General features: G+C 38.6%; 49 protein-coding genes (2 of these 49 only partly in view). 20 read left to right on the top strand and 29 right to left on the bottom strand.

The features are described 5' to 3' along the window. The 3 genes from ACK2WI_RS03840 to ACK2WI_RS03850 form a co-directional block, all read right to left on the bottom strand. On the bottom strand, positions 1–305 hold the 5' portion of the coding sequence (locus ACK2WI_RS03840; RefSeq protein WP_409149835.1) for a DUF4133 domain-containing protein. The gene continues 25 nt to the left of window position 1, outside the view; the window shows 305 of its 330 coding nt (coding positions 1–305); the start codon lies at positions 303–305; the stop codon falls past the left edge of the window. A gap of 4 nt (positions 306–309) precedes the next feature. Next, positions 310–642 (bottom strand): DUF4134 domain-containing protein, encoded by a 333-nt coding sequence (locus tag ACK2WI_RS03845; RefSeq protein WP_254529362.1) that lies wholly within the window; start codon positions 640–642, stop codon positions 310–312. 124 nt (positions 643–766) lie between these two features. Then, a complete protein-coding gene (locus ACK2WI_RS03850; protein ID WP_409149836.1) occupies positions 767–1,207 on the bottom strand; it encodes a hypothetical protein in 441 nt (146 codons plus the stop codon). A gap of 349 nt (positions 1,208–1,556) precedes the next feature. Here ACK2WI_RS03850 and ACK2WI_RS03855 point away from each other — a divergent pair, with 349 nt between their 5' ends. Continuing rightward, positions 1,557–2,027 (top strand): JAB domain-containing protein, encoded by a 471-nt coding sequence (locus ACK2WI_RS03855; protein WP_313258262.1) that lies wholly within the window; start codon positions 1,557–1,559, stop codon positions 2,025–2,027. Positions 2,028–2,403: 376 nt separating this feature from the next. Here the strand turns inward: ACK2WI_RS03855 and ACK2WI_RS03860 are convergent, their stop codons facing one another. Both ACK2WI_RS03860 and ACK2WI_RS03865 read right to left on the bottom strand, forming a co-directional pair. Continuing rightward, positions 2,404–3,522 carry a hypothetical protein gene (locus ACK2WI_RS03860; RefSeq protein WP_409149837.1) on the bottom strand — a complete coding sequence of 373 codons (1,119 nt, stop codon included), beginning with the start codon at positions 3,520–3,522 and terminating at the stop codon, positions 2,404–2,406. A 51-nt stretch (positions 3,523–3,573) separates the two neighbouring features. Then, positions 3,574–4,551, bottom strand: a complete 978-nt coding sequence (locus ACK2WI_RS03865) for a helix-turn-helix domain-containing protein (protein WP_409149838.1) — start codon at positions 4,549–4,551, stop codon at positions 3,574–3,576. 209 nt (positions 4,552–4,760) lie between these two features. Between ACK2WI_RS03865 and ACK2WI_RS03870 the strand changes: the two genes are divergently transcribed. The 5 genes from ACK2WI_RS03870 to ACK2WI_RS03890 all read left to right on the top strand — a co-directional run bounded on the left by ACK2WI_RS03870 (position 4,761) and on the right by ACK2WI_RS03890 (position 8,419). After that, a complete protein-coding gene (locus ACK2WI_RS03870; RefSeq protein WP_409149839.1) occupies positions 4,761–5,702 on the top strand; it encodes an AvrD family protein in 942 nt (313 codons plus the stop codon). Positions 5,703–5,718: 16 nt separating this feature from the next. After that, positions 5,719–6,402 carry an ATP-binding protein gene (locus ACK2WI_RS03875; RefSeq protein WP_409149840.1) on the top strand — a complete coding sequence of 228 codons (684 nt, stop codon included), beginning with the start codon at positions 5,719–5,721 and terminating at the stop codon, positions 6,400–6,402. Between the two features lie 13 nt (positions 6,403–6,415). After that, a complete protein-coding gene (locus ACK2WI_RS03880; protein WP_409149841.1) occupies positions 6,416–7,387 on the top strand; it encodes a helix-turn-helix transcriptional regulator in 972 nt (323 codons plus the stop codon). Positions 7,388–7,490: 103 nt separating this feature from the next. Further along, entirely contained in the window at positions 7,491–7,988 is a 498-nt protein-coding gene (locus ACK2WI_RS03885; RefSeq protein WP_409149842.1) for a MauE/DoxX family redox-associated membrane protein, read from the top strand. 101 nt (positions 7,989–8,089) lie between these two features. Then, positions 8,090–8,419 (top strand): hypothetical protein, encoded by a 330-nt coding sequence (locus tag ACK2WI_RS03890; RefSeq protein ID WP_409149843.1) that lies wholly within the window; start codon positions 8,090–8,092, stop codon positions 8,417–8,419. 83 nt (positions 8,420–8,502) lie between these two features. On the opposite strand, the gene ACK2WI_RS03895 is transcribed toward ACK2WI_RS03890, so the two are convergent. Genes ACK2WI_RS03895 through ACK2WI_RS03905 form a run of 3 tightly spaced genes read right to left on the bottom strand, consistent with a single transcriptional unit; the run spans position 8,503 to position 14,595 of the window. Next, positions 8,503–9,867, bottom strand: a complete 1,365-nt coding sequence (locus tag ACK2WI_RS03895; protein WP_409149844.1) for a RagB/SusD family nutrient uptake outer membrane protein — start codon at positions 9,865–9,867, stop codon at positions 8,503–8,505. Positions 9,868–9,871: 4 nt separating this feature from the next. Next, positions 9,872–13,060 carry a SusC/RagA family TonB-linked outer membrane protein gene (locus ACK2WI_RS03900; RefSeq protein WP_409149845.1) on the bottom strand — a complete coding sequence of 1,063 codons (3,189 nt, stop codon included), beginning with the start codon at positions 13,058–13,060 and terminating at the stop codon, positions 9,872–9,874. A gap of 11 nt (positions 13,061–13,071) precedes the next feature. Continuing rightward, positions 13,072–14,595 carry a TlpA family protein disulfide reductase gene (locus tag ACK2WI_RS03905; protein WP_409149846.1) on the bottom strand — a complete coding sequence of 508 codons (1,524 nt, stop codon included), beginning with the start codon at positions 14,593–14,595 and terminating at the stop codon, positions 13,072–13,074. Between the two features lie 1,093 nt (positions 14,596–15,688). On the opposite strand from ACK2WI_RS03905, the gene ACK2WI_RS03910 reads away from it, so the two are divergent. Beyond that, positions 15,689–16,078 (top strand): helix-turn-helix domain-containing protein, encoded by a 390-nt coding sequence (locus tag ACK2WI_RS03910; RefSeq protein ID WP_409149847.1) that lies wholly within the window; start codon positions 15,689–15,691, stop codon positions 16,076–16,078. Between the two features lie 749 nt (positions 16,079–16,827). On the opposite strand, the gene ACK2WI_RS03915 is transcribed toward ACK2WI_RS03910, so the two are convergent. Continuing rightward, a complete protein-coding gene (locus ACK2WI_RS03915) occupies positions 16,828–17,010 on the bottom strand; it encodes a hypothetical protein (protein ID WP_409149848.1) in 183 nt (60 codons plus the stop codon). A 376-nt stretch (positions 17,011–17,386) separates the two neighbouring features. Here ACK2WI_RS03915 and ACK2WI_RS03920 point away from each other — a divergent pair, with 376 nt between their 5' ends. Continuing rightward, positions 17,387–17,680 carry a metallophosphoesterase gene (locus ACK2WI_RS03920; protein ID WP_409149849.1) on the top strand — a complete coding sequence of 98 codons (294 nt, stop codon included), beginning with the start codon at positions 17,387–17,389 and terminating at the stop codon, positions 17,678–17,680. Positions 17,681–18,025: 345 nt separating this feature from the next. On the opposite strand, the gene ACK2WI_RS03925 is transcribed toward ACK2WI_RS03920, so the two are convergent. Beyond that, positions 18,026–19,726: a hypothetical protein gene (locus ACK2WI_RS03925; protein ID WP_409149850.1), complete on the bottom strand. Its 1,701-nt coding sequence runs from the start codon at positions 19,724–19,726 to the stop codon at positions 18,026–18,028. Between the two features lie 186 nt (positions 19,727–19,912). On the opposite strand from ACK2WI_RS03925, the gene ACK2WI_RS03930 reads away from it, so the two are divergent. The 6 genes from ACK2WI_RS03930 to mobC all read left to right on the top strand — a co-directional run bounded on the left by ACK2WI_RS03930 (position 19,913) and on the right by mobC (position 28,316). After that, a complete protein-coding gene (locus ACK2WI_RS03930; RefSeq protein ID WP_409149851.1) occupies positions 19,913–21,133 on the top strand; it encodes an ABC-three component system protein in 1,221 nt (406 codons plus the stop codon). Next, positions 21,123–21,605: a three component ABC system middle component gene (locus tag ACK2WI_RS03935; RefSeq protein WP_409149852.1), complete on the top strand. Its 483-nt coding sequence runs from the start codon at positions 21,123–21,125 to the stop codon at positions 21,603–21,605. The genes ACK2WI_RS03930 and ACK2WI_RS03935 overlap by 11 nt, the downstream gene beginning before the upstream one ends. Next, positions 21,602–23,521 (top strand): DUF3732 domain-containing protein, encoded by a 1,920-nt coding sequence (locus ACK2WI_RS03940; RefSeq protein WP_409149853.1) that lies wholly within the window; start codon positions 21,602–21,604, stop codon positions 23,519–23,521. The genes ACK2WI_RS03935 and ACK2WI_RS03940 overlap by 4 nt, the downstream gene beginning before the upstream one ends. Before the next feature lie 1,079 nt (positions 23,522–24,600). After that, positions 24,601–24,990 carry a plasmid mobilization protein gene (locus ACK2WI_RS03945; RefSeq protein ID WP_409149854.1) on the top strand — a complete coding sequence of 130 codons (390 nt, stop codon included), beginning with the start codon at positions 24,601–24,603 and terminating at the stop codon, positions 24,988–24,990. Then, entirely contained in the window at positions 24,978–26,267 is a 1,290-nt protein-coding gene (locus tag ACK2WI_RS03950; protein ID WP_409149855.1) for a relaxase/mobilization nuclease domain-containing protein, read from the top strand. Before ACK2WI_RS03945 ends, ACK2WI_RS03950 begins: the two co-directional genes overlap by 13 nt. A 60-nt stretch (positions 26,268–26,327) precedes the next feature. After that, a complete protein-coding gene (gene mobC, locus ACK2WI_RS03955) occupies positions 26,328–28,316 on the top strand; it encodes a conjugal transfer protein MobC (protein ID WP_409149856.1) in 1,989 nt (662 codons plus the stop codon). A 172-nt stretch (positions 28,317–28,488) separates the two neighbouring features. Here the strand turns inward: mobC and ACK2WI_RS03960 are convergent, their stop codons facing one another. From ACK2WI_RS03960 to ACK2WI_RS03985, 6 genes are all read right to left on the bottom strand, one after another. Continuing rightward, complete coding sequence (locus tag ACK2WI_RS03960; protein ID WP_409149857.1) at positions 28,489–28,803, bottom strand: DNA-directed RNA polymerase subunit alpha C-terminal domain-containing protein; 315 nt, start codon at positions 28,801–28,803, stop codon at positions 28,489–28,491. Between the two features lie 613 nt (positions 28,804–29,416). Then, positions 29,417–30,469: an ATP-grasp domain-containing protein gene (locus tag ACK2WI_RS03965; RefSeq protein ID WP_409149858.1), complete on the bottom strand. Its 1,053-nt coding sequence runs from the start codon at positions 30,467–30,469 to the stop codon at positions 29,417–29,419. 196 nt (positions 30,470–30,665) lie between these two features. Beyond that, positions 30,666–31,424: an MlaE family ABC transporter permease gene (locus tag ACK2WI_RS03970; RefSeq protein ID WP_409149859.1), complete on the bottom strand. Its 759-nt coding sequence runs from the start codon at positions 31,422–31,424 to the stop codon at positions 30,666–30,668. 147 nt (positions 31,425–31,571) lie between these two features. After that, entirely contained in the window at positions 31,572–32,990 is a 1,419-nt protein-coding gene (locus ACK2WI_RS03975; RefSeq protein ID WP_409149860.1) for an efflux transporter outer membrane subunit, read from the bottom strand. A 13-nt stretch (positions 32,991–33,003) separates the two neighbouring features. Further along, positions 33,004–36,141, bottom strand: a complete 3,138-nt coding sequence (locus tag ACK2WI_RS03980) for an efflux RND transporter permease subunit (protein ID WP_409149861.1) — start codon at positions 36,139–36,141, stop codon at positions 33,004–33,006. A gap of 21 nt (positions 36,142–36,162) precedes the next feature. Further along, complete coding sequence (locus tag ACK2WI_RS03985; RefSeq protein ID WP_409149862.1) at positions 36,163–37,302, bottom strand: efflux RND transporter periplasmic adaptor subunit; 1,140 nt, start codon at positions 37,300–37,302, stop codon at positions 36,163–36,165. 379 nt (positions 37,303–37,681) lie between these two features. Here ACK2WI_RS03985 and ACK2WI_RS03990 point away from each other — a divergent pair, with 379 nt between their 5' ends. Further along, the gene (locus tag ACK2WI_RS03990; protein ID WP_409149863.1) at positions 37,682–38,266 is read left to right on the top strand and encodes a porin family protein; all 585 of its coding nucleotides are present in this window, start codon (positions 37,682–37,684) and stop codon (positions 38,264–38,266) included. Positions 38,267–38,453: 187 nt separating this feature from the next. Here the strand turns inward: ACK2WI_RS03990 and ACK2WI_RS03995 are convergent, their stop codons facing one another. From ACK2WI_RS03995 to ACK2WI_RS04035, 9 genes are all read right to left on the bottom strand, one after another. After that, positions 38,454–39,203, bottom strand: a complete 750-nt coding sequence (locus tag ACK2WI_RS03995; protein ID WP_409149864.1) for a LytR/AlgR family response regulator transcription factor — start codon at positions 39,201–39,203, stop codon at positions 38,454–38,456. Positions 39,204–39,205: 2 nt separating this feature from the next. Further along, entirely contained in the window at positions 39,206–40,333 is a 1,128-nt protein-coding gene (locus tag ACK2WI_RS04000; RefSeq protein WP_409149865.1) for a sensor histidine kinase, read from the bottom strand. 82 nt (positions 40,334–40,415) lie between these two features. Next, the gene (locus tag ACK2WI_RS04005; RefSeq protein ID WP_409149866.1) at positions 40,416–41,660 is read right to left on the bottom strand and encodes an MFS transporter; all 1,245 of its coding nucleotides are present in this window, start codon (positions 41,658–41,660) and stop codon (positions 40,416–40,418) included. Positions 41,661–42,842: 1,182 nt separating this feature from the next. Next, positions 42,843–43,250: a hypothetical protein gene (locus ACK2WI_RS04010; protein ID WP_185211806.1), complete on the bottom strand. Its 408-nt coding sequence runs from the start codon at positions 43,248–43,250 to the stop codon at positions 42,843–42,845. Positions 43,251–43,805: 555 nt separating this feature from the next. Continuing rightward, complete coding sequence (locus ACK2WI_RS04015) at positions 43,806–44,117, bottom strand: hypothetical protein (protein ID WP_409149867.1); 312 nt, start codon at positions 44,115–44,117, stop codon at positions 43,806–43,808. Next, on the bottom strand, positions 44,093–44,239 hold the full coding sequence (locus ACK2WI_RS04020) for a hypothetical protein (protein WP_409149868.1): 147 nt from the start codon (positions 44,237–44,239) through the stop codon (positions 44,093–44,095). The genes ACK2WI_RS04015 and ACK2WI_RS04020 overlap by 25 nt, the downstream gene beginning before the upstream one ends. Positions 44,240–44,261: 22 nt before the next feature. Further along, entirely contained in the window at positions 44,262–45,797 is a 1,536-nt protein-coding gene (locus tag ACK2WI_RS04025; RefSeq protein ID WP_409149869.1) for a SulP family inorganic anion transporter, read from the bottom strand. 752 nt (positions 45,798–46,549) lie between these two features. Beyond that, positions 46,550–46,837 carry a hypothetical protein gene (locus ACK2WI_RS04030; RefSeq protein WP_409149870.1) on the bottom strand — a complete coding sequence of 96 codons (288 nt, stop codon included), beginning with the start codon at positions 46,835–46,837 and terminating at the stop codon, positions 46,550–46,552. 79 nt (positions 46,838–46,916) lie between these two features. Then, positions 46,917–47,816 (bottom strand): AraC family transcriptional regulator, encoded by a 900-nt coding sequence (locus ACK2WI_RS04035; RefSeq protein WP_409149871.1) that lies wholly within the window; start codon positions 47,814–47,816, stop codon positions 46,917–46,919. Between the two features lie 183 nt (positions 47,817–47,999). On the opposite strand from ACK2WI_RS04035, the gene ACK2WI_RS04040 reads away from it, so the two are divergent. Both ACK2WI_RS04040 and ACK2WI_RS04045 read left to right on the top strand, forming a co-directional pair. Next, on the top strand, positions 48,000–48,212 hold the full coding sequence (locus ACK2WI_RS04040; RefSeq protein WP_409149872.1) for an FAD-dependent oxidoreductase: 213 nt from the start codon (positions 48,000–48,002) through the stop codon (positions 48,210–48,212). Beyond that, positions 48,212–49,066, top strand: a complete 855-nt coding sequence (locus ACK2WI_RS04045) for a flavin monoamine oxidase family protein (RefSeq protein ID WP_409149930.1) — start codon at positions 48,212–48,214, stop codon at positions 49,064–49,066. Before ACK2WI_RS04040 ends, ACK2WI_RS04045 begins: the two co-directional genes overlap by 1 nt. 479 nt (positions 49,067–49,545) lie before the next feature. Here ACK2WI_RS04045 and ACK2WI_RS04050 read toward each other — a convergent pair whose 3' ends face one another. Next, complete coding sequence (locus ACK2WI_RS04050; RefSeq protein WP_409149873.1) at positions 49,546–49,938, bottom strand: transposase; 393 nt, start codon at positions 49,936–49,938, stop codon at positions 49,546–49,548. Positions 49,939–52,829: 2,891 nt separating this feature from the next. On the opposite strand from ACK2WI_RS04050, the gene ACK2WI_RS04055 reads away from it, so the two are divergent. Next, entirely contained in the window at positions 52,830–53,555 is a 726-nt protein-coding gene (locus ACK2WI_RS04055) for a hypothetical protein (protein WP_185211805.1), read from the top strand. A gap of 144 nt (positions 53,556–53,699) precedes the next feature. Then, positions 53,700–54,359 carry a DUF6766 family protein gene (locus ACK2WI_RS04060; protein ID WP_409149874.1) on the top strand — a complete coding sequence of 220 codons (660 nt, stop codon included), beginning with the start codon at positions 53,700–53,702 and terminating at the stop codon, positions 54,357–54,359. Positions 54,360–54,383: 24 nt separating this feature from the next. On the opposite strand, the gene ACK2WI_RS04065 is transcribed toward ACK2WI_RS04060, so the two are convergent. The 3 genes from ACK2WI_RS04065 to ACK2WI_RS04075 form a co-directional block, all read right to left on the bottom strand. Beyond that, the gene (locus ACK2WI_RS04065; RefSeq protein ID WP_409149875.1) at positions 54,384–54,596 is read right to left on the bottom strand and encodes a hypothetical protein; all 213 of its coding nucleotides are present in this window, start codon (positions 54,594–54,596) and stop codon (positions 54,384–54,386) included. A 195-nt stretch (positions 54,597–54,791) separates the two neighbouring features. Next, positions 54,792–55,388, bottom strand: coding sequence for a DUF892 family protein (locus tag ACK2WI_RS04070; RefSeq protein WP_409149876.1), 597 nt, complete (start codon positions 55,386–55,388; stop codon positions 54,792–54,794). Between the two features lie 71 nt (positions 55,389–55,459). Then, complete coding sequence (locus ACK2WI_RS04075) at positions 55,460–56,029, bottom strand: hypothetical protein (RefSeq protein ID WP_409149877.1); 570 nt, start codon at positions 56,027–56,029, stop codon at positions 55,460–55,462. 1,260 nt (positions 56,030–57,289) lie between these two features. On the opposite strand from ACK2WI_RS04075, the gene egtD reads away from it, so the two are divergent. Then, a protein-coding gene (gene egtD, locus ACK2WI_RS04080) for an L-histidine N(alpha)-methyltransferase (RefSeq protein ID WP_409149878.1) crosses the window boundary here: on the top strand, positions 57,290–57,671 show its start. It continues 614 nt past the right edge of the window; the window shows 382 of its 996 coding nt (coding positions 1–382); the start codon lies at positions 57,290–57,292; the stop codon falls past the right edge of the window.

The raw sequence follows: 57,671 nt of genomic DNA on the forward strand, positions 1-57,671 counted from the left end.
CGAAAGACCGATCTATTTCTGCTCCTTATAGCTATAGGTAACTGTGACTTGGCAATTTTTTTCATCAGGCCATACTGTCCATACTTCCGACTAAAGCGAAATATTTGGATAAAAAGAATGCATCCCAAGGTTATAATGATTGCCAAGCATAGCATACTTGGGACTCCCAGATAATAAAGCCCCGCAAACAGGAACAGCAACAGGAGTATTCCGATAGCCAGATACCAGATGTACTGCGCTTTGAGTCCTTTGAACTCTAGGGGTTGATTGATGCCCTTATTGATCGGGTAAACTGCACTTGCCATTTTCCTATACGTTGAAAAACGATTTGATTACCGTTGCTACCAACACTAAAAACACACAGCTTCCAAACCATGCCGCCGCGACCTTACCTGTATCAGGATCTCCATTGTTCCATTTCTGGAATACCTTGACCGCTCCTATAAGTCCTAGTATTGCCCCTACGGCATACATCAACTTGGTGCCGGAATCAAAATAGCTCCTTACCTTCTCATTGGCTTCATTGATGCCCGCCAGGCCATCTTGGGCAAAAGCAATTTCATGAACCTGCAAGCAGGCAATAAAAATCAATTTGCACAATTGCTGCTTCCACCTCCTTGGATTCCCTTCAATTTTCTTCATCACTATGTGGGTTAAGTTTTACTTTTTTTGGTAAGCGGAATGTCCCGGTCAACAGGCAACCATTCTCCCTATTCTCCAATTGCCCCAACGCTGCTGGTGCTGTGAGGGGACATCCGCTATATTTTTATGCGATCGATTTCCAGATCCGATCCATCTGTTTTTGGCTAAGCTCCCCTTGCATATCCTTGGATTCCTGAAGAATCATTTCCTCGATGGAAGGCCTTAATTCCACTTGACATAATAAGGGATATTGCATAAGCAGGCCTAAGATGTTTATATGGAGATCTTCTGCACTACCCTCGATTCGCGATTGCTTAAAGATCGTTCTGAGTTTTTGGCAGAACCGGTCCAATTCCATTTCCACCTGAAAACCTTTGTCTTGATCCTCTTGGCTATCTTCAGCTCGTTCATTCCTAGTATTTTGAAAAGGTGTAAATTGCTGAGTTGAACCTTCGAAAAAACTCAAAAACCTCCTGCGGTAAAAAATGACCAGCAAAATCAAATAATAGTGCATGGTCGATGCCATGGCCAGCAAGATAAAGTGATTCCAGTTCAGTTCTTTCATGACGCTTTACGTATTGGTTATCATTCTAATAAACAGACACCTGTCCGTTCCTAAGATCAAAGTAAGCGGTTGACGCCTTGGCAAAAAAGAACAACTTTCTTCTTGTTCCTCTGCTGTTCCCTGTTCCCGTCCCAAATTGTTTCCAGAGCGACCATTTTATCATTTACTCCCTGAAAAGAATTCTGCCATGAAGTCCGGACTTCGGGTCGGTGGCGGAACAAAAAATTCCGGCATAAACGCTGTCCCAGCCAACTTCCCTTCCTTTATTCCGTTGCTTTTTGCCCTTGCTTCCATTCATCCGCACCAGATGCCATAATTCATTCCATTCGTAAACTTAAAATTGAAAACTATGGAAACTCAACAAAATCAACAGGAATGGCAACAGGTTGCCGAAGTACGCATATCTTACCAAAACCCAGTTCGACCTTCCCAAAGACCAAAGCTCACATCTTCCAAAGAGGTTTATTCCCTACTGCTCACCTGCTGGAATGCAGAAAGGATAGAGTATGCAGAAGAATTTAAGATTCTATTGCTCAATACGGGAAATAGGGTGCTAGGAATCTATCAAGTTTCCGCAGGTGGTATTGATGCCACCCCAGTGGATGCCAAAGTGATATTTACCGCAGCCCTCAAGGCGAATGCCTCAGCTTTGATCCTGGTGCACAACCACCCCTCGGGAAACCTGGTTCCCAGTGACCCTGATATCCTGCTCACAAAGAAGATCGACCAAGCAGCACGGTTGTTGGACATCCGCGTACTTGACCATCTGATCATAACACCAGATGGTTATTATTCTTTCAAGGATTCCGGAAGGCTATAATTACAGACTTCCTCCTCCTTATTGAGGCTTATAGGATAAGGTTCCATAAGCCTTTTTTTATGGAATTTGAAAATTCACAACTTACAAGCAAACCCGCTGTGCATGGATAAATAAGGCTAGCTTTCAACTTAATGATAGTTCAGTTGAGGGGTTTATGTTGATTCCACCAGTTTGAAAGTTATGTTCTTTGATCCGCTCATTACTTCCCTTCTTCAGCAAGTTTAGGAATAGGAACCGATCTTTAGGTAGAACAGAGAACATTCAAAAGGATAAATCGTTTGATTCGGTCCTTAAACGAGATGAAGTTAGTAAATAAGTAAATAAGTAAGTAAGTAAGTAAGTAAGTAAGTAAGTAAGTAAGGGATAATTGCAGATTTCAATAGCTTTGGATCTTTTCGATCATCTTCTCCAGCAGGCCAACAGCAACCTGTCGGTCCCTATCTTCTGGAGAGTACGCTTTGCTGCGGACCGCTCCATAGGAAAGATTTACCTTGCGGTCGGTACTTAGGAATGGGATGATCTGCCGAAAGACCGCGTTCATGGATTTGGCTCCGACCAATCGGCTTTCATCCATAGCACGCAGGATGAGCGCAAGCTGGTCAGCAGAAAGGTTGCAGGTAATTTTCTCCATACCACTTTGCTTGGCCTTGACTCCATCCTGAAATGGAGGTCGAACCCCTTTTTTGTCTTCAGAGGACAAATACCTTTCGATAAACTGTTCCAACAACCCGATCATTCGGTTTTTTCTGATGCCGTTAAACCTTGAGATTCTCTTTAGTGTCAGAAGGTATTTCCCAAAAGATTCCATAAAGGAAATCTGCTCACAGGGGTCCGATTTTTCGATTCCTCTTTTAACCCTTTCGAGTAACCTGCTCAGGTATAGCCCATCCCGATAATCCAACAGGATCAGGTTCGCATCGACCCAGGTTAACGGAGGGTGATGGATGCTCTGAGGGACATGCTTAAATCTATCCATAAAGTCTCTCAGTTTTTTCAATACGCCATAGCTAGGATTTCGTTCCAACCGTTCACTGAGGATCTTTTTGAGCAAATCGATAGTATCTCCTGCATTGGTTGGAAGGGGCACCTGAGCGGGTTCAAAAGACTCGTCAAGCTCCCTTTGGAACGCCGTTACCATCCGTTTGCTCAAGGGATCATTTCCGTTCAAATGCTGGGAAAACCGTTCATCGATTTCCCCTAAAAATGTCTCCAATAGATTGACACATTCGCAAGGCCTGCCTTGTAAACCATCAGGTTCAATTTCCTTTGAAAGGTTCTTCAACATATAAAGGATGGTATTCCGTACTTTCCTGAATTCCCTTTCAAATTGGTTTTGCTTTTTTCGTAAGAAGTACATTCGTTGGATTGATCTTGCGGTTTGGGTCAGTATTTCTGATAGAGATGTATCCTCAAGTGCACCTCCACTCGCACACATTGAAGCGGAATCGTACCACCCAATCAGTGCCATCAATTTTTCCGTTAAATCCTTTCCCATAATCACCGAACTGCATGAAAAATTTTTTCCAATCGACAATCATCCCTATGCTCAGGCCTGAGGAAGGTTCATTCGACCGGCCAGGCCATCAATACAGCCATCCAAATGGTTGAAGAAATGGATCCGCTCCTTTTCCGAAAGTTTGCTCAGGCAGCTGGACTTATTCAATACGCCACGGATCCAATCAATGGTTTCGGTAACGTACCTCATGTCCAAAGTAGCGATGCTATTGATGGTATAGAGCTTGACCGATACGGACTGCTGGCCATCAAATCGGCACAGCATCTGGCTTATGCCCAGGTTAACGGGCGATAGGTAGAGGTCAAAGTGCACACCCTCGTGTTTTTCCTGCCTTTTGGTCCATCTTTTTAGATTCGTTATGAGATGGCCGAGCTGCTCCAGTAGCAGGCCAATGCTATCCTGATTTCGAAAGCTACCGATGTCATAATGGTATTCCAGGAGTTCCAAGATTGGCCCGATCGTACCCCTTGACCAGATTTCCCTGGATGGGATCCTGCAGTAGGTTTCATGTAGGTTTTTAAACACCGGTTCCAGGTGCTGCTTTTTGAGTTCATAAACAAAATCCTCATAACTGACCCCTAGGTTCAGCACGGCTTGGTTCCAGGAGTAGAGCTTAAAATAGGTTAGCTCGGCAAATTCCATAAAATGGAAGATTGGGACGTCGTCGGCACAGAAGATAATCTCCTTTTGCTCGCAAGAAACCATGTGCTGAAGTTGGAGAAGCAGCTGGTGGATATATTGGGTATAGTTATAGCTATCCTGATGGTTGAGGCTCGTGTGCTTAAATACTACATTGTGCCGGTCACTAAGCAGATAACTGTCCAGCGAAATGCCATAATGGCGGCAGAGCTTCCCTAGTTCACTGGCAGTGAGCTGCACATCACCACGCTCCCTGCGGTAAACCGCATCCCTGCCCAGGTGCAGCAGTTCGGAAATTTCCTTCGACCAGGAGGCCGGATTGGAAATCCTTGACCGAATTTCCTCAAATAACAATTTTTGAATATCCATAACTGGAAAATTTAGGTTCAAAAACTAGACGAATTCGCAAAATATAAATTAATAATTAATATCACAATCTTTTTGCTGCATTGGTTAACAAATATTTTATTCAGTTAAATAATTGCAGAAACAGCGGATGTCACTGGACCTCTTACGGCATTCGCCAAAATTATCATCGTTCCTTGCCCTACTTTTAGCTAAAAGCAATACAGCTAACCATGATACAGCCAATTGATAGCTTAAACAGCATTTTGGGACCTTCCCATACCCGTTATTTTTCTTTTGGATTCAGCAGGTTCCAATTTCAGGTTTCCAATTTCAGCCTGGGTGGACAAAACCAGATCCGAGGATCATTTTCCGTTCATTATGATGGTCCGCAAAGGCCAAACCAACAGGCACTACACTTGGGAAGTATGGAATATGTTGCCATGGGCCTATTTTTGGCAGAGGGCATACTCATCAAGCAGAAACGGCTGACCAGGCACGAAATTAACCGTTCCATCCTGCGGAACCTTACGCTACAAATAAAAAAATCAATGGACATCACAAGCGGGATGACCGTTCCGTTTGAAATATCCATTGCTGAATCCCATCAGGATCTCAATTCGATCAACATTGGCTTGACAAGCCTGGAAGTAAAGATCCAGAATGCCCAGTTGCGTATCGTTATTGACCACCCCGGCCCAACCCAGATCGATTTTCGGGATTTTGATCTATGGCCTTTTGGAGAAGGTTCCCTCCACCGAGAGCTCTACAGGCAGCGCAACCTCGAATTGGACCAAATCCACATGGACCTACAGACTGAATCCATTTCTGCCCAATTATCAGGACCGTCACCGTATCCTGCGGATGTTTGGGGATTCAGTGCCTATGACAATCCCCTTAGCCCTTTGGACAGCGTTCGGATATCGGGACAGCTGATGCAGGTGCTGCTGTATTCCCTTCTGTCTAAAGATCGGATGGATTGTCCCAATATTTGGCTTCGGAGCATGGAAATCGACTTTAAGCGACCCTACCGATCCGATTGTTACCGCGTTGATCTGCAGTTCGACCTCCGCCAGCAGACCATGCTGCGCGGGAAAGCTTGGCAGACCGTTTCGCTCATGAGCCAGATGGGAAACATGGATGCAAAATTTAAGATTTGCCATGAGATGCCCTGAACATAAGCCACGCATCGTGATCAGCGGGACCTACTGCACCGGAAAGACCAGCCTCACACTCGCCCTTTCACTAGCTACCGGGATTCCAACGACCCATGCCCCAACCATGCGTGAGATCCTTCCTTGGTTATTTCCGGGCACCTCGCTAAAGGATTGTTCCTATGCACAGTTGCTTCGTTTGGGGATGGAACGCTTTGAGCGGCGCGTGCATGCCGAAGCTGGATTGTCCACTGGCTTCATCAGCGACGGCTGTCCACTGCAGGAATGGCTCTATGGTAGCACCAGGTTGATCACCGGTGCTTACCCCGAGGAGAATAATTGGACCATGCTGTGGAAGAAACTCAAGAATTTTCGCCAATATCAAGATTTTGAGCTGTTGCTGGCTGGTTTTGAAAAGATGGCTAAGACCTATGCAAAGAACAGTTATGACATCTTCTTTCATCTACCAATAGAATTTCCGTTTGTGGAGGATGGACATCGTCCTACCTCGGAGCGTTTCCGAAAGGTTTCTGAGGAAAGGCTGTTGGCATGCTACAATGAGCTGGAAATTTCTCCTGTAATCATATTTGGAACTATACATGAGCGATTAGCGCAAATATTAAACTATCTAAATTTAGAACCTTTGATTTCGTTGGATCATGCCATTCAGTTCGCCATAGAGCTCAAAAAACAAAATTTTGATAGAATTTCTTTAGAGTAACAGGATTGACAATATGAAGTTCGAGCTTTTTAATAATGATAAAGGAATGATGCGGGAGCTACTCGTAGGAGTGCCCTCAGAGTCTTTTGAGGAATCTAACTATCAAAAGATTCGTCATTGGTCCGACAAAATAGAACTCGTTCAGGAAAATTTCAATTGCCAATCTGTCTTGGTCGATCAATATCTCCTTGAGACCGACAAAAAATGTGTGATATCAATTCTATCTCAACATGCTTGTTATGTACTTATTTCATTTTTTCAAGGCAAAGCCAATTATTCAATGGAAGATTTAAAGGAAAGCATTTTAGTGGAAGAAGGACACTGTGTTTTCTTTTATATCAGGCCTGGAGAATATCAGGCAGCCTTTTCACCAGGAAAGCATGCCTTTCGAGTAATCAGTTTCGCGCACGATGTCAGCGTCTTATTTGCAAACCAGTTTCCCGTTCTGTTGCAATTCATCACTAGGAGCAAGGAAACATTGGAATCCTTTCAGACCTGTCTCATGGATACCAAATACCGAAGTGAACTTTCCAAATTGCATCCAAACTCACTCAAACAACAAGCCCACCAAACTCAATTTATACTGATTCAACTTAGCAAGCTCCTTTCCACATTCAAGGGTTTGATACAAGGAAGAGATCGTTTCTCCGAAGAAAAGAAATTGGTACATAATATCATTCTAACCATCGATTCATCTTTGAAAAACCAACAATCAATCAGGGTATCTGATCTGGTTCGAGACTTTCCGATAACCAGGCGCAAACTTGAAAAACTATTTAGTTTCTATCTTCATATTGGACCTTCAAGGTACATCAGGAATAAAAAAATAGATCGGGTCAAGCAATTACTGATGTCCACCGATCAAAGCTTATTGGAAATATCCTTAAATGTAGGATTTAGTGATGTGCATTCGCTCAATCGGACATTTAAGGCCTATACTGGTTCTACCCTTTCCGAATTTCGAAAGAACAATCAGCCTGAATAAGGGACTTTATGCGAAATTTAACACGGCACAATTAGTCGGAAAACGGCTGCATTCACAGGCTTTTAGCAAATAACTTTGCTTATCTAAATTCATTGAATGTGCCATGAAAGCTACCACCCACTATGCCTATTACATTTGCACTCTGATCCTTCTAGCCATGTGGATCCCGGTGAGCCTTGATAAGATCTTGCACTTTGAACTTTTTAAAAGTGCAATGATTCAACAGCCTTTTAATGATCGATTGGGCGCCATGTTAGCTTATATGCTTCCCTTCTTAGAAGTTATTACAGCTCTATTTTTCCTCTTTAAAAAATACAGGATAGTTGGGTTCTATCTCTCTGGTCTACTGATGATAATATTTACTACTTATGTCGCAGTTGCATTATTAGGAAAACCTGAAAATTTACCTTGTGGATGTGGATTAGTATTTCAACATCTGAGTTGGGAAGTTCATCTGGTTCTAAACTGCATTTTTCTATTGATCAGTTTAATTGGATTGCAACTTGAAAAGCGTATCTCACGAAAGAATACCCGAGATCTGCATTCCGCAAAAAATATTTCAAATGATATCAATCTTCCGAAAAAGAATCTAGGATTCTAATTCCGAGGCAGGCCAGCCAAAAGGTCTATAAAAATTAATCTTAAAATTTAAGTGAGTTAAGAACTCAATCACTGATCGTTCAATTAAATTTAAAAAAAAAAATGAAAAATCTAATTTATGTTAAAAAGCATTTTATTACTGTATTTGCAATTATGCTTTCTCTAGGTTATGGTACCTTTAGTTTCGCTAAAGCTAAATTTTCACTCAATTGGCATCTTATTTCATCTCAAGGTGCCACACCAGCAGATGACGTTGTTGGTGCCATCACCATGGATCCTTCGCAAAGCAATACCTGTTTTACTCCAACAAACCCTGTTCGCTGCGCCATCCAATTCAACAATCAGAACAATGAGGATTTGGAGGAAAAGACAGTAGAAGAAGCTAAGCTCCTGCCAGGGGTCACAGAGACTTCAAGGACCTATAAACCATAAGCTTATTTAAAAATGCATAAACGTAACCAGAAAGTTAGTTCAATAGTTTTGATTGAATTCTTTCTGGTTATGTTTTTGTCTTATTACCTATTGAATTGAGTAACTGAAGATTTCTCAATAACATTGTTGGGAATTAGAAACGTAAACCTTTTGTCCTTACCTGACATGTTATACTCCTTCCCGGCTAGGGTTCTTTGCAATGAAATATCCCTGTTGTCAATAAAGTTAAGCCGCCGAAGGTCACTCCATCTTAATCCTCGATTGATTAATTCTTTCCTACGTTCATTTAACACAACTTCCAAAGCAACGCTTTGCTCCAGCTCACCTAACGGAACAAATAAACCTTCCTGCGTTCTATTTTTCAAAAGTTCATTTAATTTTTCGATACCAGCTTGAATCCTGTTGGTCCTAATTTCACATTCAGCAACAATCAGATATAGTTCATCCGTAGCAATACCAGTGAAAAAATTGAGGTTTCCAACATAGGAACCTTTATAGGAATGGCCGTCAAGTTTTGATTGAAAGAAATATTTTTTTCGGAGATCATTTTCCTTATACTCACCGAACAAGGATCCATTAACGCGGTATTTATCCTCATAGAACATTAGTCCAGTGTAGGAACAGTCGTAAAAGATAATTTCTACGTTACCGTTTCCATGCATGGGAAAGCTGTAGTTTTCGTTCGCAGGTATTAGCGTATTAAAGTTGATCAGGTCATCCTTAAAAGCAAGAGCTTCTTTGCCAAACGACAAGGCTGAGGAATATTCGCCTGTGAAAAGATTCAAACGTGCTAAAAGACCAAGTACAGCTATTTTATTAGGACGATAGATGTTCTCCGATGTTATAGTAAGTAGATCTTTGGCTTCCAAGAGATCCTTTTCGATCTGATGATAGGTCGCCTCGACACTGCTTCGCTGTGAAACCCATGATGGATCGGGAGTTAGGGGGATTGGAATACCAAAGTCGGCATGATCTGCGTCACCAAATGGTGCTGCAAAAAGTTGGGATAGCATAAAAAAGGCATTTGCCCGGTGAAATAACGCTTCACCTTTTATCTTATCATATTCTTCCGAATTGATTTCATTTCGTTGGATCTTTTTCATTCCCTCCAAAATAATATTGCAATAGAGAACACGTTGAAAGGGATAGTTCCAATCTGTGGACTCCCGACCGTAAAAGTCATCAGCTTCCCATAAATAGGCAGCTTGTTCTTCAGGTCTTGTTATCAGATCATAGGAGTTCTGAGAAAGATGAAACTCCTCGCCTGATACGCTTCCTATCAGGTGACCTGAGCTATGGCATAATATCGAATTGTTTGCTAGCAAAAGATCAAAATCATCTAGTGTTGTTGGGACTTCCATCGCTTGATCCATTTTAACGTCGAGAAACGATGAATCACAACCCTGCAAAGTGATCAGGCATAGCAGTAATATTTTTAAAGTTTTCATAATCTTACCATTCAAATTGTAAACCCAATGTATATGTTCGTTGACGGGGATAGGTCGACCTGACAGATCCAGGATTTATGCCCTTATTATTAGCTCGCCAAAGAATTCCTACATTTTGCACTTGAAGAATACCATTCATTTCAAATTTGGTATGGCGAGCTGACTTAAATCGATAACTGAGATTTAGACTCGAAAGTCTCAAAAAATCACCTTTTTCAATTAGTACTTCAGACCCTGTAAAGAGTGCATCGCGAGAGCTATTCCTAGTTTTAGGAAATGACGGAATTTGTGTTATCAGCTCGTCTCCTGCTTGCTTCCACCTATTTTCATAATCGACGTGAGTTGTTGCACTGCTCAACAGTCTAGTATAGTCTATGCTACTTCGTCGGAAATTGAAACCATTCTTCCATTCCAGCAGAGCGCTCAATGTCAATCTTTTGAATCGAAACGAATTTCGTACCGAGCCTTGATAGGGTGGAAATGCAAGTCCTGTCTGCAGAAGATCCTCAAACTTAGCGTTTCGATAATACCCAGAGTAATCCATGTCTCCTGCAGGGGTGATAAGCTGGCCACTGGATGGGTCTAAACCATTATATTTCCAAGAAAATAGCGCATCCTTAGAGAATCCTTCCTTGGGTAAAGTGCCACTGATGTAATTCGAGCCAACTGCCGATTTGCTTGCCTTATAATTTAGTATACGGTTGAAAGTATAACTCCATAATAAATCTACTGTCCAAGAAAAATCGTCCTTATTTAGTGCATTAAAAGACAGCGAAAGATCTATACCCTTTGAGTTCAAATCCGCATAATTTATCCGATTATCAATTAGATAGCTCCCGTCCTGTGATATAATTCCCGAAGTGGGATCCAAAAAGTCAGGACCTATCAGATCTTTACCATTCTTATTGTAAAAATCCAAGCTCCCCCTCAAACGATTGGAAAACATGGCAAAATCTAAACCTAAATTAAAGGTTGTGAGTTTCTCCCACCGCAGGGAAGGATTGCCTGCACTGGTCAGGATTCCATAGGGCAAGCCACTGATAAAATCGAAATTTTCTAGCCTCATGGTTGGTAAACTACTGATCGTATTATTGATATTTCCACTCACTCCATAGCTTCCTCTAAGCCTTAACAGACCAATGCTATTATCCGCCAGATGAAAATAAGGCAACAAATTCTCCGAAAGGCCAATTGACCATAATGGAACTCTGCGCTGATTGGTTTTCACGCCGAAAAGATTCGAGGCATCCCATCGAAGACTGGCACTTAAAATATGATTCTGTTTAAACTGATATACTCCATTGATATAATGAGATATAAACCGATTGGTCCTCTGGCTTTCTACAAATCCTCCAGTCGGAATAAAACCAGCACCTGTAGGTCTCAAGGGATACATCGAATTGAAATTTAGAATATCGATGTGTGTGAGATTGTTTTCATCGTATGCATAAAAACGGTAACCTGCTTCGTTGATGTATCGTTGATGGTTGATTTCAGATCCACCGAGCAATTGCATTTTATGTTCAGTTCCAAAAGTTTGGTTATAGTTGAACTGAATACGGGCGTTCTGAAATTCATCCTTCTGCATATTGCCTTCCTTAATACCTCCATGCGGAATAATCCGCGTACCGTCAGCTTGCGTATACATATTGACTAGGTTTCGTACAAAATAACTTTCTTCTTTGAAGAAATTCCGACGGTTTCCCAATTGGTTTTGATATCTATATTTCAGGGTGAGTTCTAGTCCTTTAAGTATCCGATATTCCAATCCAAATCCTAACTGAACATTATGGCTTACCTGTTCTAAATTTCGGAGATCCCGATCTGTAATCGGATTAAAAGACCAATTCAAGAGGCCAATTTCCTCTGCTCGATTGATGTAACTATGGTTATATTGATAATTTAGTCCTTTTGGTGTGCCATCTTCATTGAAAAACACTGTGTAAGTAGATGCTGGGCTTCCACTACTAGTGAGTCGATCAATCCCATAGCCATTATTATTTGATTTTAATAACCCAAGTTGGATGTCCGAATACACTGAAAATGCAGGAGTAATTTCGTACCGATCGAATAGTGTTAGTGTTGTACGTTGAGATTCATTTCCTATTATTGTTGCATAATTCTTTTCCCATCCGAAGGAAGAACGGTAATTATGACGTTCTGTTTTTCCTGACAGAGAAAGAAATCCACGATAGGATTGTTCAGGTTGATAGAGGTATCGTAAGGCATCCTCCCGGATGTCACTGTTTCTCATCTTTGATTCTGACAGGTCGAATTCAGATTGACTAATTTCACCTTTATCTCTTTTTGACATTAGGGATACATAATCAGGAATGAATGTTCTATCATTAAACGAATAATTGCCCAGACCATATAAATACTCTTCCAACTCCATTGTGGTAGAAGCATTTAATCTACTTGGATCATAATACAGATCTGGTTTTTCACCAATGATCCAATTGGTATTCAGGTTAATTTTAAACCCTTCATTTCGTGCCCCACGCTTGCTGGTTAGCACGATTACGCCATTTCCAGCTTTCGCTCCCCAAATTGCTGATGCTGAAGCATCCTTTAAGATCGTAACCGATTCGATATCGGAAGGGTTAATGGAATTAAGATCGCCATCATAAGGAAAATCATCGAGTATAATTAAGGGTTGCGTGGCACTATTGATTGATCCCAGACCGCGCATCCTCAATGATGGACTATATGTTTTCTCCCCCATATCAAGTCGCCTATCAAATTGTAATCCACTGGTGATACCTTCGAGCCTATCAATGATATTGCTACCGCTCGAAAGATTCAGTAATTCATTGTTAAGGTGAACGATCGAACCTGTACTGTTAAGTTGCTCTTGTACTGCATAGCCCGTATTAATAACCACCTCTTCAATCTGGTTTGTCAGTGAATCCATGACGATATCCCCTAAATTCAGCGTATTTCCTATACTTCTGGAAAAACTCCTAAACCCCTGCCTTGAAAACCGAATTTGTTGGACCCCATCTTTTGAAAGAAAGAACTTTCCTGATGCATCAGTTCCGGTTCTAATACCCGATGGCATTAACTCCAATGAGACAAAACCGATTCCCTCTCCCATTTTGTTGACTACTCTTCCTTCAAGCGATTCTTGAGCTAATATCCTTCCACTTTGGAACAATAAGATCAAGCACACAATTTTGTATATATTTTTCATGTTCCTTTAACTTAATTTTGGGAAATAGTGGTGATTCTCAGATAGGGTAATTTGAAATGGTGAAATTCAGTAGTCATTCCGTAGGAATTCAGAAAACGCTCAACCTCCTCGAACGATAGGGATTTTCTCTCGAAAAGGTCTCGTGGAAATTCAAATCTAAATCCATCAAAGTTTGCAAATTCCGATTGATCAGTGATCCCGTGGAAATCCATTTTACGGTCGCTTACCTTACCCAATAAATAAGACACTACTAAATTGAATTTCTCCCTAGCAGAAGGATGCGATGGATATTGAATAAAGGCTGCTCTATTTTTAGAGGAAAGAGGTCTTTGAAACAGAATTTTTAAACTGTCTTCACTAACGATTGCTTTCATTACTGGAATCTTTTTGGGGGCTGTATCTTCAATCTTCAGAATAATATCGAATTGTTGAAGTACAAACGACTTCAAGCTAGCTCTGAGCAGATCACCTATTTCCTTTTCACTATAACTTTTCGGCAGCCTGAAATCCAAGGTCAGCAGCTCCTTCTCGTTCCATTGTAAGACTTTAAGATCTTTTTGGTAGTCTGCATCAGAGGCGAAATTTGGCCTCGACGATAAGAAGTGTCCAAGTTGCGTAGAATCTACATCAATCTTAAGACCGCCAGAAAAAAGTTCAAGGTGAGGAGAAATTTTGCTATGAAAACTATCGTATAGGATGTTTTCAAGCGGTAGATTGACCATCGTGATAAATACGCTATCCTTTGTGTCCGTGCGTCTGATCATCTCAGAGGCAAATCCAGGTACATATCCCCCAATAGTTAAGAACTCATCCTTATATTTCAATGTTGTATGGACTTCTTTATTTCGAAACAGCGACAAATTATAATCCAGATACCTAACATCCAATTGATGGATCATTTGTGCACTTTTACCATTAATGGTTTTATTGATATTTTCGATGGTCGCATAATTGGCTGCTGGCATGGCTACGACTTTTCCATCTTTTATCCAAACCATATGTGGTAACGCTGAATGCGGAAAGTACGATCCCAAAATAGAATCACTAAGGATGGATTCATGACGCCATCCGAATCGTTCTATGATAGGTTTGATCTCCTCGATATCCTGATAGGCAACGGGAATAACCTTCACCTTTGAGCTATCTAAACTATCTTGTATCTCATCAAGATGTTTCAGGGATCCCAAACATGGCATACACCAGGAAGCCCAAAAGTCCAAGATGATAAGTTTTTCCTTATATGATGAAAAAGTAACGGTTGAATTCTTCCCTGACTTTAAATCAATGGTGTTATGGGCCTGAGCAAAGAATTCCTCTGGTATATCGTCACCTAAGTATAGCGAATGTTCAGATGGTCTTGGGAATGGCTCTTTTATCTGTCCATAGCCGAATGAAATAAATTGAATTGAAGTGAATAAGAATATGATCCTCAGATAGTACCTAGTTATTCGACTACTCGGTGTATAAGATTTTAGGTTTAGCTTTAGATAAACTAAGCTTTTAATTGGCGATTTGTTTTTAAATAGTGTATTCATAATTATTGGTTTATATTTTTTTGGGTAAATTTTTACTTCTTCATTTGAGAGGGTAATTCCTTTTACACCTACTAATTTGTATTTTAGATAAGTGAATCTTTAAAACCCAAGGGCACAGAAGTTATCTAAACTGCGCCCTATATGGATGACCAAACAACTTATGAAACAAGATTTTAAGTATTTGACTGGTTTAAAGACTATTTCTACCTCAAAAACATGGGGAATCAACAGTACAGTTCTCTCCTTCCCCAATAAAAATTCTTCATTTTTTAGGTATTATCTACTGGTTAAAATTAATAGAACCGACCTCCACTCCTAATTAGGGGTAATGATGACTACAATCGTTTTGCGGAATTGGAAAAGAATAGTTAGATTTATTGGGTCAGAATAAAATAAAAACTACCGAACCATTTATTTCCGCATAATCATACGTGTCAGGTTATTGAAGGTCGGTTAGGAAAAGAGGTAGAAAAGAGTTTAACCCGGTGATAATTTTATATCGCATGGATATTTAATCTCCAGCACATTGTGGTTTGATGTTTTTTTTAGACACGTCTGTGACCACTTATCTTCCTTTTCCTAAATTCTATTTTATTCGGGACTGCAGAAAATGTTCTTTGTTTGTTGTTTACGGGAAAATCGCTGACGTCGATCATGGATCGGGTCTGGGTGTTTTTTTGGTGTGGTTTTAAATCGTATCATAATGTTTATATGGTTTATGAAACGATGTTTACTCAGAAAGCTTGGAAGTAAAAGTTTACCGAAGGCAAATAAAAAATGCCAGTAGACGAACCTCTCTCAGCTTGACCACATTTCGACGCCGCCAGCGCCGCTCACAACCAAAAGTCGTAAGAACCACCAAGTTCAAGAGGACGCCATACTGGACTTATATATTGTAAATATATGAGAAATCCAGTTAATAGGCGAACTCAAGGCTTAACTCGCTGGTGATTCTGGCGGAATGTGGGCGAGCAAAACATCTTATAAGCGACTTATAATTAGTCTACTTAATCTGTTCGCTTTTTAATACAAATCAAATATAACAAAAAATATTTTTAAAACCAACATGTTGGTTTAAATAATAATAATAATAATGTCAGAATACATAATTGAAATTCTTGAAAAAGACATGTCGCAACTTGATTTTTTGCTTATTGACCATGTAAAGTCTCTTCGGGAGAAGAAAAATTGGACACAGCAGTTTTTGAGTAAGAAAATGGGAGTCGCTGTCAGTTTTGTTGGAAATGTAGAGAACCTCACAGAGCGCCATAAATATTCAATTAGGCATTTAGCACTAATTGCAAAGGCATTTAATTATACGTCTGTTTCTAAGTTATTCGATTTTCCAACACCAACTCATGACAAGGTTACTTTAATAATCGAAGTTACTAAAACGATTGAATCTGGAGTTAGGAAATCGAGAACCGTTAAATCTGAACTAAAAAAAATAATTCTTTCTGATCCCATACCTAAAAATGAATAGCCAAGGGATAATTAATAAATTAACGGTTGGACCCTTTTTCTGCTTACTCTTTACGATTGTTTTTATTAAGTTATATATTAGAAAGCTGTATGGGCTTCAGTATAATGACTCAATAAAGATCTAGGACTGGACCAATACAGAGATATCGGAAAGATTATTTGAAATGGACAGTCCTGAAAGACGTCAAGACATTACTGAAATTGCTAAACTGATTAGATCTGATCTCTATTTTTCGAAAACAGTAAATGTAGATGTTAAAGATTGTGGTCCGAACATATGCGAATTTGGTTTGAACTACTTAACTCAATAAATGTAAATATTAAACTACTCCGTGAAGTTTTTGCATAGTATAATTTATATTATAATAAGTCAGAAGAATTTGCAAAAACAACACATTTAGCAAGAAAACATAAAAAGGGATTGTAGATACAGGTTAATGCTATACCTCAAACAAGACCAAATAAGAGAAGTTGTTTTTAAGACCTATTATGCCTCATATATTAGACAAAATCATTCAAATACTTACTTTTGAAAGTCAACCCATTTCTGCAAATAAAATTTTTGAAGTACTAATTTCATAAAACATTACTCGACCAAATAATTCACAAAACTATATTTGACCAAATAAGAAGAGCAATACGAGCGGATAAATGCAACCATATAGAAATAGTAAAGACAGGTCCAAAACAGGTAAGCCAACCTACTATCCTCTAAAAAACGAACTTTAAGACTTCAAAACACTGTTTTTTCTAAAGTTCGATTTCTCCTTGGGGTTTCGGTGTCTTTTCTTCTATCTCTTTTGTATGATTTTTCGCAATAAGAGAAAGAAAGTCTACTATAACTGTCGCTTCATCATAGTCGACTTCAATGCTATTTTTTGCTAATATCGTAATCGCCCGACTAACTGAAACCTTTTTGTGGTTAAAATTCATATTCATTGCTTTTTTGCAGGTCGGCTTGTCGAAACAGGAAAGTCTACCGCCACAAATTCGCAGATATCATGTTAAATCTAAAAATGCCGTTAGAAGACGTTAGAAAAATGCTTGGACATAGATCAATAATCACAAAACAAAGATATTGTAAGGTTAGTATTAGGCGACTTCAGAAGAATTTCGACAAACATATTCGACCAGTTTTAAATTTGAATTCAACAATGAAGATCCTTTCACCAAATCAACAAACTACAAACACCCAAGGCTTTAACTCTAATGTTGTTCCTTTTTGCATATTTTGCTCAACAGGAACATTGAATTTTTGTTATTCTATAGTAAAATAAAATATCAAAAAGAAGCAAAAAAGAATTCTGTTATGGGAGATATACATGGGTCGTATCACGCATTAATCCAGTGTTTGGAGCGCTCCAACTTTAATCATAAGAATGAAACTTTAATTCAATTAGGTGATGTGGCCGATGGAAATCTAGGCGTATTTGAATGCGTTGAAGTGCTATTGAAAATAAAAAATCTAATTACTATAAAAGTAAATCATGACGTTTGGTTAAGTCAGTTTTTTTTACAGTTTACCAACCAGTTTCATGGAATCATGGTGGTTTGTCCAAACTTGAATCTTACTTGGAACAATGTCAATCCAAAAGGAAAATAATTAAAAGCGGAAAAGGATTTAAGACGTCTTAAAATGTAGGTGATTTTCCTGAAAGCCATAAGATCTTTTTAAAAAACAGAGATTACATTATGTGGAACACAACAGCCCCAAGGATTGCATATGAAATAACCAACTTAGATACAGGAGCAAGTCTTAATGGTAAGCTAACTATTATGGATATCCATTCAAATGAATATTGGCAATCAGAAGTAATTAATCATTCCCTAAATTAAAGGTATAATTTTATTAGGCAAATATTAAGAATATTGATCCTTATGGGACAAAAAATTTAAAATATAGACAATATTTAATTTTAAAAATTCAAATTGCCAAGATTAGGTCTAGCTATTTATTATCCGGAAATAATTCAATTTTCAGTTCTGTCAATTTTGGATGAACTTTCAATGGTGAAATAAATGATTCTGCAAAATGGGTAAAAGAAATCATGGTGTCTTTGTATGCTTGATGGAGATGTTCTTCATTCCTATATTGCTTTTTTTTCATAGTCATTTTATAATGATACCGGACAATTAGATCATCCAAAGAAATCCTCCTACCTTTAAGTTGGGTATGTAAAAGGATTATAGTGTCAATATTTATTATTGTAATAGGCCTTACATTTTCTATCATAAAACCATTCTCTTTCAATTTCTTAAGTTCTTCATGAAACCAAAAGTTTATTATCTTATTCAATCCAGTAGTGTCATAACACCTATCATGAACAATAATAATGGGATTAATAATCAACCTATTTTCCTTATAGTTTGTATCAAATTTAAAATCCTTACTTAACGATCTAACGATATTTTTAGCCAACTGAGTAACTCCTTTGTGTAATCTTTTCCTAAGTTCAGGCTCATACGAATTGAAATCATAAGATCCTTTGATAGTCTTATTTATTAAAATATCTTTTGATTCAAAAAGATATAAATATTTGCCATTTCTTACATAATAATCTGGCTCCGCATCAATTCCTGAAATATTTTTTATTTGACTACCACTAAGAGAAATATAAGAAGAATAAATGTCATCAAGTATTGAATACAAAAGATGCCTTTCCGAAAAATTATCACAATAAAAACTCCTAAAATTAGGAAGATTTGGTTTTCCAACTATTGCATTCTTACTATTAATCTCTGACAATTTAAAAAAAACACCTTTAAATAAAGTTTCAGCTACAAATAAATCTGATATTATTAAGTAATGCCCCATCTCAAATTTATATAAAGGAGCAGCTCTCAACTTAATAAAATCATAATCACTAACTGATTCCAAATCTCTTATTGTTAATTTGTCAAGAAAATTACAGTTTGCCTCATAATTATCGTTTTGCTCAATAAAAAGTTCAGTGTGAGCCTTCTGAGATTTCGAAATTATGGGAATTATCAAGGCAAGATGACCTTTAATGTAATCTCTCCAATCATCAAAACCATAATTACTACAAAAATCTCGCAAGAGATTTCTGCATATTTCATCGCCATTCGCTAAAAATTCTAACAAATAAATTGACCTAATGATTTGAGTCGAGACGACATTTTTTAAAGAAAAATTTACTAATTCAAAATATGGAAATGATTGAGAAAATAACATTGCCGCTAATTCAATGTCTTTGTATTCTTCTTTAAATTTACCTGCTTTGGTTTCTAATATTGAATTTTCTTGATTCTGAACCAGGATTGCCAAAAATACATTTCTTTCAAACTCTTCTTTACTAACTTCCTTTTCTTCACCATCCAACTCTATGGATAACTCACATAATCGATATAAAGTTAATGCAGAAAGAATTCTTATAAACTGATACTGCTTATTTAACTCTCGAAATTTTGTATAAATGTGTTTGCTAAACTCAAGATTCCCATCCGAGAAAAACATTTGTAAAATCTCTCCAAAATGTAGTCCCTCACGTTGTTTAGTAATAAGAAATACAAATGACTTAATTAAGTCACTTTTGTTTAATCCATGTAAATAATCGGTAACATGATTAGGTGTATCATCAAAAATATGATTGTATTCAAGAGTTAATGCAATGGTAACAGTACTCGCCATATATTAAAATTATTTTCTATTAAATTACAAATTAGTTTATTAAAAAAGTTCAGATATTCCCATTATGATGCAAAGAAAATCTAGGATATTTTGTTTGAAAATCCAATAACCTAAAACTCTCTCAAAATTAATACTTCCATAACTAATGAAATATTATTACTTTGAACGTTATTAACTTCATTTTTTATGGAAACGAATGAAAATTCACAGTTTGATGCATCTTCTTCGGCTTTGGGATATTATTACCAAGGAATGGTAGCATTATTACAATTATTTGATTCACAAAATGACGACTGTTCTGTTAGTTTAGAAACGTGGGATGATGTAACATTAGAAGAGGGTGGAATTTTTAAATTATTGCAATTAAAACACTCAATAAATCCTTCAACCAAGGTTACCATAAAATCTACTGAAATCTGGAAAACTTTAAGAATTTGGTCGACAATTATGAAAAGGGGGGCAATAGAAAAAGTCCTATTTTTTTTAATGACTGTTGCATCTATAGATGAAAACGGGCCTCTAAATGAACTGAATTTTGAAGAAGGAAGAAGTCGTCAAAATTTAATAAAAGAATTAAGTAAGGAGGCTCAACGCGTTTTGGATGCTAGAAAGGAAGCTCCTATAAAAGATTCCAAAAAATTACCATATGAAGAAAAATATAAAGGGTGTAAAGAGTTTCTATCTCTGAATGAAAAGCAGAAAAAGGAATTGATTCATAGCATAACCCTTTTATCAGACTCTGCACCAATAAAGGACACAGAGAATGAGATCATATTTTATCTAAAAACAACTCCTCCAGGAATGCAAAACATGCTAACTGGTGAGATTATCAGTTGGTGGCAAAAAAGAATTATTGATTCATTAATCAGTGACACAAAAAGAACTATTCACAAATTAGAGCTGCAGGAATTTATAGCAAATAAAATTATGGAATTAAACCGTGACGGGTTTACAGATGACAGTGAATTTTTGCCTATTCCTTCAACTTTGTCAACCCACTATATACAAGAACAACAATTAGATATCATTAATGCACCAAGAACTTTAAGAAAGCGTTCCTATGACACTGAGGTTTTAGCAAGACTACAAAGAGAAAAATGGATTTCAGATAGCATTTCGGCTGCCGCAAAACTAGAAAAATACGATACTTTGTTAACCAAAGAATGGTCGTACAAATTTGGTGAGATAGAAGATGTCAAGGATCAATTAGATGAGGAAAAATTAAAGGAGGAAGGTAGAAAATTATTAAAATGGACGTTTGAAGATGCACCTCAACGAATGAAACCATTGAGTGTTGGCTATAACAATCCAGACCTTGTTAGAGGAAGTTTTCAAATGTTATCAAAAAATTTAGTCATTGGTTGGCATTGTAATTATTTATCTCTAATAGATCCTAATGAAAAGTAAAAGCATTGATATTTTAGCATCTACGAATCCTGCCTTCTGCTCTCTACTTCTATATAGTTTTACAGAGGGGTATATGCAAGAAGCTAATTCGGCTTGCCCAGCATCTCTTTTGTTATTTCCCATTCCTTTAATTTTATCAAATTCAATTAAAGAGACCATGCATGGGACAAATATAAAAACTGGACTATTTTCTTGGGTAAATAACAATCCTTCTATTACCCTTTCATTAAATGAGAAAATAAATGATTCAAGCGAATACTTCGCTGATGCATTTAAGTATGGAGTTCTTAAGGGGATACTACAACCAGTTGGAAATTCTCAATTAGCTATTAATCCTACAAATATTAACATAAATTATAGTGCTGATAAATATTTAAAAAATCATTTTTCATTGGCAAAAAGACTAGGCCAATGGTTTGGACAAGTCGGATCAACAGAAACAATTTTTAATTTTTTTAGAATAACAATATGAGAAGATGGAATATTTCACATCTAGTATTTTATAGTAAAAACAACCAAAAAAGGGAAATACGATTTAATGTAAATGGAGTAACCATAATTACCGGAGCATCAAATACCGGTAAATCTGCAGTAATTTCATCTATTGATTATTGCCTAGCATCCTCATCTTGCAAAATACCATCGTTTATAACACAACGAGTTAAGATGGTTTGCTCGGTTTGGACCAATGGAACAACAAATTTACTAATTGGAAGGGAAATTGCTGAAAATGGAAAAGCAACCTCCAAAATGTATATAACCTATGGAAGCAAAATTGATATTCCAGAAAGAATTGAAGACATTCAAGGAAAAGTAAATGATACAGAAGCGAGGGTATTAATTGAAACTTTATTTGGTTTTCAGGGAGTAAACGATGACAATTTAAAGTTGAACACTGGTAAAATTTCATTACGGTTTTTAACTCCATATATGTATTTGGACAAGTCGGTAATTGATAGCGATAACCTTTTACTAAATGGACTAAATGATCATCAAAAAGCGCAAAAGATAATTGATTCAATTCCCTATTTCTTAGGTGCTATTGATATACAAGAACTAGAAGATTTAGGTCGCTTAAAAGGCCTCGAAAAAGGAATAGATGCTGAAACAAAAAAACAAGAAAAGTTTGAATCCATGCAATCAGATACTGTCCGAAATGGAAACCAGCTTATCAAAGAAGCAGCACAATTGGGAATTCTAGAAGACGAGACATTCGATGATAAGAATATTTTAATCAACATACTAAATGATGTTCAAAATTGGAATTATAAAGAAATTGTATTTGAGAAAAAAGAAATTTTAGACAATCTAAATAGGAAAAAAATCAATATCCTTGAGAAGGCAAATAAGTTAAGAAACCAAATAAATGTAGCGAAATCAAGCAATGAAATAAATACTGAATTTAAGGATGTTTTAGACATACAAATTGCGAAGTTAAAAACCGAAAATTTTTTCCGTCATAATCCGAATTCATGCCCAATATGCAATTCTCATATAGATGATAAATTATCTGAAACCAGTGATCTTCTTAAAAACTCTTTGTCTAAATTATCAAAAGAAGCAAATGTTGTAAAACAACAAAAGCCCAAAATTAATGCATATATTATTGATCTTGAAAACGCATATATTGATTACCAAAATAAAGCAAAAGAATTGCAAGATGCAATAAATGTCCTCTTTAAAGAGTCACAAAGTGCAACTATGCAGAAAGAAATGAATCAAAGTATTTCTAGGTTAATTGGTAGAATTTCTTATTTTTTAGACCAAAATACTGAAGCTGTAACTTTTGATCGATCTAAGCTGATGCAATATTTAAGTGAGGCAAATTCTATTAAGGAAAAGTATAGTAAAAGTAGCAAAGAACAGAAATTAGAAACGGCTAGTAGGGAGATATCCAACTTAACAACATCAAATTTAAAACAATTACCTAGGGGTATTCCATTAGATGATTGTAATGTCAATTTTTTCACAAAACCACCACGATTAGTAATTACTGAAATAGCAACGGGTCAAAAAATTGAATTTGAAAATATTGGTTCGGATGAAAACTACCTTAGCCTCCATCTTTCTTTTTCATTTTCACTACAAAAGTATTTAAGCTCCATAAATGCTCCGGTTCCAGCGCTTCTTATTCTTGATCAAGTTAGTAGGCCATATTACCCAAAAAGTGAAAAAGAATCTGAAAGAGACATAAAAGAAATTGACGAGGATGAATCTGCATTAGTCAAGCATTTTGAATTCATTTTTGACAAAGTTGAAGAAGATCCTGACTTACAAGTAATTATATTGGAACATGCGTACTTTAAAAAATATGATTTTGCAACCAGATACAAGTGGCCAAGAAGTGGTAATGAAAGGCTTATACCTTCAGATTGGCCAATTAAGTAATGTCAGAAGCTAAACAACAATTTACAAAAAAATTAATTTGAGAAATCCAATTCCTATCATATTTTAAAATGATAAAAGGAATTGGATTTTAAAAATTCACTTTACACCTTCTCTTCCATTTTTACCTAATGCCCTTTAAACCATAATTTTTACCATGCTAATTAAACTCATCTTTTGCAACCTTCATAGTTATCGAAAGCTCAGGTAGTAAAGAATCCGGATTAATATAAAAGTTCATTTTGTGATCGTGAGAATGATATACTATTTTTGTATCTTCAAAAACGGGGAAGTCTACCATCAATATCAACACTTTACAATTATTAAGGTCTTATGGGATAAAGGTACCATCGACCTCTTAATGTAGGAAAAAGTCACCTTGCAAAGCATCGCAATAAATAAAGTGATTTACCCAATATTCTTTTTGAATAAACTTTGAAAATCCAATTTTATATAATGAAAATTTTACGGTTAATATACAAACCTTTCATCTATAAAGGTTACATTGTTATAGAATGTAAAATCACTGCCAATGCTGTTAAAACCAACATTAATTATTACTGGAATTTTGGCACTACACTTATAACAAATAGATATGCCATTCACGATATAAAATGGATGGCTAACTGCAAACTTCATTTAATAAACTTTTTATGGAAAAATTGAATTATTATGCTCTGTGACTATTGTCATGGAAAAAATCGGCAATTATTGGAAGTCTAATATTATAATCCAGCAATTAAAGCGGCTTGAAAATGATAGACTAATCCTCCTAATAGAAAAACCTGTTAAACCTCCAAAAGTAACTTCTTAAATCATCCATTAAATGACTCTAATTTTCCCAACAGGATCACAAATTATAATATTCTATTTTTTTTAATATCAAATAAAATAAGCTTATTTAAAATTTAATGAAGTGATGCTTTCTTAATCATTATGCCTTAATTTTACTAAAAGAGATTGCTGGTTCTTTCGCAATCGGCAAGATGTCCGGTTGTTAAACAACCGCAATGGTAAGCCTGACTCGGAACTCGTGGTTTTGTGGATTAAGGTGTTTTGATAGAAGTGAAGAAAGGAATGTGATGGAGGGTAATAGTCAAAATAGAACCAGAATCGTAGGTATTCGGTTAACAGTTTCTGAATTCAATAAATTGGAGCAGCAGTTGCGAGGTTCAACCTGTAGAAAGCTGAGTGAATATGCTCGTTCGGTTTTGTTAAGTAAGCCCATCGTCAGGTCCTATCGCAATAAGTCCTTGGACGAGAGCATGATCCTGCTCATTCAGCTTCGTAATGAACTCAACGCCATTGGGATCAATCTCAATCAGTCGGTAAAGAAGCTGCATACTTTCTCTCCTCAATCAGATCTAAGATCATGGATACTCAATCATCAGCTCCAAGCTAGGTTACTTTCCAATAAGCTAGCGGAGATTAAACTGCTCATTCAAAAGATGGGGGAAACATGGTTGCAGTGATCAAGACTGGAAGTTCCATCCGCCGGATATTTCTATACAATGAAAACAAGGTTGAGATGGGCATAGCAAGGTGCCTTTCCGCTATAAATTATCCGATGGAGGCACATCAGATGAGTTCTTCCATGCGGTTGAATAGGCTCAGGAAACAAGCAGCTTTGAACAGCAAGGTTATGCGAAATAGCGTTCACATTTCCCTGAACTTTGATCCGACCGAAAAAGATCTATCTGATGATAGGTTGATCGAGATCGCCAAACGTTATATGGAAGGGATCGGTTTTTCGAATCAGCCTTTTCTCATTTACCGGCACTTTGATGCTGCACATCCTCATATTCATTTAGTGAGTATCAAGGTACGCTCCGATGGAAGTTGCATTGACATGCACAACATGGGTCGCAACCAGTCCGAAAAGATCAGGTCTTTGATTGAGCGGGAATTCAATTTGGTCAAAGCGGAACGAAGTACGTTGAAGCTGTCGCATATTCCCAAAGGTATAGATCTCGCCAAGGTGCAGTACGGACGGAGTGAGACCCGAGCAGCCATTCAGCATGTATTGGAGGAGGTACTGAATTCCTATAACTTCAGTAGTCTCCATCAGTTGAATGCCATTCTTCGACAGTTCAATGTGCTAGCAGACCGAGGAAGCGAACGTTCTAGGATCTATACCAACAAGGGTTTGCTGTATCGTCTAATGGATGAGCATGGTAATAAGGTTGGCGTCCCCATCAAGGCTAGTGATTTATTCAGCAGACCCACATTAAAGAATTTACAGGATCGCTTTGAGCAAAAGCAATCATATCGAAAGCAGCACAAGGTACGGACAATATACTCCATCGATAAGGCCATTCAGGGTCAAATTAAGGATATCGAGGAACTCAAGGAAAGACTTAAACGACAGGCCATTCACGTGGTGCTCCGAGAAAACGCCAATGGGGTTGTTTATGGCATTACCTATGTAGATCACAAGAACAAGTGCGTATTCAATGGAAGCGAGCTTGGCAAGCGATACAGTGCCAAGGCTATATTAGCACGATTGGCTGATCCCGTCCTTGAAAAGAATTCCCTAAAGCTTCAGGACCGTCCTTTCGTTAGGTTGAATGTTGTCCCAGCTAGATCCGAACCAAATAAGGTTAATGGTGGGTCTGGAATTACGATGAAGGTTGTTTCGATAGCTAAGGGCCCTTTTGAAACACTTTTCAATGCGTCAAATTCTGCAGATTATATTCCCCATGCCTTTAAGAAACGTAGGAAAAAGAAGAAGCGAAAAATCCAGTATTGATGGATTGGGAAGGGAAGATTTATTAGGTAATGAATGGATAGATAAATTAAATGACCGAGCATGGCACTACAGACCGGAGAAAATGAACAGGCACTTCGAAAGATAGTTGACCTCACACGTTGGATAGCAATCGGATTGCTTCTGATTCACTTCTATGCGATAGGATACAATTGGTTTAGGAAGATAGGTTGGCAACATGCGTTTTCTGACCATATCATGCTGATGTTGCACAGGACTGGTTTATTCAACAGCATGCTTATTTCCAAGATGCTAGCACTGGGGTTTTTATTGATTTCTTTGATTGGTGCAAAAGGAAAAAAAGATGAAAAAATCACATATCAAAAACCCATTGCCTATATATTAATCGGGTTATTATTATATTTCTTTAGCGATGTAGCTTTCCACATACCGCTTACTTTTGAGTTTCGGTTATATGGATATATGTTGCTGGCAAGCTGCGGCTTTTTGACCTTTCTAATGGGCGGTACTTGGATGACTAGGGTAATTTCCGCTAAGATAGTTCAATCCGACATTTTTAACAGGGAAAATGAAACCTTTCCACAACATGAAGAACTCCTGGAAAATGAATATTCCATTAACCTGCCGGCGACCTACCTGTTAAAGGATAAGGTGCGCAAAAGTTGGGTCAACATCATTAATCCATTCCGAGGGATATTGGTTCTGGGAAGTCCAGGTTCAGGTAAGTCCTATTTCATCATTCGGCATATTATCAGCCAGCATATTCAAAAAGGATTTTCGATGTTCATTTATGATTTCAAGTTCGATGATTTGACGACCATTGCATATAATCATTTCTTGAAGTATTGCAGAACTAACGATAGTCCCTTAAAATTTTACAGCATCAATTTCGATGACCTGAGCCGGTCGAGTCGTTGCAATCCCCTTGATCCTAGCTCCATGATCGACATTACTGATGCAGCGGAAAGTGCTCGGACAATTCTTTTGGGACTGAACCGGGAATGGATAAAGCGCCAGGGAGATTTTTTTGTCGAGTCCCCCATCAATTTCCTGACGGCCATCATTTGGTATTTACGGCGGTATCGACAGGGGGAATTTTGTACACTTCCCCATGCTATCGAATTGCTGCAGCTGGATTACGACACCTTATTTTCACTTCTGCGCGCCGATAAAGAAATCGAGGTACTCGTCAATCCCTTCATCAACGGTTACCTCAATGATGCCATGGATCAACTCGAAGGACAGATTGCATCGGCCAAGATCGCTTTGGCAAGGCTCTCCTCCCCCCAATTATATTACATCCTTTCGGGAAATGATTTTACCTTGGACATCAATAACCCGCAGGAGCCCAAGATATTGACCATGGGCAACAATCCCCAGAAAATTCAGATCTATGGAGCCGTGCTTTCCCTGTACATCAACCGATTGGTCAAATTGGTCAATCAGAAAGGTAAGATCAAGTCAAGCTTGATCTTTGATGAGTTTCCAACAATATACCTCAATAACATCGATAGTCTGATCGCAACGGCCCGCGACAATTTAGTCTCCACCAGCATCGCCATTCAGGACCTAAGTCAGCTGCGCAAGGATTATGGCCGAGAGCAGTCGGACGTGATCATGAACATATCCGGAAACGTGTTGTCCGGGCAGGTCAGCGGAGATACGGCAAAACAGCTTTCCGAGCGTTTCGGAAAGATATTGCAGGACAGGGAAAGCTATTCGCTGAACAGTGCCGACACCTCGACCAGTCGTTCCAAGCAGCTCGAATATGCTATTCCGGCATCTAAAATCTCTTCGCTGAGTTCCGGTGAGTTTGTGGGCATGGTTGCCGACAATCCAAAAAGCAAGATAATGCTCAAGGCATTTCATTGTTCCATAATCAATGATCATCATTTATTGGAAAAGGAGATTAAAGATTATAAAAAGATACCAATCGTTCGCCAGCTAACCACTGAGCAGATAATCATAAACTTCAATCAGATAAAGAAAGATATCGAGGATTTGGCATTCCATGAAATGAGGCGCATATCCGATACCCCATCCCTGGCCTATTTATTGGTTAAGAAATAATTGGATGTAAAGATGTGGTCAATTTAAATCGAAGAAAGTCCATTTTAATGCGATATAGGAAACCGGGTTTCTGAGATGAGCTTATAGAAGGATTCAATTGTTTATCCTCGCCTGATTCGAGATCTTTTTTGAGCATAATGATGTCAATTTCTTTTCCATAATGAAGATTTTATCAGGGAGCCAATTTTAGATCAACCTGCCTCAGAAAATCATAGATTTGGTAACACCTCCTTTTACCGAAAGATTTTATTCTCAATAGATCGCTTATGGATTTACTGCATAAGTCACCTACCGTATTTATTCCGTGGTCATTTAAAAGGGTTACTAATTGTGGGTCTAAGGAAAACCTCCCATTAGAAAGGTCAACACCATACAGCTGCTCTTCATTTCGTCGGTGAATAAAGTCCAACAATTCCGATATGGAGACCATGTGTTCTCCCCTAGCTTGAAGTTCTTTCAATTTGGATAATATTTCTGAGGAATTCATATTCAGTTTTTTAGGTAGAGAACTTAAATTTAAGGAATCTATTTAGATATAGGATTTTTTTATGGAAGTAATTTCCAATTACAGGTTCGAAAAGGTTCAATGGAAACCAATTCGGATAAGGAGTCTTGTAAAACTGGTGATTGAGTGACCTGTTCCCTTTTCAACCAAAACCTTACCATACCTCTTAAATGAAAGGGATTTTCTTTCGTCCATCAAGAATTAAGCAGAATTAACCCTTTATATATGATATATTAACAATTGTTCATACTTCATGCTTAGGGTAAAACTGCCAGTAGTTTTCAATATAGTATTTGAATGTTAGGAGTGGAAGAGTTAAGATGCTGATTTGTAGGGCTGATAAACTCTATATGCTGCAAATTTTTCTCCTCAAATATTATCTCCCGTGGGATGATACGGTATCCAAACTGGATCTTCCTACGCTGCAATTGTTCAGGAAAAATATAAAATGGGTGGTGGTCTTTTACATAAAAACAGTTTCTTTAGGATATCCTGAAAGGAATAATGCCTGCAAGGGGAAGCAGTAGAATCAGCCAGGCATGAAAATTCAATGAATGGGGTGGCCTTAAGAAATGCCAGAAAAACAGGTTAAATTTTATTTTTTCCAATTTTGATTGAGCATATTTAGGATTAAATCATCAAAGCTCCAGCCGATTTTTCTGGCTGCCAACGCGGTTAAGCTGTCCTGATCATACCGTTGCGGACGTGAAGCCCCCGTCATATTGGGTTTCATATTTAAATCGAACAAATAATAATCACCATTCACATTCGCGCGGCAGTCAATGCGAATCGGAGCTTTGGCCTGTACCAATTCAGCAGCTCTTTCGCATTGTTCGCAAAGCTGCAAGATATGCGGCTGTTTCCATTCCATATCTGAAATAACTTTGCTGTTATTGATAATGGCGATTGTACCGTTATAGGGTGCAATTCCGTTAAGATGGTTAATACGTTTCACTGGTGGCAAGGACCAGTAATTGTTTTTTACTATTATTTTCTCATTGAAGGTATATTCTCCAGGTGGCATCACGGTAACCGTAATTTCCTGCCCCGCCAAAAATTCCTCTACATAAAGAGCTGCCCCATAACTTTGCCCATTAAACATTTCATGAATGGTCCTGTTTAAATCGATGGAATTTTCCACAAATGAAACTCCTTGACTACCTCTGCCACGAATGGGTTTTGCCACAACAGGAAATGGGAAATCTAATGTGTATCCATCCACGTTTCCCGCGGTTATCATAACAAATTTTGGAATAGGCAGCCCTGATGTTCTTAGCAGCTCGTTGGTAACCAACTTATCATCGTACAAGTCCACATTTTCGGGAATCTGTCCAACAACCGAAATTCCAGACCGGATAAAATCCTCAATAGGATGCCCTTTATACAAAACAGTGTTTAACCAGATAATGCTTGCCCCTTTGTCAATCGCAGTTTGTATTCCTTGGGAAGTATCGGGAAAAACCCAATCTAAATCTTTTGCGATTCTTGGATTATCGACCGGTGTTATGACACACGTATTCTGACGTTGAAGGGAAAAGGCGATGTCCGCACCGCTATCGGCATACCCACCAGGTTTCATCGGTTTAATAACCCCGTTGCGTTCCGGCGGGGTGGTCATTTGGTAAATTATTGCTACTTTTTCTTTCATAGATTGTCAAAATTAAGAATGGGCGATGACAATCTTCAACTGATCGTCCTTTATTCATTTTCACTTCCTATTCCATTAGCGAAATATACTCAGTTAAAATACCCGCAATACCCATACCAATACCAGAAGGTGTTTGTTGCTGTTGATCCCATTTGGATTCGGCTTATTGGGAGTTCACAATTATCCGTTTTTAAAGTTACTTCAGCACAGTGAGAAGCTGAACGATCAGGAGCTCCTCAATGAAAACCAAAAACATAGAGGTAACGACAGCCGAATTGGCTGCTTTTCCAACTCCTTCCGTGCCTCTAGAAGAATAATATCCAATATACGTGCTAGCGCATCCAATTGTGAAACCAAATATAACTGCCCTTAAAACCATGGCAAAGATATCTGGTAAATCGACCGTAATGAAAACACGGGTGAAAAATGCCAGAAAACTTACGTCATCCACGGCCGTTATGCTGAAGTAGCCTCCCAAGAGTCCGATAGCTGCCACGTAAAAACATAATATAGGGATCATGATAGTTGTTGCAAGTATCCTGGTTGCTACCAAAAATTTCTTTGGATTCGTTCCGGAAACTTCCATAGCATCTATCTGCTCGGTTACGTTCATACTGCTTAGCTCGGCCCCAATTTGCGACCCGATCTTGCCTGAGGCAATAAGTGCCGTCACCAATGGTGCTAATGCTCTAACGATAGCAATGGATATGAGCGAAGGCAACATAGCGGTTGCACCAAAGTTTTCCAGCGAGGGACGCGATTGTTTAGTGAAAACGAAGCCAACAATAAATCCAGTTAAGCTGATCAATGGAAACGATTTCCAGCCTATGTCATAACATTGTTTAATAATCTCCCTCGGTTCATATGGTGGAGAAACAGCTTCCTTGATGACGGTGATGAGGAAACGGTAAATATGTGCAAGTTTTATAAGGAATTTTTCAAATTTTCGAACCATATTTTATACAATTGTTTTGGCGGATATTATCAGCTTGTTACCTATTTGAACAATAAAGAGAAATGATACCTCCCGAAGGAGGTATCTCTCTGAAAGGGAAAACTAACTACACATGCTCATGAATGCAAGGTGTTAAACAACAGCATGTTAATTATCTACACCGCCTCCCAAAGATCTATAAAGATCAACAATACCACTAAGTTTTTCCGCCTGAATACCGATAAGCTCGAGTTCGTTCTGAAGTTTACCGTTTTGAGCGGTTATAACTTCAAGATATGAAGCCATTCCGTTCTGATAAAGAAGCATAGCATCTTTGGTCGCTTTATCTAATGAACTAGCACGTTCAAGAGCAATATCAATTCTTTTGTCCGTACCCTGAACTCGTCCCAATGCATCGGATACCTCACCCACTGCAGTAAGCACAGTCTGTTTGAACTGCACAGCAGCCTTTTGCTGTTCTAATAGGGCCGTGCGATAAGCCGTCTTCAATTGTCCTTTTTGGAAAATAGGCTGTGTCAGGTTCAATGCTAAGTTTTTTGTTAGGGAGCCTGGAAGGTCAAACCATGTGTTAAATTTGAACGAGTTCGCGCCAGCCTGTCCTGTAAGGCTAAAGGAAGGGTACATGGCAGCTTTGGCCAGTCCGGTTCGCGCATAAAAAGACATAACGTTGTACTCCGCTGCCTTGACATCGGGTCTCCGACTTAGCAACAAAGCGGGTACCCCCCCCAGAAACAGATCCTGAGGGACGATATTATCCATTCCCCGCTTCCTTTCAACGGTTGAAGGAAAATCGCCGCACAGAATACTAAGCGCGTTTTCCTGTATCAGGATGTTCTGTTCCGCCAAAGGGATGATAAGCTCGGCAGTTTTCTTCTGGGCCACAGCCTGTTCGATCCCAACGGAAGTCACCAACCCGGAATTGTACTGCAGGGATATCATTTGAAGTGTGCTGTCACTCAAGGCAACATTTTCACGGGCGATTTCCAGCTGACGGTCCAAGCTTATCAGGTTGAAATATGCAGACGCCACTTCGGCGATCAATCTCGTTTTCAGCGCCTGAAGATTTTCTTTCTGTGCAAAATACTCCGCTCTGGCCTGTTCGCGCTGCATTTTCGATTTACCCCAGATGTCAGCTTCCCAGGAAACCGACAGGCCGGCGTTAAAATCGTCAATAAATTTAGAGCCTGTAAATTGCTCCGTCAGCGAACCATTCAAACTATTTTTCGAAGGATAACTCCTGTTTACCCCAATAGCCGCATCAACTGTGGGAAGCAGAGCTAACTTCGCCTGCTTGACCTGCAATTCCGTCTGCTCTATGGTTTTTAAGGCAATAGTTACTTCGGCATTTCGTTCAAGCGCTTTATCAATGAGCGTGATCAATATTGGATCCTGGAAGAACTCTTTCCAAGGAAGCAGGACGGTATCAGCGGTGACCGGCACGTCATTTCGGTATTTTGCGGGCACATCGATTTCTGGCCGGGAATACTTCTTGCCCACAGCACATGCAGAGAAGAAGGTGGCCACGACAACACCCATTAGTATATGTCTAAAAATATTTATTCTCATTTTTTGATCCTTTCTAAGATTCTTGTACAACTTCTTTTTTCTTGGAAACCTTTTCTTGCAAATATTGGAAGACGATATAGAGTATTGGAATTACAAATACTCCAAGTACGACCCCAGTCAACATTCCTGTTGCTGTACTGACACTTATAGATTGGTTCCCGGCGGCCGTTCCCCCTGTTGAGATCATCAATGGAACCATACCTGCAATAAATGCAAATGAAGTCATGATGATCGGTCGAAGTCTAGATCTTGATCCTTCCAGTGCCGAGTCAACGATAGAAAGACCCGCTTTCCGCCGTTGCACGGCAAACTCCACAATCAGGATCGCATTTTTCGCCAGCAGTCCGATCAACATGATCATTCCCACCTGAACGTAGACATTGTTATCGAATCCGATAAATTTCGCTCCTAAAAATGCGCCCAATATCCCGGTGGGAATAGACAATAAAACGGCCAGAGGCAACAAATAACTTTCATACTGTGCAGATAGCAGTAGGTATACAAAGAGCACACATAGGCTCAATATGATCGCGGTTTGGTTTCCAGCAGACTTTTCTTCCAAACTGAGACCAGACCATTCATAGCTGAAATCCGACGGTAGATAGCTCAGCACGTACTCCAACCCTTCCATCAGCTGTCCATTGCTCACTCCTGGCAACGGCGTAACGTTGATGGTCAACGAGTTATATAAGTTGTGCCTATTTACAGATTCTGGACCATAAACTTTCTTGAGTTGGACCAGTGTGCTAACTGGGACCATTCCACCCTGGGAGTTTTTAACAAAAATATCTTTAAAAGCCTGTTCATCCATCCGGAAGACGCCGTCAGCTTTGATGTTTACGCGATAAAACTTACCGAAACGTGTAAAGTTCTGAGACTGATCTCCCGAAAAATAGGTCTGAATCGTATTCAGAAGTCCCGATACGCTAACACCTAGTGTTTTCGCTTTATCCTCATCTACTTCCAGTTCCATTTGCGGATAATCTGCGCGGAAGGTTGTATACGCCATCTGTACGCCTGGGATTCCCATGAATTGGTAAATAAGGGAATCTGCCTGTGCGGTCAACGCCTCGGGACTGCGAGAAAGCTTGTCCTGGAGAACGATCTCCGCGCCATTACTCACGCCATATCCCTCGACTGGTGGCATCCGAAAGGTGAATACCATACCCTCTTTAATACCGCCAAGCTTTTCGTCAACCAGCTTGGTTATCTCGTCGATATCTTTTATGGCGCCACGTTCAGCTTTTGGCTTCAGTTTCACGAACCCCGTACTGTAAGCAGAACTAGCACTGTTGCTCAACATATTAAATCCAGTAATAGAAGTATTTTCTTCAATGGCTTCTATTCCTTTAAGGACCTCGTTAATTTTTCCCGCCACCTCTGTTGTCGGAGTCAGCCCTGTTCCAGGAGGCATCGTCAAGGAATACATGAAGAAACCATCGTCTTCCATAGGAATAAAACTTTTCGGGGTACTAAATAGCATCCAAGCAGCCGCAAGGATCGTCGAAAGAATAAAGACAGCGGCAAGCCATTTTCTGCGTATCAAGAGTTTTATACCTTTTATATACCTCTCGGTCAAATTATTGAACCCTGCATTAAATGCAGTGGTAAAGCGTTTAATAAACGATTTTTTACTTTCTGTAGGTCCATCCGTTGCATGCGTGTTTTTGAGGAACAGGGCACATAATGCTGGAGTCAGGGTCAAAGCGTTTACAGCTGAAATTAAGATTGCGATGGCCAGTGTATAGGCGAACTGCTTATAGAACATACCCGCTGAACCCGTCATGAAGCCTATCGGAATAAAAACTGCAGACATAACTAGTGTAATAGAAATTACGGCACCTGTAATCTCTCCCATTGCGCTATGTGTGGCTTCCTTGACAGTTAGCGTACTCCCTTCCATCTTACTATGGACAGCTTCGACGACAACAATTGCATCGTCCACAACGATACCAATAGCCAGAACGAGCGCGAACAAGGTAAGGATATTGATCGTAAAGCCTAATGCCATCAAGAAAAAGAACGTCCCTACAATGGCCACCGGAACGGCTATTGCCGGAATGATCGTCGACCTCAGGTCCTGCAGAAACAGGAAAACGACAATGAAAACGAGGATGAACGCTTCAATCAAGGTACTTTTCACCTGTCCCGTCGCTTCGTCAAGCCGCTCTTTCGTGCTCATTAGCTTATAATAGTTCACGCCTGGCGGGAATGACTTTGATAAGAGTTCGATCTGTTCATTAACGCCGATTTCAATCTCATTGGCATTGGAGCCAGAGGTCTGCATAATGGCAATTGTCACCGCTTTCCTACCGCTGGATAAGTTGTCTCCGCTGTACGAAATTGACCCAAGCTCTACCCGAGCAACGTCTTTCAAACGAATAATGTTGGCACCTTCCCCCTTTACGATGATGTTTCCAAAATCTTCTGGCTGGTTTTTTTTTCCCTTATAACGGATAACATATTCAAGTGAAGCATTGGACTCTTCGCCCAGCTTACCGGGAGCAGCTTCCAAACTTTGATCTGCAATAGCATTGTTCACATCGGCAGGTTCCAGTCCGTAGCTGGCCATCTTTTTGGGATCGAGCCATACGCGCATCGAATAGTCCTTGGCGCCAAAGACCATAGCTTGGCCCACACCAGGAACACGCTTGATTGAAGGTATCAAGTTGATATTAGCATAGTTCTGAAGGAACTTTTCGTCATATTGATCCTTTTCAGCATACAGGTTAAATATCATGATCATACTGTTCTGCTGTTTGGAAGTGGTCAATCCCATTCTGATTACTTCTTCTGGGAGTACGGGAGTAGCCTGCTGAACACGGTTCTGCACATTGACAGCGGCCTGATCAGGATCTGTCCCCTGTTTAAAAATGACAGAAATTGAGAATGATCCATCATTACTGGCAGTCGACTTAATGTACTGCATATTTTCGACACCATTTATCTGCTCTTCAAGCGGTGTCACAACCGAACGAATGACGGTTTCACTGTTTCCTCCCGGATAAGAACCAGACACCATTACAGTTGGTGGCGCAATATCAGGAAACCGCGTAACGGGAAGACTCATAAGTCCCATGATACCCAAGATCACTATGATCAGGGATATAACGGTGGCCATTACTGGCCTATCTATTATTTTCTTAAGCATATTATCTAGCTTTCTTATGGATTATTTTAAAAGAGAGTCCTGAGCGATGATCTTGGGGACTATAGGAGATCCCATTTGGAGCATATCCAAACGGTTTACTGCAATTCTATCCCCGTCTTTCACGCCCGATGTCACAAAATAGGCATCTGGTGTACCTCCCTCGATCTCAATCGGCACCATTTCTACGTTTGTGCTATCCCCGAGCTTGTACACAAAGAATAAATCTTGAATGTCCTTAACTGCGACCTTAGGGACTTTGATAATCCCGTCCATGGTGCGGTTGATGACAACTTTGGCCGTACCGCCTGAACGCAGGAGTTTGTCTGGATTCTGAAACACGGCTTTCATCAGAATACTTCCCGTTGCACGGTCAATATGCCCACTTGCCGATTCGATTCGGCCTTTTCTGTCATAAATAGTGCCATCTGCAAGCTGTAGGTCAACCTGGGTCTCCCTTTCGTTATTTAACCCTTTTTTGGAGTAGGCCAGAAAATCTGCCTCGCTCATGGAGAAATAAGCAAACACCTGATCAATCTCTGACAGAGTAGTCAAAGGTGTTGGATCGGATGGAGAAACTAGATTTCCTACGCGGCTGGGTATGCGACCGATGTACCCACTTACTGGCGCTGTAATGAGGGTAAAATCAGCATTAATCTGGGAGGACAACAAGGCGGCGCGGGCCTCGTCTACTTGTGCGCTCGCTGCTTCATATGCTGCTTCGGCTGTTTTCAGCTGCATTTCGGTCACTACTTTTCCTGCAACAAGAGGTCTGATTTTTTCTACTTCGACCTTAGCCGCTGCCTGATTTGCCAATGCCGCCTTCAATGCTGCTCGGCTACTGCTTACTTGGGTAGTAAATACTTCAGGGCGTATCTTGAACAAAGGTTGCCCTTTTTTTACGTAATCACCTTCTTTTACCAACACAGATTGTAGATATCCTGAAACCTGGGGTTTGATGTCCACATTGACACTCCCCTCAATCGAACCAGGATAGCTAATCTGGCTGTCACCGCTTTCTGAGCGTAGTTGGATAAAATCTGTCTCAACTGGTGGCATCTGTGCCATTGCATCAATTTCTGCCCCACCATTGCCGGACCCGCAGGAAGACAGAAACGCTGCTGCAGAAAGCAACATTACATAATAATTTAATTTAGTGCTCATATCCTTGCATTTTTATGTCTGAATGGTTACAAAGTAAGGACAGCTTGAAAGCTCTTTTTATAAAGATTTACCGAACCGTAAAAATTGATTGCTGAATTGTTATTAGCACCTACTGAAAAGGATAACAAACTAGATCAAAACCATCATGCTCATTGGGATAATGGAGAGATTGCCTATTCGGTCTTAAAATTTTATCGTAAGGTAGTTTCCCGGGTTGAACCAGAAACGGTTTTTTCAAGGATTGTAGGCATTTCAGTTCCGGGCCAGTCCGCTTGGGTAACCACTATTTACGTTTGGGGAAAATTATCGTATCATAGGAAGCATTAGCATACTACTTTTGTTCCATCAAAAAATTGATTTAATAATTAAAATAAAAAAGATGAAAAAATTATTAACAGCAGTAGTCCTAACGGCAAGTTTCGGAGCTATAAAAGTAAATGCTCAAAGTTTGGAAATTATTCCTAAAGCAGGTATAAGTGTGAGCAGCCAGATGATAAAGGATGTTAATGGAGAAAAATTTAAGGTCGGATTCCAAGGGGGGGTGGGGTTTAATATCTCCACAGGTAAAGGAGGTTTTTCCGTGCAACCAGAACTAAATTTCCTCAGCAAGGGAATGGCCATTAAAGGCACGGGGGCTAAGAAAGAGAAGTTTAACCTTAATTATCTGGAAATTCCTGTTCTTGCAAAATACAGTTTTGGCCCGGTGTATGTAAATGCAGGACCAGCTATTGGATTAAAGCTAGGCGAAAGCAAAGCAATCAAAAAAGAGTACGGGGCAATCAAAAAGATAGATTTTGGTGTGCAGCTTGGTGCCGGCGTTGCGCTGCCAGCAGGGCCAGGTAAGGTTATTGTTGATGCACGTTATGCCCTTGGGTTAAGTAATATTTCGGATGTAAAGGGCACTGAAATCAAGAACCGGGGCTTTATAGCATCTATAGGCTATGCAATTCCGTTAGGAAAATAGAACCCACTAAGGATGATTACCGTCCCTGGCCGGAATTCCGGACAGGGGCTTTTTGTGGTTTTGGATCATGTAATGTATATCTGTCAAATTGGCGAAACACTTGCAGTTAAAACCTCCTCTTGCACTACTCAAAAATTCGTTTTAAAGAGATACCCCCACAGTACAATTATATCATTTTATATAAGAATTAATAACCAAGCCAATTTTTAAACAAAGGTGCTTTCTCCCTGCTGACAATGATCTCGATTTCAGGATACTTTTTTAGTATGATCTTTAGCTTTGAATTGAAGTAATTATTTACCTGATCAATCCAATCGATATGAATTATAAATTGTCGGTTTGCCCTAAAGAACACTCGTGGATCCAACTGCTTTTCTAGCTCGTCCAACGTATTAGCGATTACCTCTTCCGACCCGTCGGCAAGCTTGGCATTCGTTACCTTGGATACGGAGTAAAACAGCACGATATCACTAACGAGGACTTTTTTGAAACCGTCACGAAATGGAATTAGAAAACGGGACCTATACTCTTTGGGACGGAAATCGCTCAATAGCTTTTCAATTGATCGGGAATTAGCAACCCCAGCAACGTACTGAAGCTTGGTGAACGCTGCCTGTAACTCTTCCAGCTCCACTGGCTTAAGTAAATAATCAATGCTATTTTGCTTAAAGGCATCAAGAGCATAGCTGTCGTAAGCTGTTGTAAAGATAATTGGCACTTCTACCTTTACCTTGTCAAAAATCTCAAAGCTTAATCCATCCGATAGGTGAACATCCACCATAACGACGTCAGGAGAAGGGCTATTCTCTAAAAAATCAATACTGTCGGACACGGTCTCCAACACTGCCAAGATATTGGCCTGAGGCTGGATGCTGAGTATGAGGCGGATTAACCTATCGGCATTTGGCTTTTCATCTTCGATTATCAATATATTCATTGTTATTTAATTAAGGGTATTGTAACAGAAAATACACCCTGGTTTTTATCAATAGTAGGTGTTGGAGCCTGCAAAAGGTTATATCTTTCAATAATATTTTTCAGGCCAATCCCAGACGAAGGTACCTGGGTGTCAATGAGGTTCATATTGTTTTGGATAACTAGCTTCTTTTCAGGTGTGGACCGAATAGTAATGGTCAGAGGAGTATTTCTGATTGTCTTATTATGTTTAAGTGCATTTTCAACAAGCATCTGCAATGTTAAAGGTGGCAACCTAAGATGAGCATATGTCGGATCTATCTTCATTTCAAATGCCACACCCTCACCAATTCTCTGTTTGAGAAGGTAGGCATAAGCGTTAAGGAACTTCACCTCTTCATCCAGAGCGATAAGATCTTTGCTGGAATGGATAAGGAGATACCTGTATATCTTCGCAAAATTTTCTGCATATAGATGTCCCGCCTGCTGATCCTTCAGTATTATCTCAGAAAGGACACTTAGATTATTAAAAACGAAATGCGGGTCTAGCTGCAGTTTCAGTGCGTGTAATTCCGCTTCCATTGCGGCCTGTTTGGATTGTGCTGCAGCAACCGCAGTCTGCTTCCAATTCTCAATAAGATAATCGCCTGTATTGACCCCTATAATAGCGAAAGCGATCACAAAACTCACCAATATCCATTGAAGTATGTCACGGGTTTCTTCTACCGTCATGCTAGTATTTGTTACTGCACCTGTTTCTTCTTCCCCTAACACGATGTACATAATACTGAAAAGGAAAAGGAAAAATAGCACAACCATAAAATTTAATGCCGTTTCGACAAAAAATCTTTTTAATGGCTTTTCGGTCCATTTGATACGGTAATTGAGTTTACTGCCAATGATCAGACTGGATTCGGAAACCGCAAAGCAAAAAGCGAAAGATGATCCCCAGTCCAAAAATATATCCAATCGACTGCGTTGAAAATAAGTGTTCCAATATTCGGCGTAAGGGTTTAGGAGATATGAAACCAAATATAGTAAAACCAGCGCAGACACTACAGTTATGATGCGTTTGTGTTTGGTAGACAAAAAAGCTTCGCCTTTTTTATGCATTTTTTTAATTAGATGTAGTAAATTTTCCGTTCCAGTCATTTTATCCAGAAATCTTTCTTATTTTTTGGTAAAAATACGGATACTTCGTTATATATTATTTTTATGTCCTTTCAGATTTTCATCATTCTTCTGGTACATCAGCCTTTGAATCAAGAGCAATTAAAGCTGGAACAAAGAAGGACAGCATACCGATAAGCGTAACTAAGCCACCGAATACGACAAACGTTCGATTAATGCCCAGCCATTCGGAAAGGAAACCAGTCGAAAGGAGGCCGAAAATCGAGGGCAAAACGATAAGACTATAGTACATGGAGAATACCCTTCCCAGCATATTTTGTTCAATGTTTTCTTGTACGACAGTAGTAAACAGCGCACTTTCAATTGAATATGTAGCTCCACATAAGCCTACAAAAAGTACAAAAACTGAGAAATGGGAGGCTGAAAGAAGTCCCGCACCCGCAAGTAGCAAGCCTGCAAGAACATTCATCAAGTTGATTCCGGCAATTTTGAATTTTTTCGGCTTAATCAGTGCCAAGATAAAACTTCCCATGAACATTCCTATTCCCCAAATGATTTCGATGACACTGATCTCGAACTTTCCTCCATTGAAATGATCCAATGTGATCAACGGTAAAAGAGGGCCTATCGGGATCATAAAAAAGGCCGTCCCGAGGGAGACAAAGAAGAGCGCCAAGAGCCCACAATTTTCCCGTATAGCGGAATACCCTGTCCTTAAATCCCTAAGAAAAATTTTAACAGGATGGATTTTACCGCGAATTAGTCTGTTTTTTTTATCTTCAGGAAATCTGACCAGCAGTAAAGAAGCAATAGCGAAACCTGCTCCTATAACGTCCAAAAGAAGAACGTGCCCAATATCAAAGGTTCCAACCAATAGCGCCCCTAGGGCTGGCCCTCCGATGATTGTGCCTGACTGCAGTAATTGGTTTACCCCTGCGATTCTTAACAATTCTGCTTTAGGGGCAATAAGTGGAGCCGTTGCCTGCATAGCTGGCATGTGGAAAGCTGATCCGGTCGATCGGAGAGCAAGGATACCATAAATTAACAGTACATTGTTATATCCTAGAGAAAAAGCAATAGAAAGACCAAGTGTAGAAACCGCTACCATGGAATCTGAGATGACCATGGTCCATTTCTTACTCCAACGGTCTACATATACACCAGCGGCAACGCCTATCAATGCTTGCGGTAGCAGTCCAGCGATAGCGGCATACGCTAATACTTCTGCTGAGCGTGTTTCTAGGCTGAGCCATATGATAATCGCAAAATTAACTGCTGTGCTACTGAGCAAAGAAATGAACTGACCCGTCCATATCACCGCAAACTTTCGGATCCAAGGTTCTCCCATATTGACATAATTAAATCTTGGACAAATCCCATACCATGGAAGTTCTCCAATTGTTCAAAGGAAGAAGAAGTATCTTAGATTTTTGGGGAAAGATTACTCAATCGTAAAAAAAAGCTACTGAAGCGAAAATTAGGCGGCCCCAAGCAAATCCTTACCGAAAAGTTCCTGATAACCCTTTCCATTCCCCATTTTTGAATTGGTATTTCATTCGAACTGATAAAACGAGATCACTCAAAAACAGCAGAAAATTTGGCTATGCAGAGATTTTCCACCTTCAAAATTGCACACCTCTAATCCGGTTTATGCCATAAAATAAAGGAATAAAACTGGTGCTTTCATTACTTTTTCCAAAAAAATAAGAGTCAACCAAATGATGTAATTGGCTCCTCTGTCATCTGTATACCCGAGATTGATGCATTTTTTCATCTTTAGTAAATGTCATTACCCAAAAAATTGCTTTTATCCCCTTACCTTTGACGATGTAGCCTTAAGGATAAAAAAAATTGTACGGAGTAATTTGTTGGGACAATTAGTGTTTCCTCAGCAAAGAATGCTATATCTTCTCTAAAAATTAAAAAATTTCCAAATCAAGGATTTCCTTACGAACAAAATCCAGTATAATATTTGATATTTTAAGGGAAATGGATGATCCATTAGTTTAGATAAATGGGCTTAATCCCTTGAGTGGTTCCGAGGTTTAATTCTTAAGGGCAGCAATCGTAGGCAATTTTGTTCAATTTCAACTTTAAGTGCACTATTTATTTGATATTCAGGAATATAGCAAACGCCCATTCTCATGAATGGACTTTTAGATATAGAGTGAAAATGAATCAATTGTTGATTTGCTCCATAACTTTCCTTTTCTGCCTCAGTATTTATATGGGATTCTGCAATATCGGTTGAGGGTTGGTCGGTTTCCTCCTCCTGCAATGTACTACAGTTTGCCACTCCTTCTCAAATTTTTCAGGAGTATAGAATTTCTGATTTCGCCTATGTAAATTCCAACAACCATTTACTTTTGCGGTTTTAATGATTGAAACCGCATCACTGGGCGTCTCATTGTTTCTGTTAATACGTGCTTGTGCTGACATGGAGCAAAATCACTAATATTATTAGCGATTAATTAAAATGAAAAACCTACTTTTTTATAATAGGTTATGACTTATTCTATCCTTGGAATTTTTATTCTAATTTATCATAAAATTGAGTACCGATCCTCAAACCATTTCCTTTTTCTCTCCAAATTCTAACAAATCCATTGGAACTCCATTCGGGATTCCTTCCCGGAACATACATGAAGTTTTCACCTTGCCATAGATTCTCCCCCATATATTTAACGTCTGCAACAACATGAAATCCCTTTGCGCCAGGAGGAAATGCAGTGCCGACCTCGTCTATTTCCACATAGCCCCATTTTAAACCAATATCATAATGCATATCTATAATAAGTCCCGTTTGGGTATGGATATATCTTCCATTTGCTCTTGCAGCTGGCTCGATATCGGATTCATTGTCCTCTGGTTCACAGGAGAAAAACATGGCTATCAATACTGTAAAAACAACCATGCAGGTGATTCTAATTAATTTCATAAAATTGGTTTTGGGACGAATTTAGAAAAACTTCCTAAATCGGGATATACCCAATCTTAGGTATTTTATATTCCTGAGATTTTCATGGCCTCCACCTAAATCCTGAGAACCGCCATCCAAGGATATTATTTAAAACCCTTTTATTGTATTGATTATTAAGTAAAATACATAAATAGCTAAATAATCCCAATAAGCGGTTTTTTTATTGGGTTAGTATCTTTCCCTGGACAGGTCATTTGTCTAGGGATATTTTTTATGTATTGGAATATCATGGATAAGGGTGGTAATTCTCGTTCAATGCTGCAGTAGTTTTCTAACATTCGCTGCTTTATTTAACAATTAGTCCTTTTCTTAAATAAGAACAGCTGGTTACCCTTACTGGTTTCTAGCGAGAAAACTTCACTAGTGATTTTATCGTTTCTATTTATCCATGCCGTTCCTTTCATGGTATATAATTGCTGTTTTTTTGTAGTTAAACTTGTAAAACATTTTACCCTAAATTATTGTCATTCATAATCGGATCCTCTGCATTTGGGCAGTTTTCATTTCTCAACGTTATTTCACCATACTTGTATAATTAGCTGATTTATTGAACCTGTCCTGTAGTCCGTTCGTACCTCCATTGACACGTTTCCTCACAGCTAAGATGCTGCTGCATGAATAATCCCTGGCAAATGTGGAGCAAACGCGAACATTGAAGCCTTTCAATGCAGTTGGGAAATAATACTCCGATGTTTCTATCAGGTCAGGATTGTCAGAGAATCTCTGACCTCCATAGTTTTTATAATCGGATCCTACCGAACATTGAAGGGCTCCAACTCTTCGATATTTATAACCACCCCCTAACTTGATATTTCCCAGCCCCATGCATTTTTGGGATTCCCAAGACCATGGACGCATTCAGCTTGATCCCATGGATTACCAGCCAGACGGCCAGCCTCAGCCACGATCACCTTTGCGTTATGCTTACCTATTCCGAATATCTCCATGATCCTTGAGTCCGTAACAATGTTACTTATTAGTCATTACTTTATAGGTAGGATCTTCGATAATATTCACATCTATAACAGTTTCAGCATTTTTGAGTAACTGCCTGCAGTCCTGGCTTAAGTGACGTAAATGTAGTTTTTTATCTTCCTTGTGATACTTCTCTGTAATTTTATTCAAGGCTTCAATGGCTGACATATCTACCACCTTACTTTCCTTAAAATCTATTATGACCTCTTTTGGATCGTTTACCACATCAAATTTTTCAATAAAAGCAGCAGTAGATCCGAAGAAAAGCGGACCAAAAATTTCGTAATGTTTTACTCCATTTTCATCGACATGTTTTCTTGCACGGATACGCTTAGCACTTTCCCAGGCAAAAACTAACGCTGAAATGACAACCCCTATCAAAACAGCTAAAGCAAGGTTATGTAACACAATAGTAAGGACTGCTACTAGCATACCGACAAAAATATCATGGCGTGGCATTTTATTAATAATACGGAAACTTACCCATTCAAATGTTCCAATAGCAACCATCATCATTACACCAACTAAAGCGGCCATAGGTATCTGCTCAATTAAGGGACCTGCAACCAAAATGACCAATAAGATTGCTATGGATGCAATAATAGCCGAAAATCTTGCTCTTCCTCCAGCGCCAATGTTGACCAATGTCTGGGCAACCATGGCACAACCGCCCATTCCTCCAAAGAAACCGTTGGTAAGATTTGCTATTCCCTGTGCAGCAGACTCGCGGTTAGACTGTCCTTTTGTACCGGTTATTTCGTCAACCATATTCAGCGTTAATAAACTTTCAATCAATCCAACGCCTGCCATTACCAGAGCATACGGAAAGATAATTTTCAGAGTTTCCAAATTAAAGGGTACCACCGGAATATGAAATGATGGCAAAGAACCTCCCACAGATGCTATATCAATTACTTTTTTAGTATCGATTCCGAAAAAATAAACGATACCGAACACAACTATTATTGCTACTAAGGACGCAGGAACGGCTTTGGTAAACTTAGGTAATATAAATACGATTGCTATAGTTAATAAGGTCAATCCCACCATTACATAGAGTTCAGACCCCTGCATCCAACCTTCTATTCCGTTTTCAACGACTTTAAATTGGGCTATCTGAGCCATAAATATAATCACTGCAAGACCGTTTAAAAAACCGTACATAACAGGCTGAGGGATCAGCCGAACAAATTTACCGAGCTTAAAAACCCCTACTAATAATTGCAGTAAACCTGCCAATATAATGGCTGCAAAAAGGTATTCCACACCGTGTGTTGCAGCCAATGCGATAAGTACCACAACCGTTGCTCCTGCACCTCCGGAAATCATTCCTGGTCTTCCACCAAGAATGGCGGTAACAATACCCATTAAGAATGCTGCATAAAGACCTGTTAATGGGGGAAGACCTGCTAAAATAGCAAAAGATAAGGATTCCGGTATCATGGTCATGGCTACTGCCAAACCTGCAAGAATTTCATTCCTGTAATTGATTTTCTGTCTGAAATCAAACAGATTAACAACTTTCTGCATAGAAGATTATGTTTAAATATAAAAATGTAAATAAAAAAGAAGGTGTACCAAAGTAAAACCTTTGGGTACGATAAAAAAGCCAATAAATTAAAATTGGAAAATATGAAAGTTTAGCCTACGCTCAGGGCGGAGTAACTTGGGTGGATATTTGTACTGTTCTTTTCATTGAGTAATGCAAAAGTACATTTTCTAGTTTTTTTACACAACCTAATACTAAATAAAACTAAAAAAATTGATTTCTAACACAGAATTCTTTCTTAAATTGGTCTAGTGTTTTTTGCAATTCAAAAAAACAGTTTAATCAGATAGAATTCAAGCTAAGGGTTTCGTTTAATCCAGAAACCAGATTTAAAATGTCGAAATACGTACCGCAATTTTTTTCATTCTGACAAGCGTTGGCAGTTTACAGGCATCAGACTTGCAGATAAAGTTTATATTTTATGTCGACGTTTGAATCAACCTGTAAAAATTTTGATGTCCCATAAGGTTAAAATTTTCCAATAGTGGTCCAAGACAGAGAAAAATTGGTTTTATCTCATTAATGTGAAATCCTATACATGTCTAAACTTAATTTATTTATATTTAGCATTCTTTACTTCATTGTAAATAACTTCAATAATGGCAACCGATCTTTAGAAAGAATAAAAGTCACTTTCAGCCCCTCCTATCTTTAACGGTCTTCAAATAAAAAATACATTGATGAATTCTTAAAACGGCATTAAGGTCCATTCTTTCCAGTATTAACGGAAATATTAAGATACACTATAAATCTTAATATCCGGCTTACCTTTTAGGTATGGTTTCAGAGAAGTAACCACATTTTTTTTGAAAAAGTCACTCATTAGGTATTCCTGAGCATTTTCCACACAATCAAAACCGTGCAACAGCTGCACATCGTCAATATGGTTTAATAGTTCTTTTGAAAGAGCACCTTTTATTGTCTCTAGGAAAGGCTGTTTATATAGGAAATAAACTGCCGCTGCACCCGCTCCATCCATTCCGTCAATCGTAAGTGTAATCACTAAATATGCCTTAGCCATTAGTATAAAAGAATGTTTAACAAAAGTCTTTGTTTTTCAATTTTTAAACAATGTGCAGATAGGAAAACAAATGGTAATTTTAAGAAATGGACTTTCTAAATTCTTTCGGTGAAACACCTGTATATTTTTTAAAATATTTTACAAAATAAGAGGCATCTTCGAAGCCTAGACGGTACGCCACCTGATTGATATTGGAATGGGAATACAATAATAAACGCTGAGCTTCCAGTATAATTCGCTCCTGTACCATTTGGGACGGTGTTTTATTGAGCTGTTGCTGGGTGAGGTCGGATAGACTCCTTGAAGAGATATGCAACGAACTGGCATATTCGGCAATGGTATATCCTTTTCTATAGTTTTCATCTATCAGATTGACGAACCTTGTAATTAGCAATCTTTTATCGTTGAAAGTTGGAGGCCAAACCTCAGAAGTCAGTTCAGAATTCTTAGTCTTGCGCTGCACTTGAATAAGAAATGATTTGAGATAGCTGCCCAATATCAATTCTTTGCCAAATGTTTCTACATCATTCAATTCATCTTTTATCTGTGATACATACCTATCCAAGGTCTCGATGATCCCCTTACCGAGAATGAAAGGGGACTGATGGTATGAATTATTAAATAAATTGAAATGCAGAAAAAAATCTAATGGGCTTTGATCCTGTAAGATGAATAGCCGATTGAAATGAAATAGAACTCCCTCATAGTCGTTGTTTTCATCAAAGTGATGTACCTGATTGGGTCCTACGAAAAAAATCGAATTATCAAAAACATTGTAGGTCTTGAAATCGACCGAATGTTTTCCCTTACCTTTTTTAAACCATATAATCTGATAAAAACTGTGAATGTGGGGTCTGATTACCTGGCATCGATTTTCCATTAAATGTGTCTTCAGATCATATAAGGCAAACTGTGGACTGTCCGGCTTATGCCTGTTTAGATGATATTCATTGATTATGTTCGACTTTTCTTTTGCCATAGACATTCAACTGCGATAATTGTACCTTTTTGCTAATTTACAAATTTGGAGTATACTCCAGATTCACAAGTATAGAAATTCGCTTTTTTTGCCCATATGTGCCATTATTTTTCCGATTTGTCCACTGAAATCAAAAGGATAAAATGAAACTTTGAAAGTTAAAATAAATAACGGTTCAATAAGATGAATGAAAAGCAACGTATTGTTATCATAGGAGGTGGATTGAGTGGGTTAACTTTGGCTTACCTGCTAACAAAAAAGAATATAGATGTCATTATTCTGGAAGCATCTTCCAGACTAGGCGGAAGGATACAGACCGTCACAGGAACCTTACAGACACCTTTAGAATTAGGCGCAACCTGGTTTTCTGATATGCACCCGATCTGCTGGAATTAATAAACGAATTAGGACTGCGAAAATACCCGCAGTTCTCAAAAGGTTTATCATTGTTTCAGACCAAATCGTTTGAACCACCACAGAAATTCTATGTCCCCGAAGCTGAAAACCCATCATACCGTTTAACCGGTGGGACACAAATGTTGATCGATACATTGGTAACTAAGATACCACTAGAAAATATTTTTTTTAATTCCAAGGTGAAATCGATTAAACAAACAGAAAACCATCTGTTGCTTGAAACTGAAAAGGGCAAAGTAATTGTTGCTGACAAAGTTATCATGTGCATTCCTCCCCAGTTAGCATCTAATATAGTGTTCTCACCGTTGTTACCTGAAGAACTCACGGCCCTTTTACCAAACGTACAAACCTGGATGGCAGGATCAATAAAGTTCACCTTGGAATATGACCGACCTTTTTGGCGGAACGAGGGATATTCAGGAATGCTGTACAGTCATGCAGGTATCATTACTGAAATGTACGACCATACCAATTTTGAAGAGGATAGATTTGGCTTTGCAGGTTTCCTTAACGGTGGCGCAGCCGCTTACTTGCCGAAAGTGAGAAGGGAATTTGTTCTACACCAGTTAGGTGAATTGATAGGGGAACTGGCATTAAAACCGACGGCTTATTTTGACAAGGTTTGGTCAGATGAATATATATTCTCGGGTAATCAAACTATTCAACGTCCTCATCAACATAATGGGCATCCTCTGTTTCAACATAGTTATTTGAACGGTAATTTGTACTTCGCCGCTAGTGAAACAGCAACACAATATTCCGGTTATATGGAAGGAGCGGTTATTGCAGCACGATCCGTATCTGAAAAGGTGCTTGAAGGAATTTTAAAATGATTTTCATCATATTGAAAATAACAATTCAATGTTTCACTGGATCGTTTGATCCAAGCAGATTCTCTGAAGGCAATAAATTACACCAAAAAATATCATTGTACACACCTCAGGATAGATTTAAAGAAATTAAAATGCTTACCGGAAACTGGCCTGCATCATTAATTGGAATTTATTTCCTGTGTGTCTTTCAATAAACATTTCATTTTATTTTAATTTGGAAAAATCTAGTCATGAAAGGATAATAACACTTGATTGTTTTACATATTGAAAGAAAGGGGTATTCATTTGGTTGAGGAGGTGAAAAGCTTCATTATAACATATAATTAACTAGGCGCAAAAAATCGACTGAAATCATGGAGAATTTAAAGGATATTGGAGCAGTACTGTTCTAAATAAAATCTGATGCATAAAAAACCTGTCTTGATTTTAGAATAAAGAATATTTGTCTAAGTTTTTAAAAAGTAATCCTATCTTTTGGATTAAAAGAGTTGAAATTGACCCTTTTTATCAGGTGGTTTACCTGAAATAAATGGATCATCGGCCCATTTCCAAAGATCAATTTTAACGAAAATGTTCAGCTTTATAAAGTTGACAAGATTTGACAGGTTCCAATTGTATTTTGCCCTCTTCTGAATGTATTTAAAGAGTAGTATTCCGATCAAGGCTGTCCATATCTGGATGTATACTGCATTTTCGGATGTACCCACGAAGCTGGTGACCTTAAGTCGCTGTTTGAATTGTTTAAAGAAAGATTCAATTTCCCAACGTTCTTTGTAAAGAGCTGCTACGGTTGTTGGTTTCCAAGAGAAATTGTTGTTCAAGAATTCATATTCCACGTTTTTGATGCTGTCCAAAACACGCACAAGCCGCATTCTCTTTTCTGCATAGCGTTGGCAAGGCCGTCAAGCTCAATGAGCTGATCCTCAATAATCCCATTAGCGAGAAGCTCTTCGCTCTTGGTGGCTTTCACTAGGGTATATTTCATATTGGATTTTGCTCTAGTGACAAAGAAACAACCCCTGCTGTCCAAAACGTTCATCCAACCATAGTATCTTTCCCCGGACAGGTCATTTGTCCGGGGATATTTTGTGTGTATTGGAATTTCATGGATTAGAGTGGTAATTCTCGTTCAATGCTGAAGTAGTTTTCTAACATTCGCTGCTTTATTTTACAATTGGTATTTTCTTAAAAAAAAGCTGGTTAAACTTACTGGTTCCTCGTGAGAAAAACTTTTCTAGTGATTTTATCCCTTCTATTTATCCATGCCGTTCCTATCATGGTTTATAATTGTTATATCTTTTTAGTAGTTAAACTTGTAAAACATTTTACCCTAAATTATTGCCATTCATAATTGGACCTTCTCCATTTGGGCAATTGTCATTTCGCAACGTTAATTCACCATTCTTGTGTAATTAGCTGTTTTATTGAACCTGTCCTGTAGTACGTTCGTTCCGCCTTTAACACGCTTCCTCACTGCTAAGAGGAAGGTTAGTGAATAATCTTTGCCAATCCCCAGAAACCGCGAACTTTGAAGTCTTTCAATGCAGTTGGAAAATAGAACTCTTATGTTTCTATCAGATCTGGATTGGCCCCCATTATTCGTAGCAGATCATTAATTCTCTCCTTCCTTTTTATTTTATTTCCTTTTCACCTGATTTCATTTTTCCACTAATTAATTTTATATTTATTTCCTCAGCTTTATAAATTATAACTATTTAGCCCAATAGATAGTAGCTATTGGGCTTTTTATTTTTTATTCTCTATATTTAAGAACTTATGTTCTACTTCCCCAAAGTAGGATGTTTTCATAGATAGTATACCCAATGACGAATTCGTTATTGGGTTTATTATTTTTAAGATCTTTTGCTTAACTTTAAATCAATCATAGATAGTTTATTGATAAGACATGCCCAATGGATAGGGGAAATCCATTGGGTTTTTTGTCTTTATCTATACTCTGAACCATATTTATTTTTGTTATTTTTGCCCATTCCGGGTACTTCCCGGGGCGTGATTTTTAACCCAGCGGCAGGATGCCGTTGGGTTTCTTATATTTAATCCCTATCTTTAATCTTCAGGCAAGCAAACCCTTCATAAGGTTTAATTTAGGTAGCCCAGTAATTCCTGTTACTGGGCTTTTGTTTTTAATTTGTAACTTCATTACACCATTCTATCCCAATTAGAAGGATTTCGTATTCCGAGCCCAGCAGTCTATATGTTGGACTTTTTATAATATTTTATTATTTTGGGGCGGATTTTTAAGAATCCAAACAATTAGCGATATGCCCAGTGACTTATGATGCTGGGCTTTTTGTTTCATGTTCCCGCACCATCATATTTTTATATCAGCCCCTTCCAAAATAGGTGCTTGGTAATTTTAATTTATTACCTTTATTGCGTTAACGGCACCACGCATGTCGTTTCTCGGTTAATAAGTGCACCCCTCAACCACTCATAGTTGAGGGGCTTTTTTATACCCTTATCAAAATACTTGCTCCCCATTTAATGACCAAACCAATTCTTGTCCCGATCAATCCGATGAAGTCAAATGACGTCCTTAAAATATGGGTCGCTTTATACACGGTCATTTGTCGGAAAAATACCAGGTGAACAGGAAAGCTTTAGTTGGTACGTTTGAAGTGACCACCCGGAAAACATTTGAGACTTTGCCAGGCGTGCTGAAATTTTTATAACCGGAGATGTGGCTAGAGAAAGGACAACGGGATTGAAGCCATTTTACCCTACCAAGAAAGACATGTCAACAATAAATTGACTGTTACTTAGATGGATCAAATCGGCCTCATTCAGAGCAATTTATACACTGGAATACCTCTCAGGTCAATATTAAGGGCAATGGTTGCTTGATCGTGCAGTAAAGGAATTTTTGCCAACACCAGCTAATCTAATATTTATGAAAACATCGCCATAATAAGCCATTAGATATGATTTGCCATCTATGACACCCTCCCTCACCGTTCTGGTAATCTTCCTGATCCAATCATATTCCAGAGCTACCCATAATCCGGCAGACCGAGCCTTGCTGCCTCCTACAGTACCGAAAATTAGCGGCTAGAGATGCTCTAATAACTGGATGCCTGCCGTAGCTGTCAGCTACCTGTGCCAATGCACAAAATCGTTGAACCATCCCTAGGAAACAAATGCATCGTTTATGCCTTTGATCAGCCTTGTGTTGTAAGTATGATATTATTGTTCAAGAATCCTTTCTGCCACTTAGAGGTCAATTTCTTCCAGATTTAATCCAACCTGTCCAGGATGTAGTAAGATGTGAGATATTCGGTCGGTATAGATTTCATCCTCATAATCGTGGCGCATAGAGCTCTTTTCTGCCAATCTTCCCTTGACGGTCGCGCCCACCTGATTGGAGACTTCTGATGAACATGTGTGTGGATAACGCTCCTGTGAAAACTCACAGGTTTGTCACTTTAGACCATTTCCCCCTGACCTTGACCCCTTCATTCCGATACCAAGGGACCACCAAGCGATCAGGACTAACCCAAAGGCCAACCTATTTTGTTGACGAATAACGCACCTTTATCCGGAGCCTTCGTTTCTTCGACATAGTGGGCCTGTTTTTATTTCCTACAGTTTGAATTTTTAGATAAAATTGATTCCTAATATCAATTAAGAAAATTAGCCTTCCGGTCTATGTTGATAAAGTGGATGACAAAAAATCATTGAATCAAAGACAATACAGAAATATAACCCTCTACACCGAGTTTTTTTTGTTTCTCACCTTTCTTTAATGGGAATAGAATTTTTTATTATTGTAATTCAAAAAAAACAGTTTTCCTATGTAGCATTCAAGATAAAGGTTTCGTTTCATCCAGAAACCAGATCTAAAATGAAAAATAAAGCATTCACCACCTTTACACTTTTTCTATTATTACTATCAACCATTTTTTTCAATAGCTGCGACAAAGAAGGAAATCCCCTGCCAGATGATAGGTATGTCGAAATATCTTATAATGGAGAAACCTTTATTCAACAAGGAAGGGCATTTGACTTGAACTATCGCAGTGGGCCAAAATTTGATTATAATTATCATAACCTGCCCCAATATGCAAATGGAGTTAGGTATATTACATTACATGCTTCCTTGAAAAAGAAAGGTTCAAAAGAATCTCCCATACATACTATCTTTGTAAAGATTCCTGTCGGTAAGGAGATCCTTCTGAACCATGAGTATGTTATCAGATCACTCCCAGGGAAACAGATAATTAATAAAATGGACGATTATATATCAATTAACGAAAGGGAGAACCTTTCATTTATTAGATATAATCCATACTTAGATTATTCTCAATACATTTTTGGTGATGGTAAGGTCTATTTTACCAAAATAACAAAGAAAGAAAATGGAGCTGAGGATATTGAAGGCACTTTTGAATTCACGATTCCATCGTTTGCGGAAGACGAGGGATTTGATGTAGTAAAAGGGAAATTCAAGCTTTATCTTAATAAAATCTAATGTTGAATATATTTGTTGAGTTTTAATCCCCTCCCTATCCGAGGGGATTTTTTTATACCATTAACCAGCCAGCTTATCAAAAAATAAAAGTTGCCTAAACCAATTATTGATCTAAATGTTCCTTATATATATCTAATAATGTAAATGAAAGCAAATAGAAGTTTTTTTTACAGGAATTCATTATCAATCGTGTTTATTTCTTTGTTCTTGTTGGCCCTGATTGGTCAGATTTACTTTGGTTGGAAGGAAAGTGTTAGTGAATATCAAAAACATGGGAAGGAACTTTTATTTGGTGATTATTTATTTTCTGGCCATTTTATATCAGCGACATTTGAAAATTTTCAAAGCGAATTCCTTCAGATGGCGCTTTATGTTATACTTACTATTTTCCTTCGCCAAGTTGGATCAGCTGAATCAAAGGAAATCGACAAAAAAGAAGAGGTGGATCGGGAACCCATTTACAGACCAGGCGCTCCAGCGCCAGTGAAAAGTGGCGGATGGAGACTCTTAATATACAAACACTCACTTTCTATTGCGTTTTTGATTCTTTTTATAGCATCTTGGGGATTACATTTATTCGGCAGTTATAAGGGGAAAATGGAGGAGAATGCACTGGAAGGTAAGCCCTACATATCGATAAGTGAATATTTGTCTGAACCCACTTTTTGGTTCGAAACTTTTCAGAACTGGCAAAGCGAATTTCTATCGGTTGCTTCAATAGTTATATTAACAATTTTTCTTCGTCAAAAAGGCTCACCAGAATCCAAACCAGTTGACAGTCCACATTGGAAAACAGGAAAATAGACTTTATGCGGTTTCAAACATAGATTACCTAAAAAGATGCTTTAAACCCCTTTCGGTAAGCTCAAAGTCATAAGGATAATCAAATTGTATATATTTATTTAATGGAACGATCATTTTCTCCTCCAGAAGAAATGTTAGATCCTCTTTAAAATTTTCGAAAATTTCCAATTCAAAGATTGGTTTACCAGTATATAACCTGAATAATATTAAATCCTTTATAGGCAATGGAGTTTCCATAATATATTATTGAATCTGACAAAACAACAAGAATCTGTATTAATATAAAAATGTCATAAACCTAACCCGCTATGTTGAGGAATTGTTTTTAGAAAATTAATAAATCAAAATCTTTTAATAAGGTAAACGTCCATTCTTGCGAATGGACGTTTAGATATAGCGTGAAAAATGAACCAATTGTTGTTTTTTGACTCTTTAATCTTCCTTTTCTGCCTGTGGATTTATATGGGATTCTGCGATATCTGTTAAGGTTTCGTCGGTTTCTTCCTCTTCCTGCAATGTCTTTTCGAGGATATCAGCAATTTTATCAAGTCCCAACGTAATGGCTATCTGTGCCAGACCTCCATATGTTGCAATTTCATAATGTTCAACTTTTTGGGCAGCGATGATCAAAGCTACGTCACGTGTGACCGAACCCTTTTGAGTTGATTTGATAATTTCCCTGGCTTCTTCAATAAGTCCATCCATTGCCTTGCATTCCTTGCTCTCCTCATTTTCGCCAAGTCTCTCAAATATTTTCTTCAATCTGCTAACGTGCTTTTTCGTCAAGAGGTAGTGGTCTTCAAAAGCATCCTTGAGTTCCTCTGTCGTTGCGGCCTGCTCCATTTCCTGGAGTGCCTCTACCAATTTGCTCTCTGCATACAGCATATCCTTCAATCCAGATAAAAAGAACTCATATAAAGGTGTATTCTTATTGTTGTTTTTAGATGATGCTATTGTTGATGAATTATCGTCTGTTTTGGAATCATCTGTTCCTTTTTTTGCTTTCTGCTGCAATTCTGTCTTAGCCATAACTGTTGTTTATTCGTTTATGTTACAAATGCCCCTAATAAATAGGGGCACTTGTTAAAAAAATGGATTTATTAAGGATTTCTTCTCCCGCCAATTCCAGAACGTCCGGAGCGGCGTCCGCCTCCATGTGAAGCTTCTCCACCCATTCGGGCAATCCTAGTTCTCTCGGCCTTGCTCATTGAAGCAAAACCTCGCTTACTGGTGCCGGAGCTGGAGCCTCTCGATGACCCAGAACCGGATGAAGAGCTGGACGAGCTCGAACGACCTCTAGATGAGGAACCGCGGCCGGAATTGCCCCTTCCCGAACTTCCCGAACTATTTCTACCTCTTGCGGATGAAGACCGTGAGCTTCCAGAGGTGAACCGTCCGTCACTGTCCCTCCTTCTATTTGAGCCTCTGCCGTCTGAGTCTTCATCTTCGTCTTCATCCTCTTCATCATAATCGCGATCATACTCATCGTAATCTTCGTCATCATAATCATCGAAATCGTCTTCATCGAAATCATCATCATAATCTTCATCATTGGATGCATCACGGAATCCATGGCTATATCCCAACTGATAGATGTCTTCCATTGAATGTTCCCGGTTCCCTGTTGAAGAACTTCTCGAATTGCTTCTGCTTGAATTTTTCCTGTTCATAGCTATTAATATTTATGATATTTTCCCTGATTTATTTTCAGGGCACTAAACGATGGAAACAGGATCTAGAATTGTGCTTCCTCATAATGTAACCTTTAGAAAGCAAAAGGTTGGATAAATAGCAAAATAAATTTCGGGCAGTGAAATCCTCATTTCGATCAATATACCCAGGGACTTTAGCCTCCTTAACCATTTATCCTATCCAAAGGGATTCAATACAGGCTTCTTTTACTTGTTTTAGGGGTAATATCCCATCGAAAATTATTAATGGAAACTCCACACTTATGCGGCCTTAATCCCTTAATTTTATGACCATACATTCGAACTTATTTCATAACTTCATTTGCCAGGCTGATCATTTTCTGAGGTTAGGAATGAAATTCTGACCAAAGCGCCTTTGATTCATTGATATCTTTTTGATCATGGTTACTGCTCTCATCTTGAAAGGTAATTGATCCATCTGTTTCCAATTTTATTTCATTCCCTTAATTATTATTCCGATGTTTTTACTTAAAGCTTGAAATTGGGATGTTACCGCTATCTTGGAAGGTTCATCCTTATTCTATTGATTATGGATAAAAACTTGATTACTTCTGGAACCGAATTGACCTTAAATTCTTTCCCTACTTTTTCAGCCTCTTCAGTAGTTCAATGGAAGGCAATAAAGTGCACACTTGAGAATGACCAGAGTTCCACTAGATCTTGGTTTTTTTTGGCTATCTCTCCAAATTTCATACTGAATTATGGTTGGATAGAGAATGAGTTGAATTACTTTATCATACTGAAATATTGGTTTGTTGGAGCTGGTATTACAATAACATTTTCGATTTTTTTCACCTAGTTTATCATGGGTAAGGTACAAAGGTGCCAGGTTTAAAACCAGAAACCATGTCCATCTTTAGGGGCAGCACTGTAAAGCAGTTGGTATTGATAATCTTGTACATGTTCAATCTTTATAAAAACTATTTGCCCAAAATTTTGTCCTAATAAATAATGGTTTTGTACAGTTGGAATCTGACATGATGTAATATCGATCGAAACATCTTAATTCTTAACAACGAAATGCTGCACTTACCTTAATATCGATGCACTTACCTTTGGAAGGTAAATTCCTGAAGCCATTTATGGGAGGCCTCGAATATGGGACGCTCCATGTTCATGCGTAATCCCATAGCTGATAAACATTTGAATCCAGTGTTTATTGGAGCGTAGAGAGTGGGAATGGAATAATGGGACTAACCAAAACTTAAAAGACATGATATGGAGTTAAAACAGTCTGTAAAAATTTCAGCAAAAGAACGTAGACCCGATGGCCTGGGGAAATTTTATGTGGATGTCGTCAAGGGTCTGAGCGTTAATCCCAAGAAGCTTTCTTCTAAGTATTTTTACGATAGCAACGGAGATAACCTTTTTCAACAGATAATGGGCATGCCGGAATACTATCTGACAAGATGTGAACTGGACATATTTTCCAATAAGACCTCTGAACTGGCCAATATAGCCACAGCAGGTTTGCAACATCCCATTGACCTGATCGAACTTGGAGCAGGCGACGCCCGAAAATCCCGTTTTCTCCTGAGGTATCTTGTGGAACAAGGGATGGATTTCACCTATGTGCCTATTGACATATCAGGAAATATTC

This window comes from Sphingobacterium sp. BS-2 (assembly GCF_046161205.1).
GTDB lineage: Bacteria > Bacteroidota > Bacteroidia > Sphingobacteriales > Sphingobacteriaceae > Sphingobacterium > Sphingobacterium mizutaii.

What these genes read in the sequence shown, in the direction of transcription:
- ACK2WI_RS03925 (WP_409149850.1), bottom strand. Translation starts at nt 19,726, where the DNA reads ATGGCGAGTACTGTTACCATTGCATTAACTCTTGAATACAATCATATT.
- ACK2WI_RS04020 (WP_409149868.1), bottom strand. Translation starts at nt 44,239, where the DNA reads ATGGAGATATTCGGAATAGGTAAGCATAACGCAAAGGTGATCGTGGCT.
- ACK2WI_RS03905 (WP_409149846.1), bottom strand. Translation starts at nt 14,595, where the DNA reads ATGAATACACTATTTAAAAACAAATCGCCAATTAAAAGCTTAGTTTAT.
- ACK2WI_RS04050 (WP_409149873.1), bottom strand. Translation starts at nt 49,938, where the DNA reads ATGCGGCTTGTGCGTGTTTTGGACAGCATCAAAAACGTGGAATATGAA.
- ACK2WI_RS04000 (WP_409149865.1), bottom strand. Translation starts at nt 40,333, where the DNA reads ATGACTGGAACGGAAAATTTACTACATCTAATTAAAAAAATGCATAAA.
- ACK2WI_RS03880 (WP_409149841.1), top strand. Translation starts at nt 6,416, where the DNA reads ATGAAGTTCGAGCTTTTTAATAATGATAAAGGAATGATGCGGGAGCTA.
- ACK2WI_RS04030 (WP_409149870.1), bottom strand. Translation starts at nt 46,837, where the DNA reads ATGGCTAAGGCATATTTAGTGATTACACTTACGATTGACGGAATGGAT.
- ACK2WI_RS03910 (WP_409149847.1), top strand. Translation starts at nt 15,689, where the DNA reads ATGTCAGAATACATAATTGAAATTCTTGAAAAAGACATGTCGCAACTT.
- ACK2WI_RS04075 (WP_409149877.1), bottom strand. Translation starts at nt 56,029, where the DNA reads ATGAACAGGAAAAATTCAAGCAGAAGCAATTCGAGAAGTTCTTCAACA.
- ACK2WI_RS03980 (WP_409149861.1), bottom strand. Translation starts at nt 36,141, where the DNA reads ATGCTTAAGAAAATAATAGATAGGCCAGTAATGGCCACCGTTATATCC.
- ACK2WI_RS03960 (WP_409149857.1), bottom strand. Translation starts at nt 28,803, where the DNA reads ATGAATTCCTCAGAAATATTATCCAAATTGAAAGAACTTCAAGCTAGG.
- ACK2WI_RS03975 (WP_409149860.1), bottom strand. Translation starts at nt 32,990, where the DNA reads ATGAGAATAAATATTTTTAGACATATACTAATGGGTGTTGTCGTGGCC.
- ACK2WI_RS03930 (WP_409149851.1), top strand. Translation starts at nt 19,913, where the DNA reads ATGGAAACGAATGAAAATTCACAGTTTGATGCATCTTCTTCGGCTTTG.
- ACK2WI_RS03945 (WP_409149854.1), top strand. Translation starts at nt 24,601, where the DNA reads ATGGAGGGTAATAGTCAAAATAGAACCAGAATCGTAGGTATTCGGTTA.
- ACK2WI_RS04005 (WP_409149866.1), bottom strand. Translation starts at nt 41,660, where the DNA reads ATGGGAGAACCTTGGATCCGAAAGTTTGCGGTGATATGGACGGGTCAG.
- ACK2WI_RS04025 (WP_409149869.1), bottom strand. Translation starts at nt 45,797, where the DNA reads ATGCAGAAAGTTGTTAATCTGTTTGATTTCAGACAGAAAATCAATTAC.
- ACK2WI_RS04065 (WP_409149875.1), bottom strand. Translation starts at nt 54,596, where the DNA reads ATGGAAACTCCATTGCCTATAAAGGATTTAATATTATTCAGGTTATAT.
- ACK2WI_RS03935 (WP_409149852.1), top strand. Translation starts at nt 21,123, where the DNA reads ATGAAAAGTAAAAGCATTGATATTTTAGCATCTACGAATCCTGCCTTC.
- ACK2WI_RS03915 (WP_409149848.1), bottom strand. Translation starts at nt 17,010, where the DNA reads ATGAATTTTAACCACAAAAAGGTTTCAGTTAGTCGGGCGATTACGATA.
- ACK2WI_RS03995 (WP_409149864.1), bottom strand. Translation starts at nt 39,203, where the DNA reads ATGAATATATTGATAATCGAAGATGAAAAGCCAAATGCCGATAGGTTA.
- ACK2WI_RS03895 (WP_409149844.1), bottom strand. Translation starts at nt 9,867, where the DNA reads ATGAAAACTTTAAAAATATTACTGCTATGCCTGATCACTTTGCAGGGT.
- ACK2WI_RS03970 (WP_409149859.1), bottom strand. Translation starts at nt 31,424, where the DNA reads ATGGTTCGAAAATTTGAAAAATTCCTTATAAAACTTGCACATATTTAC.
- ACK2WI_RS04015 (WP_409149867.1), bottom strand. Translation starts at nt 44,117, where the DNA reads ATGGGGCTGGGAAATATCAAGTTAGGGGGTGGTTATAAATATCGAAGA.
- ACK2WI_RS03900 (WP_409149845.1), bottom strand. Translation starts at nt 13,060, where the DNA reads ATGAAAAATATATACAAAATTGTGTGCTTGATCTTATTGTTCCAAAGT.
- mobC (WP_409149856.1), top strand. Translation starts at nt 26,328, where the DNA reads ATGGCACTACAGACCGGAGAAAATGAACAGGCACTTCGAAAGATAGTT.
- ACK2WI_RS03860 (WP_409149837.1), bottom strand. Translation starts at nt 3,522, where the DNA reads ATGGGAAAGGATTTAACGGAAAAATTGATGGCACTGATTGGGTGGTAC.
- ACK2WI_RS04010 (WP_185211806.1), bottom strand. Translation starts at nt 43,250, where the DNA reads ATGAAATTAATTAGAATCACCTGCATGGTTGTTTTTACAGTATTGATA.
- ACK2WI_RS03950 (WP_409149855.1), top strand. Translation starts at nt 24,978, where the DNA reads ATGGTTGCAGTGATCAAGACTGGAAGTTCCATCCGCCGGATATTTCTA.
- ACK2WI_RS03855 (WP_313258262.1), top strand. Translation starts at nt 1,557, where the DNA reads ATGGAAACTCAACAAAATCAACAGGAATGGCAACAGGTTGCCGAAGTA.
- ACK2WI_RS03870 (WP_409149839.1), top strand. Translation starts at nt 4,761, where the DNA reads ATGATACAGCCAATTGATAGCTTAAACAGCATTTTGGGACCTTCCCAT.
- ACK2WI_RS04040 (WP_409149872.1), top strand. Translation starts at nt 48,000, where the DNA reads ATGAATGAAAAGCAACGTATTGTTATCATAGGAGGTGGATTGAGTGGG.
- ACK2WI_RS04035 (WP_409149871.1), bottom strand. Translation starts at nt 47,816, where the DNA reads ATGGCAAAAGAAAAGTCGAACATAATCAATGAATATCATCTAAACAGG.
- ACK2WI_RS03890 (WP_409149843.1), top strand. Translation starts at nt 8,090, where the DNA reads ATGAAAAATCTAATTTATGTTAAAAAGCATTTTATTACTGTATTTGCA.
- ACK2WI_RS03965 (WP_409149858.1), bottom strand. Translation starts at nt 30,469, where the DNA reads ATGAAAGAAAAAGTAGCAATAATTTACCAAATGACCACCCCGCCGGAA.
- ACK2WI_RS03990 (WP_409149863.1), top strand. Translation starts at nt 37,682, where the DNA reads ATGAAAAAATTATTAACAGCAGTAGTCCTAACGGCAAGTTTCGGAGCT.
- ACK2WI_RS03985 (WP_409149862.1), bottom strand. Translation starts at nt 37,302, where the DNA reads ATGAGCACTAAATTAAATTATTATGTAATGTTGCTTTCTGCAGCAGCG.
- ACK2WI_RS03920 (WP_409149849.1), top strand. Translation starts at nt 17,387, where the DNA reads ATGGGAGATATACATGGGTCGTATCACGCATTAATCCAGTGTTTGGAG.
- ACK2WI_RS03885 (WP_409149842.1), top strand. Translation starts at nt 7,491, where the DNA reads ATGAAAGCTACCACCCACTATGCCTATTACATTTGCACTCTGATCCTT.
- ACK2WI_RS03850 (WP_409149836.1), bottom strand. Translation starts at nt 1,207, where the DNA reads ATGAAAGAACTGAACTGGAATCACTTTATCTTGCTGGCCATGGCATCG.
- ACK2WI_RS04060 (WP_409149874.1), top strand. Translation starts at nt 53,700, where the DNA reads ATGAAAGCAAATAGAAGTTTTTTTTACAGGAATTCATTATCAATCGTG.
- ACK2WI_RS04055 (WP_185211805.1), top strand. Translation starts at nt 52,830, where the DNA reads ATGGGAATAGAATTTTTTATTATTGTAATTCAAAAAAAACAGTTTTCC.
- ACK2WI_RS03845 (WP_254529362.1), bottom strand. Translation starts at nt 642, where the DNA reads ATGAAGAAAATTGAAGGGAATCCAAGGAGGTGGAAGCAGCAATTGTGC.
- ACK2WI_RS04070 (WP_409149876.1), bottom strand. Translation starts at nt 55,388, where the DNA reads ATGGCTAAGACAGAATTGCAGCAGAAAGCAAAAAAAGGAACAGATGAT.
- ACK2WI_RS03940 (WP_409149853.1), top strand. Translation starts at nt 21,602, where the DNA reads ATGAGAAGATGGAATATTTCACATCTAGTATTTTATAGTAAAAACAAC.
- ACK2WI_RS03865 (WP_409149838.1), bottom strand. Translation starts at nt 4,551, where the DNA reads ATGGATATTCAAAAATTGTTATTTGAGGAAATTCGGTCAAGGATTTCC.